The organism is Mesorhizobium sp. M0701 (genome assembly GCF_040320365.1).
Taxonomy (GTDB): Bacteria; Pseudomonadota; Alphaproteobacteria; order Rhizobiales; family Rhizobiaceae; genus Mesorhizobium.
The window spans coordinates 56,894-103,516 of record NZ_JAMYPO010000023.1 but is presented as its reverse complement, the minus strand read 5'-3'; the positions used below and the strand labels follow the sequence as shown (position 1 = coordinate 103,516).

44 protein-coding genes and 2 pseudogenes (1 of these 46 running past the window's edge) are annotated in these 46,623 nt (G+C 62.1%); 19 read left to right on the top strand and 27 right to left on the bottom strand.

Annotated elements, in window-relative coordinates:
* Nucleotides 1–234: 234 nt before the first annotated feature.
* The 5 genes from NKI24_RS21315 to NKI24_RS21295 all read right to left on the bottom strand — a co-directional run bounded on the left by NKI24_RS21315 (nucleotide 235) and on the right by NKI24_RS21295 (nucleotide 5,437).
* Nucleotides 235–1,236, bottom strand: a complete 1,002-nt coding sequence (locus NKI24_RS21315; protein WP_502901481.1) for an ABC transporter substrate-binding protein — start codon at nucleotides 1,234–1,236, stop codon at nucleotides 235–237.
* 224 nt (nucleotides 1,237–1,460) lie between these two features.
* Entirely contained in the window at nucleotides 1,461–2,192 is a 732-nt protein-coding gene (hutC, locus tag NKI24_RS21310) for a histidine utilization transcriptional repressor HutC (protein WP_352744002.1), read from the bottom strand.
* A 30-nt stretch (nucleotides 2,193–2,222) separates the two neighbouring features.
* A complete protein-coding gene (locus NKI24_RS21305) occupies nucleotides 2,223–3,245 on the bottom strand; it encodes a zinc-dependent alcohol dehydrogenase (RefSeq protein WP_352748047.1) in 1,023 nt (340 codons plus the stop codon).
* Between the two features lie 15 nt (nucleotides 3,246–3,260).
* The gene (gene hisD, locus NKI24_RS21300; RefSeq protein ID WP_352748044.1) at nucleotides 3,261–4,583 is read right to left on the bottom strand and encodes a histidinol dehydrogenase; all 1,323 of its coding nucleotides are present in this window, start codon (nucleotides 4,581–4,583) and stop codon (nucleotides 3,261–3,263) included.
* A gap of 80 nt (nucleotides 4,584–4,663) precedes the next feature.
* Nucleotides 4,664–5,437: an SDR family NAD(P)-dependent oxidoreductase gene (locus tag NKI24_RS21295; RefSeq protein WP_352748042.1), complete on the bottom strand. Its 774-nt coding sequence runs from the start codon at nucleotides 5,435–5,437 to the stop codon at nucleotides 4,664–4,666.
* Between the two features lie 193 nt (nucleotides 5,438–5,630).
* Between NKI24_RS21295 and NKI24_RS21290 the strand changes: the two genes are divergently transcribed.
* The 3 genes from NKI24_RS21290 to NKI24_RS21280 all read left to right on the top strand — a co-directional run bounded on the left by NKI24_RS21290 (nucleotide 5,631) and on the right by NKI24_RS21280 (nucleotide 9,281).
* Entirely contained in the window at nucleotides 5,631–7,523 is a 1,893-nt protein-coding gene (locus tag NKI24_RS21290; protein WP_352748039.1) for a N,N-dimethylformamidase beta subunit family domain-containing protein, read from the top strand.
* A gap of 486 nt (nucleotides 7,524–8,009) precedes the next feature.
* The gene (locus tag NKI24_RS21285; protein ID WP_352450999.1) at nucleotides 8,010–8,633 is read left to right on the top strand and encodes a dihydrofolate reductase family protein; all 624 of its coding nucleotides are present in this window, start codon (nucleotides 8,010–8,012) and stop codon (nucleotides 8,631–8,633) included.
* 102 nt (nucleotides 8,634–8,735) lie between these two features.
* Nucleotides 8,736–9,281 (top strand): dihydrofolate reductase family protein, encoded by a 546-nt coding sequence (locus NKI24_RS21280; protein ID WP_352450998.1) that lies wholly within the window; start codon nucleotides 8,736–8,738, stop codon nucleotides 9,279–9,281.
* A 346-nt stretch (nucleotides 9,282–9,627) separates the two neighbouring features.
* On the opposite strand, the gene NKI24_RS21275 is transcribed toward NKI24_RS21280, so the two are convergent.
* Nucleotides 9,628–10,284: a TetR/AcrR family transcriptional regulator gene (locus tag NKI24_RS21275; RefSeq protein ID WP_023676206.1), complete on the bottom strand. Its 657-nt coding sequence runs from the start codon at nucleotides 10,282–10,284 to the stop codon at nucleotides 9,628–9,630.
* Nucleotides 10,285–10,371: 87 nt separating this feature from the next.
* On the opposite strand from NKI24_RS21275, the gene NKI24_RS21270 reads away from it, so the two are divergent.
* Both NKI24_RS21270 and NKI24_RS35980 read left to right on the top strand, forming a co-directional pair.
* Complete coding sequence (locus NKI24_RS21270) at nucleotides 10,372–10,539, top strand: VOC family protein (RefSeq protein WP_352748036.1); 168 nt, start codon at nucleotides 10,372–10,374, stop codon at nucleotides 10,537–10,539.
* Nucleotides 10,540–10,731: 192 nt separating this feature from the next.
* Nucleotides 10,732–11,241 (top strand): GFA family protein, encoded by a 510-nt coding sequence (locus NKI24_RS35980; RefSeq protein WP_502901480.1) that lies wholly within the window; start codon nucleotides 10,732–10,734, stop codon nucleotides 11,239–11,241.
* Between the two features lie 72 nt (nucleotides 11,242–11,313).
* On the opposite strand, the gene NKI24_RS21265 is transcribed toward NKI24_RS35980, so the two are convergent.
* The 6 genes and pseudogenes from NKI24_RS21265 to NKI24_RS21240 form a co-directional block, all read right to left on the bottom strand.
* Nucleotides 11,314–12,039 (bottom strand): SGNH/GDSL hydrolase family protein, encoded by a 726-nt coding sequence (locus NKI24_RS21265; RefSeq protein ID WP_352748033.1) that lies wholly within the window; start codon nucleotides 12,037–12,039, stop codon nucleotides 11,314–11,316.
* 39 nt (nucleotides 12,040–12,078) lie between these two features.
* Nucleotides 12,079–13,026 (bottom strand): RNA polymerase sigma factor, encoded by a 948-nt coding sequence (locus NKI24_RS21260; RefSeq protein WP_352450994.1) that lies wholly within the window; start codon nucleotides 13,024–13,026, stop codon nucleotides 12,079–12,081.
* 19 nt (nucleotides 13,027–13,045) lie between these two features.
* Nucleotides 13,046–13,978: an alpha/beta hydrolase gene (locus NKI24_RS21255; protein ID WP_352748030.1), complete on the bottom strand. Its 933-nt coding sequence runs from the start codon at nucleotides 13,976–13,978 to the stop codon at nucleotides 13,046–13,048.
* Between the two features lie 332 nt (nucleotides 13,979–14,310).
* Nucleotides 14,311–14,478: pseudogene (locus tag NKI24_RS21250) on the bottom strand (GMP synthase (glutamine-hydrolyzing)); the annotation flags it as partial.
* 108 nt (nucleotides 14,479–14,586) lie between these two features.
* The gene (locus tag NKI24_RS21245; RefSeq protein ID WP_352451024.1) at nucleotides 14,587–15,174 is read right to left on the bottom strand and encodes an NAD(P)H-dependent oxidoreductase; all 588 of its coding nucleotides are present in this window, start codon (nucleotides 15,172–15,174) and stop codon (nucleotides 14,587–14,589) included.
* A 208-nt stretch (nucleotides 15,175–15,382) separates the two neighbouring features.
* Complete coding sequence (locus NKI24_RS21240; RefSeq protein WP_352450992.1) at nucleotides 15,383–16,279, bottom strand: LysR family transcriptional regulator; 897 nt, start codon at nucleotides 16,277–16,279, stop codon at nucleotides 15,383–15,385.
* A 268-nt stretch (nucleotides 16,280–16,547) separates the two neighbouring features.
* Between NKI24_RS21240 and NKI24_RS21235 the strand changes: the two genes are divergently transcribed.
* The 5 genes and pseudogenes from NKI24_RS21235 to NKI24_RS21215 form a co-directional block, all read left to right on the top strand.
* Nucleotides 16,548–17,282 (top strand): SDR family NAD(P)-dependent oxidoreductase, encoded by a 735-nt coding sequence (locus tag NKI24_RS21235; RefSeq protein WP_023676197.1) that lies wholly within the window; start codon nucleotides 16,548–16,550, stop codon nucleotides 17,280–17,282.
* Between the two features lie 150 nt (nucleotides 17,283–17,432).
* A complete protein-coding gene (locus NKI24_RS21230; protein WP_352748026.1) occupies nucleotides 17,433–18,032 on the top strand; it encodes an NADPH-dependent F420 reductase in 600 nt (199 codons plus the stop codon).
* Nucleotides 18,033–18,035: 3 nt separating this feature from the next.
* Nucleotides 18,036–18,542 (top strand): SRPBCC domain-containing protein, encoded by a 507-nt coding sequence (locus NKI24_RS21225; RefSeq protein ID WP_352450990.1) that lies wholly within the window; start codon nucleotides 18,036–18,038, stop codon nucleotides 18,540–18,542.
* A 34-nt stretch (nucleotides 18,543–18,576) separates the two neighbouring features.
* Nucleotides 18,577–19,389, top strand: coding sequence for an SDR family NAD(P)-dependent oxidoreductase (locus NKI24_RS21220; RefSeq protein WP_352450989.1), 813 nt, complete (start codon nucleotides 18,577–18,579; stop codon nucleotides 19,387–19,389).
* A gap of 3 nt (nucleotides 19,390–19,392) precedes the next feature.
* Nucleotides 19,393–19,505, top strand: a pseudogene (locus tag NKI24_RS21215) (alpha/beta fold hydrolase); the annotation flags it as partial.
* A 906-nt stretch (nucleotides 19,506–20,411) separates the two neighbouring features.
* Here NKI24_RS21215 and NKI24_RS21210 read toward each other — a convergent pair.
* Together NKI24_RS21210 and NKI24_RS21205 are read right to left on the bottom strand one after the other, a co-directional pair.
* Nucleotides 20,412–21,275, bottom strand: coding sequence for a class I SAM-dependent methyltransferase (locus tag NKI24_RS21210; RefSeq protein ID WP_023676202.1), 864 nt, complete (start codon nucleotides 21,273–21,275; stop codon nucleotides 20,412–20,414).
* Between the two features lie 133 nt (nucleotides 21,276–21,408).
* Entirely contained in the window at nucleotides 21,409–22,302 is an 894-nt protein-coding gene (locus tag NKI24_RS21205; RefSeq protein ID WP_352744017.1) for an NAD(P)/FAD-dependent oxidoreductase, read from the bottom strand.
* Nucleotides 22,303–22,588: 286 nt separating this feature from the next.
* On the opposite strand from NKI24_RS21205, the gene NKI24_RS21200 reads away from it, so the two are divergent.
* Complete coding sequence (locus tag NKI24_RS21200; protein WP_352748022.1) at nucleotides 22,589–23,236, top strand: TetR/AcrR family transcriptional regulator; 648 nt, start codon at nucleotides 22,589–22,591, stop codon at nucleotides 23,234–23,236.
* 668 nt (nucleotides 23,237–23,904) lie between these two features.
* Here NKI24_RS21200 and guaA read toward each other — a convergent pair.
* Nucleotides 23,905–25,467 carry a glutamine-hydrolyzing GMP synthase gene (gene guaA / locus NKI24_RS21190; RefSeq protein WP_352748019.1) on the bottom strand — a complete coding sequence of 521 codons (1,563 nt, stop codon included), beginning with the start codon at nucleotides 25,465–25,467 and terminating at the stop codon, nucleotides 23,905–23,907.
* A 55-nt stretch (nucleotides 25,468–25,522) separates the two neighbouring features.
* Complete coding sequence (locus NKI24_RS21185) at nucleotides 25,523–26,026, bottom strand: MarR family winged helix-turn-helix transcriptional regulator (protein ID WP_352748016.1); 504 nt, start codon at nucleotides 26,024–26,026, stop codon at nucleotides 25,523–25,525.
* Between the two features lie 101 nt (nucleotides 26,027–26,127).
* Between NKI24_RS21185 and NKI24_RS21180 the strand changes: the two genes are divergently transcribed.
* Nucleotides 26,128–26,454: a hypothetical protein gene (locus NKI24_RS21180; RefSeq protein WP_352457583.1), complete on the top strand. Its 327-nt coding sequence runs from the start codon at nucleotides 26,128–26,130 to the stop codon at nucleotides 26,452–26,454.
* Here NKI24_RS21180 and NKI24_RS21175 read toward each other — a convergent pair.
* The 3 genes from NKI24_RS21175 to NKI24_RS21165 form a co-directional block, all read right to left on the bottom strand.
* Nucleotides 26,426–27,100: a 5'-methylthioadenosine/S-adenosylhomocysteine nucleosidase gene (locus tag NKI24_RS21175; RefSeq protein WP_352450983.1), complete on the bottom strand. Its 675-nt coding sequence runs from the start codon at nucleotides 27,098–27,100 to the stop codon at nucleotides 26,426–26,428. The genes NKI24_RS21180 and NKI24_RS21175 overlap by 29 nt on opposite strands.
* Before the next feature lie 26 nt (nucleotides 27,101–27,126).
* Nucleotides 27,127–27,585 (bottom strand): PaaI family thioesterase, encoded by a 459-nt coding sequence (locus NKI24_RS21170; RefSeq protein WP_023677140.1) that lies wholly within the window; start codon nucleotides 27,583–27,585, stop codon nucleotides 27,127–27,129.
* A gap of 125 nt (nucleotides 27,586–27,710) precedes the next feature.
* Nucleotides 27,711–29,000, bottom strand: coding sequence for an RsmB/NOP family class I SAM-dependent RNA methyltransferase (locus NKI24_RS21165; protein ID WP_352748014.1), 1,290 nt, complete (start codon nucleotides 28,998–29,000; stop codon nucleotides 27,711–27,713).
* A 344-nt stretch (nucleotides 29,001–29,344) separates the two neighbouring features.
* Here NKI24_RS21165 and NKI24_RS21160 point away from each other — a divergent pair, with 344 nt between their 5' ends.
* Nucleotides 29,345–30,022: an MIP/aquaporin family protein gene (locus NKI24_RS21160; protein ID WP_023677138.1), complete on the top strand. Its 678-nt coding sequence runs from the start codon at nucleotides 29,345–29,347 to the stop codon at nucleotides 30,020–30,022.
* A 78-nt stretch (nucleotides 30,023–30,100) separates the two neighbouring features.
* On the opposite strand, the gene katG is transcribed toward NKI24_RS21160, so the two are convergent.
* Complete coding sequence (katG, locus tag NKI24_RS21155) at nucleotides 30,101–32,299, bottom strand: catalase/peroxidase HPI (protein ID WP_352748011.1); 2,199 nt, start codon at nucleotides 32,297–32,299, stop codon at nucleotides 30,101–30,103.
* Between the two features lie 147 nt (nucleotides 32,300–32,446).
* Between katG and NKI24_RS21150 the strand changes: the two genes are divergently transcribed.
* The gene (locus NKI24_RS21150) at nucleotides 32,447–33,355 is read left to right on the top strand and encodes a hydrogen peroxide-inducible genes activator (protein WP_352748008.1); all 909 of its coding nucleotides are present in this window, start codon (nucleotides 32,447–32,449) and stop codon (nucleotides 33,353–33,355) included.
* A gap of 65 nt (nucleotides 33,356–33,420) precedes the next feature.
* On the opposite strand, the gene NKI24_RS21145 is transcribed toward NKI24_RS21150, so the two are convergent.
* Nucleotides 33,421–34,023 (bottom strand): cupin domain-containing protein, encoded by a 603-nt coding sequence (locus NKI24_RS21145; RefSeq protein WP_352748006.1) that lies wholly within the window; start codon nucleotides 34,021–34,023, stop codon nucleotides 33,421–33,423.
* Nucleotides 34,024–34,440: 417 nt separating this feature from the next.
* Between NKI24_RS21145 and NKI24_RS21140 the strand changes: the two genes are divergently transcribed.
* Entirely contained in the window at nucleotides 34,441–35,082 is a 642-nt protein-coding gene (locus NKI24_RS21140) for a peroxiredoxin-like family protein (protein WP_352593740.1), read from the top strand.
* Nucleotides 35,083–35,494: 412 nt separating this feature from the next.
* On the opposite strand, the gene NKI24_RS21135 is transcribed toward NKI24_RS21140, so the two are convergent.
* From NKI24_RS21135 to NKI24_RS21125, 3 genes are all read right to left on the bottom strand, one after another.
* Nucleotides 35,495–38,698, bottom strand: a complete 3,204-nt coding sequence (locus tag NKI24_RS21135) for an efflux RND transporter permease subunit (protein ID WP_352680296.1) — start codon at nucleotides 38,696–38,698, stop codon at nucleotides 35,495–35,497.
* Nucleotides 38,695–39,801: an efflux RND transporter periplasmic adaptor subunit gene (locus NKI24_RS21130; RefSeq protein ID WP_051406143.1), complete on the bottom strand. Its 1,107-nt coding sequence runs from the start codon at nucleotides 39,799–39,801 to the stop codon at nucleotides 38,695–38,697. Before NKI24_RS21130 ends, NKI24_RS21135 begins: the two co-directional genes overlap by 4 nt.
* Before the next feature lie 727 nt (nucleotides 39,802–40,528).
* The gene (locus tag NKI24_RS21125) at nucleotides 40,529–41,092 is read right to left on the bottom strand and encodes a TetR/AcrR family transcriptional regulator (RefSeq protein WP_352451022.1); all 564 of its coding nucleotides are present in this window, start codon (nucleotides 41,090–41,092) and stop codon (nucleotides 40,529–40,531) included.
* A gap of 110 nt (nucleotides 41,093–41,202) precedes the next feature.
* Between NKI24_RS21125 and NKI24_RS21120 the strand changes: the two genes are divergently transcribed.
* From NKI24_RS21120 to NKI24_RS21110, 3 genes are all read left to right on the top strand, one after another.
* Complete coding sequence (locus NKI24_RS21120) at nucleotides 41,203–41,991, top strand: SDR family NAD(P)-dependent oxidoreductase (RefSeq protein ID WP_352450975.1); 789 nt, start codon at nucleotides 41,203–41,205, stop codon at nucleotides 41,989–41,991.
* 58 nt (nucleotides 41,992–42,049) lie between these two features.
* Nucleotides 42,050–43,144, top strand: a complete 1,095-nt coding sequence (locus NKI24_RS21115) for an alkene reductase (protein WP_352450974.1) — start codon at nucleotides 42,050–42,052, stop codon at nucleotides 43,142–43,144.
* A 264-nt stretch (nucleotides 43,145–43,408) separates the two neighbouring features.
* Nucleotides 43,409–44,473, top strand: a complete 1,065-nt coding sequence (locus tag NKI24_RS21110) for a hypothetical protein (RefSeq protein ID WP_352450973.1) — start codon at nucleotides 43,409–43,411, stop codon at nucleotides 44,471–44,473.
* An 11-nt stretch (nucleotides 44,474–44,484) separates the two neighbouring features.
* Here NKI24_RS21110 and NKI24_RS21105 read toward each other — a convergent pair whose 3' ends face one another.
* Nucleotides 44,485–44,784: a DUF6471 domain-containing protein gene (locus NKI24_RS21105; protein ID WP_352748000.1), complete on the bottom strand. Its 300-nt coding sequence runs from the start codon at nucleotides 44,782–44,784 to the stop codon at nucleotides 44,485–44,487.
* On the opposite strand from NKI24_RS21105, the gene NKI24_RS21100 reads away from it, so the two are divergent.
* A complete protein-coding gene (locus NKI24_RS21100) occupies nucleotides 44,681–44,998 on the top strand; it encodes a hypothetical protein (protein WP_352451027.1) in 318 nt (105 codons plus the stop codon). The two genes, NKI24_RS21105 and NKI24_RS21100, sit on opposite strands and share 104 nt — an antisense overlap.
* Here NKI24_RS21100 and NKI24_RS21095 read toward each other — a convergent pair.
* Both NKI24_RS21095 and NKI24_RS21090 read right to left on the bottom strand, forming a co-directional pair.
* Nucleotides 44,959–45,357 (bottom strand): hypothetical protein, encoded by a 399-nt coding sequence (locus NKI24_RS21095; RefSeq protein WP_352450971.1) that lies wholly within the window; start codon nucleotides 45,355–45,357, stop codon nucleotides 44,959–44,961. The two genes, NKI24_RS21100 and NKI24_RS21095, sit on opposite strands and share 40 nt — an antisense overlap.
* 350 nt (nucleotides 45,358–45,707) lie before the next feature.
* On the bottom strand, nucleotides 45,708–46,623 hold the 3' portion of the coding sequence (locus tag NKI24_RS21090) for a calcium:cation antiporter (protein WP_352450970.1). Its footprint extends 188 nt past the window's final position; only the last 916 of its 1,104 coding nucleotides appear in the window; its start codon lies beyond the right edge, outside the window; the stop codon is at nucleotides 45,708–45,710.

Here is a 46,623-nt window from a genome sequence, read left to right as displayed (position 1 = left end):
AAATGCGGTTTTCCCCCCCCCCCCCCGGTGGCCCCCCCCCGGCCGACACCGCGGCCCCAAAAACCCCCCCGTCAAATCTCCCGCACGCGCGCGGGGGCGTGGGGGGGGCCCCCCCGGGGGGTGGGGCGACGGCGCATCGGCTGTTTGATCACCGGCCCCGGCGCTGCGTGAGACGGGCTTGGCTTGGTCGCACGCTGCGCGGACATTTGCGTCACCACCGCGAGCCGGCCCTCGTCATTTCGCGGCCTTGACGAATGACGGGTCGATCATCTGCTCCGGCGTCACGTCCGCCTGAAGCAGCCCGGCGTTCTTGGCGGCTGCCTCGACATCGGCGAATGTCTCGGTGGAAAATTCGCCCGTCAGCGCATCCTTGTTTTCGGCGAGAGTATAGTAACGCACGCCATCAAAGGCGGTGTTGAGGTCTTCGACGCTCGAACCGACTGCCTTGGAGATGATCGCCCGGCCGTCGGGCGTGTCGGCATTGTAAGCCTTCAGGGCCGCATCCCAGGTTTTGATCATGGCAAGCACCTGGCCGGGACGCGACTTGATCACCTCATCGCGCACCACGAACACGTCGCTGATCAGGCCGGGATCTTCGCCTGCGGTGAAGAGCAGCTTGACGTCCTTGTTCTGTGCCCTGGCCGCGGTGAGATAGGGCTCATAGGTCACCGCCACCGGGACCTGGCCGGCGATCAACGCACTGCCGGCATCCGCCGCCGGCATTGGAACCGGCTGGACATCGGCGATGGACATGCCATTCTTGGCGAGCGCGTATTTGAGCAGGATGTCGCTCGTCGTGCCTTCCTCGAAAGCCACCTGTTTGCCCTTGAGGTCGGCGACGGAGGCGACGTCCTTGCCGGCGATCATGGCGTCTGCCGTCATGCTGACGTCGAGCAGAAGCACGATCTTCACCGGCAGGCCGGCCGCAACCATTCCCATAGCCGTGTGGGTCGCGATGTTGGCGGCATCGAGCTGGCCGCTCGCCAGGGCGGCGTTGATGTCCTTGTCCTCGGCGAAGTTCACGATCTGCACGTCGGACAGCCCGTTTGCCTTGAACAGACCCTTGGCTTCGGCGACGTGCCACTGGCCGTAGCCAAGCCATGGCTCGATGCCGATCTTGAATGTTCCTGCCTCAGGCGTCGCCGGAATTGTCGTGTCGGCCGCGTAGACCGCCGGGGCAAACCCGACGGCAGCAGCCATAACGAGTGCCCGAAATTGTCCTGCTAGGTTACGCATCATCTTGTTCCCCTTGATGATTAGGCCGCTTTTTTGAACCAAACATCCGGCCTGGTGAGAATGCGGGCTTCTGCTCTTGCGGCACCGTGCCTCGGCATCTTAGCTGTTCGTTCAACGAAAGTGCGACGACACTTCAACGTCAGCAACAGCGGATGTCAAGGCTAAATACATACATGCATATACAAGTTAGCCCCTCCTTCCGACTCTGATTCGCTTCACTGCGATCAGGTTTTTTTGGATGGAGAATATCGACTGCCAAGCGAGTAGCGGCTGCCAACGTAAGTCAGCTTGCTGATCGTGGCAACGACGGCGCCCGTCCATGTCCGGCGATGCAGAAACAGGCAGCAGCTGCCGGTATCGATGCCCAGATGCCGTGCCGTTTCGGTATCGGCAGGGGTCGCTGAGATGATATGCTCGACCTCCGTCACCGGGGTTTTCTGCATGAGGTAGTCGTAGGTCGCTGTCTTGGAAAAATCCTGCTTGTCATAGTCGGGTATCAGGCCCGGGTTGACGAAGCGCTCTTCCAGTTGCACAGGCAGGTCGTTCTCGAAGTTGACGACGATGGAATGATAGACCGACACGCGCTTTGCAAACTCGAACGAAAGCGCGAGCTCCTTTGTCGGCATGATCTTTTCGAGGACGATAACCTCGGAGCGATGCCTGTTTCCCCGCGCGACAATTTCCGCCGCGATGTTGTTGATCTCGATCAGTGCGGATTGCGGTCGAGGTGGCGCGATGAATGTGCCGACGCCCTGGAGCCGGATCAGAAAACCCGCAGAGGTCAACTCCCGCAAGGCACGATGGACCGTCATCCGAGACACGCCGAGTGTCGCCACGAATTCATTTTCGGACGGCAGCTTGCGGTCCTTGCTCCATCGCCCCGTTCCGATGTTCGTCAGGATGTAGTCCTTGACCTTCTCGTAAAGAGGGCTGGCGGTGTCGGGCAAAGTGATCATTTCAAAAATCCTTCCGGCAAGGTTCGGAAATCACACGCGCCCGGCAGACCGCATCCGGATGATTGTTTTCAAACCATCGCCCTGCCCCGCCAACAGCCGCTCATAGGCTGCGGGAACATCATCCAGGCCGATCTCGCGGTCGATCAGTTCGACCATGGGCTCGGTCAATTCGCCGAGCATCCGAATGGCGTCGGGAAGCTCATCGGCAAAGGCGTGGCATCCCAGCAATGCGATTTCGCGTTCAACCAGGATGTTGGGATCGATGTCGAGGCGGCCATGGAATATGCCGACCATCGCAACGGTGCCGCCGGCATCGAGAACGCCGAGCAACTGGCCGAGTGCTGCGACGCTGCCGGTTGCTTCGACGGCAGCGAGCAAGGGGGCATCCGCGGTGGCGGCGGCAATGGCGTCCCGGTTCAAGTCGACGATGCTGGCGCCGGTGATCCTCGCCACCCGGGCGCAGCGGCCCTGATTGCGGTCGGCGACGAGCACGGTACCTGCGAATGTCCGGGAAAGCAGCAGTGCGGCAAGCCCGCCGATAGTCCCGCAGCCGACGACAAGAACGGAGCCGGCCGTTTTCGGCAGACGCCGCACTGCGTGCAACGCTACAGCCAGCGGCTCGGCCATCGCCGCGACCCGTTCGTCAAGCACGGCATCGACGATGTGCAGGAGGCGTGCGGGCAGGACCGCCTGTTCGGCAAATCCGCCGTCGCATATCTCGCCGACGAAGCCCAGCGACGTGCAAAGATGCCGCTTGCCTGCATGGCATTGCGCGCATTCTCCACACCAGAAACGGGAATCGGCGACCACTCGGTCGCCAACACCGACGGTATCCACGCCCTCGCCGATGGCAATCACCGTGCCTGTCAGCTCATGGCCAGCCGTCGAAGGCGATCGGCTTATCCATTGGCCCGTGCGGAAGTTGTGGAGATCGGAACCGCAAATGCCTGCGGCATCGACCCTTAGCTTCACCCAGCCTGGTTCGGGAGCGCCTGGCGCGGCGATATCCTCGACGCGCAAGTCGCCGGGTCCATAGAGTCGCGCCGCCCTCATCGTCATCATTTCCGCTCAGCCGGCGAGATAGCGATCGCGGATCTCCGAAACCGCGTTCTCATGCGAGCTGAATCCTTCGTAGCGGGCGAGCCTGCGGGCATGCAGGGCGAGTTCCGGATAGGCCGCCGAGGTCACATAGCCGACCGACGATCTCTTGACGAAATCCGTCACGGAAAGCGGTCCAAAGGTTCGCGCCCACCGGCTGGTCGGCAGCACCGCATTGGGCCCGAGGACGAAGTTGGCGAGGGTCACCGGCGTATGCGGACCCATGAGGATCTCGGCGGCTTCCGTGATACGTCCGAGATGCGCAAATGGCTCCGTTGACAGAATCTCGAGGTGCTCCGGCGCATAGTCGTTGATGAACCGGTAGCTGTCCTCCAGCGACTCGGTCAGCACGATGCCGCCGCGCTTCCCAGTCAGCACCGCGCGTGAGAACTCCACACGCTGTTCGCTCATCCTGGACCAGTGTTCCGGTATCGCAATCAACGCGGCTTCGGCGACCTTGCGGCTGTGCGTCACCAGGTAGGCCGAGGAATCCGGCCCGTGCTCGGCCTCGATCAACAGGTCAAGAGCGGCCAGGCCGCCGTCGACGCTGTGATCGGCAAAAATGATCGCTTCGGAAGGACCGGCGGGGAGACCTGTGTTGATGATCGGGGACAACACGCTCTTTGCCGCCACCACCCAGGGGCTCCCCGGCCCGACGATCTTGACGGCAGGCTTCACGGTCTCGGTCCCATAGGCGACGGCGGCGACCGCATGGGCGCCGCCGCACTTGTACACGGTCTCCACGCCGGCGATGCGGGCAGCAACCAGCGTCGCGGCGTCGACGGAACCATCCGAAGTCGCAGGCGTCACGATCGCGATCTGGGGAACCCCGGCAATCACCGCCGGAACCGAGGTCATCATCGTCACCGAGGGAAAGGCGCCTTTGCCGCGCGGAACATAAAGCGCAACGGAAGCAATCGGTGTGTATCGGTCGCCCGCATAGGCGCCTGGCCGAACTTCCTTGAGCCACATTGTTTCCGGGCGCTGCTCCTCGTGGAAATGCCTTATGTTCTCGATGCCGAACCGGATACTCTCCACGACATCCTTCTCGACCTTGTCGAATGCCGCGTCGAACTCCGCTTCCGAAACTTTCAGTCCACCGTCGGCAACATCGGCTTTGTCGAGTTCGCGTGCAAACCGGAGCAGTGCCGCGTCACCTTCATCCTTGACGGCCTGGATGATTGGACGGACCTTTTCGATGAAGGAAGACAGATCTCCTTCGGCGCGTTTCAGTAAACTGGCCCGCTGATCGACACTGAGGGATGACAGGCGGTGGAAGCTGACGTCAGACATGGCGGCTCCTTTTCTTAGAACGCAATTACGATTAGCGCTTGTCGATCACTTCTGGGACACGTCTCCGGCCCCTGAAGCCTTCAAATCGATGCGAGAAAGCCTCCATCCACGGGAACGGACTGGCCGGTTATGTAGGCTGCCGCATCCGAAGCGAGGAACACCGCGATTCCGTGCAGGTCCGAGAGATCACCAAAACGGCGCTGCGGAATCTTGGCGAGCATCGATTGCTGCCATGCCTCGTTGCTGTAGAACACGTCTGTCATCGCTGTCCTGAAATAGCCAGGCGCAATGGCGTTGACCCGGATCCCGAGATCGGCCCACTCCGCTGCAAGCGCCCGCGTCATGCCGAGGAGGCCTGATTTCGACGAGCCGTACGGCACCGCCGTGGGAACCCCAACCTCGGAGGTCAGCGAGCAGAGATTGATAATGACGCCGGGCCGTCCGGCGTCTCTCATCTGCCGCGCGGCGGCTTGGGCGCAGAAGAAGGCGCCTTTGAGATTCGTATCGACAATCCGGTCCCACAAGGCCTCGTCGACATCGAGTGAAGGCCGGACCTCTTCCACCCCCGCATTGTTGACGAGAATATCGAGACCTCCGAGCAGGCTGCCGGCCTCGGCAGTCGCCGCCCGGCAGCGGTCGACATCGGTGACATCCAGGGCGATGGCATGCGCGACCCCGCCGGCGGTGCGGATGGCGGCCATCGTCTTCTCGAGCGAGGCCACGCTGCGCGCCGTGACCGCGACGTCGGCGCCGGCCGCGCTGAGCGCCTCGGCGATGCTGCGCCCGATGCCACGGCTTGCGCCGGTTACAAGCGCCTTCCTGCCTGACAGATCGAAGAGAGATGCGTTGCGCATGTCATCCTCCTTGGTAATGTCGCGCTTGGACCGATCGCGTCGAGACTATCCGAATGCAGCTTATCTATACAAGCATGTACATCATGGCTGTAGTGCGCCATGCGGAACTTGTCAGAGCGGCAGCGCATTGGCCGACATCGGACCGGACTACGCGGTTCGCCCCAGCCCATCTGGAGTTCATCGGGAGGGATAGATGAAGCGCGCAGTAGACCACGACGCGATGAGCGTGGTTGGCTATACCACCCCCTGGAGTGCCAAAGCAGGCCAGCGGATCAAGCTCAGCCTGTCATGCGATCGGCCGATAAAGGCCACACGAATTTGCCGGCTCGACAAGCCGGCTCCGGAATTTCTCGCCTGGCCCATCGAAACGGTAGGTGAAGCACGGCGTCGGCATTTCGACCAAGGGTCGTTCCTGTTCGTGCGAGCCGGCGAACTGGCCAAAGTACAAGCCGTCCACGTCATACGTTTTGAGCTGTTCCTCACGCGCAACGAAGGTGCGCGCACGATCCTGGAGGCAGGCGCCCTCGGGCTGCGCCTCCGCGACGGCGCATTTGTCGTGAAAATCGGTGACGAAACCTTTGTCGAGAAGAAGGCGCCAACTGGTGTGTGGCTCACCGTCGAGTTGCACCTGCGGCAGGAACAATCGCGTCTGCGCATCAAATCCCATGACCGTCTCGCGCCTTACGAACTCCATGAAGGTTTTGGCGGCCCGGCGCGGAACCTCCAGGCGCACGACATCCATTTCGGCGCAAGTGCCACCAACCACGAACCTACCCTCAACGCGAAATTTGCTGCGATCCGGCTCGACACCCCACACGGGACCATTGCCTGGGATTTCCCGACGCTGTTACCAACGCAGCCGATCCTGTCGTCGGGCGGAGCAGATCCGTTGCTCCTCGACGTGATCAATCAGCCAGCCTTCTGCGTGACTTCGGCACGCTGGGACGGATCGAGCTTCGAGCCTCGCTTGGTGCCGTCGCACTACGACGCTATCCATTGCCACGACGACGATATCGGCCCGCTTGAGTGGCCGGCATCGCACCGCGCGACGATCCCTGAAAACGCACACCCAGGCGTCTACGCGTTCCAGGTCGAATGGGAGGGTGGCTACGAACGCGTGGTGTTCTTCGTCACCTCTTCACAGGTTTCGTCGCCGCTGTTGTATCTCGTGCCGACGGCGACCTATCTCGCTTACGCGGACGAATGTCTCCCGGATCATCTTTATGAATGGAAAGGCGACGACCGCGGACATCGCTTCGCGATCGCCAACAATCTGAAATCCCTTTACGACTACCATTCCGACCTTAGCGGTGTTTCCATTTGCTCCTACAAAAAGCCGAAAGTGACGCTCAGGGACGATTACGATTATCCGCTCTGCGGCTGCCCACACAATTTGCCGGTCGATCTGCATTTCCTCCGATTCTGCCACCACAATGGAATCGTGTTTGACATCCTGACCGATCACGATTTGCACGAATGCGGCATAGACGGTTTGCGTCGACATCAAGCCGTCGTCACCGGCAGTCATCCCGAATATATGTCGATCGAGATGGAGCAGGCGCTGCGGCAGTTTGTAGCCGAAGGCGGCAGCATCGCCTATCTCGGCGGAAACGGCTTTGCTGCCACTGTGGCTTTCAAGGACGATCTGATGGAGTTGCGGCGCTCGCCGCTGGAGGCCGGCCGCACCTGGGACGGCCCGGTCGCCGAACAGGCGCTGTCGATCACCAACGAACCAGGCGGCTATCTCCGCTGCCGCGGCCGAGGCGAATTCTCGCTGATCGGCAGTGCAATCTCATTGATGGGTTTCGATGGCGCACGCCCCTTCACGCGCACTGAGGAAAGCCATGAAGCAGGATGCGCATGGCTGTTCGAAGGCGTTGAAAATGCGACCTTTGGCACGGACGGCATCGTGCTGGGCGGTGCCGCGGGCTACGAAGTGGATGCGACGGACCCAGCCCTCGGCACTTCCGCTGACACCGTCGTGATCGCGCGTGCGACGGGATTTCCCGACAGCTTCTTTCAGGATCCGACGCGCTGGTACGAGGGCGGGGATAGGCAACCATCGCCCGCCGCTGCGCCGAAATGACCCTGCGAAAGCTCGCAGCAGGCGGCTTGATCTTTTCCGCAAGCTCGGTTGCCTGGTGCGGCGCGCTGCCAGCCGCAGGCGCCATGAACGATGTCGGCAGGATCACGCTCAATCTGCTTACCCGCCTCGGCGCCACGAAAGGAGAACCGGCCGAGAAAAATCGATAAGCTGATTGGCGCCGTTACGGAAAGACCCGTATCCGTTTTTGGGAGTCAAATCAGTCGGCGTGCACCGGCTTCGTCTCACATGCCTCTCGCCACCTGGCGGACGGCAGTTGCCTCAGCCGCAACCTTCAGGTGCGCTGCTTTGACAAACGGCGCTGAACCAGAATTTGGCGCGGCATCAACGACACCCTCGCCGACTAGGCAAGGAAGCTCGGTATCCCTCTTCGGCGGCGTGCAAGCGTTGTCGGACTATCCCGCAACGAATTGTCGGAACTGACCGATCTGGCCCGTCCTTCGGTCTCACCAGCGCTAGGAAGAAGCGATGAGAGACTTGATCTTGAAGATGTCCATATCGATCCGTGACCTGGATGGCCGAAACACATGGATGTTCGGCGCCGATCAAGAGGCGAAGGCCTGGGGCGTAGAGTTCATATGGAACTCGAGCCTGCACATCATGGGCAGCCGCAGCTTCCGTGACATGGCCGCCTGGTGGCCGATCTCCTGCGACCAGTTCGCGGCGCCGATGAACCAGATCCCCAAGGCCGTCTTCTCACGACGGGGACCGGAGATCCTGAGGGAGGTGAGCAAGTCGGCGGCGCTCGATGAGGCTCGCGCCGTCAACGCGGGAACCGGTCAGCCGGCAAAGTTACAGCCCGGTGGTGAAAGTTGGGCGGAGGCCTATGTGGCGAGCGGTGACTTGGCGGAGGAAGTCGCGAAGTTGAAAGCCCAAGAGGGCAAGCCGATCATCGCCCACGGCGGAGTGAGCTTCGCCCGGAGTCTCGTCGCCCAAGGACTGGTCGACCAGCTCGCCCTGACGGTGGCCCCCGTGGCGCTGGGCAAAGACCTGCCGCTGTTCTCCGAACTGGTCGCGCCGATGTCTCTCAAGCTGGTGAGCTCGAAAGCCTTCCCGGGGGGCGCGGTGGCGCAGATTTACCGGCCAACGTGAACACGTCAGAGAATGTGTGCAGCCAACGAACCGACGAAGTGAGGGCGAGGTATAAATGAATGCGATCCCTTCGGATCGTCGTCGATCGATAGGAGCCTGTGCATGGCGAAGCTTGTGTTCGGAATGATGCAGTCGCTCGACGGCTATGTCGCTGGCGCCGAGGGCGGGCCCGGGCTGCCGATGCCGGGCGAGGCGCTCCATCGCCACTTCAACGCCCATGTGCGCGGGATCGCCGGCAGCCTCTACGGCCGGCGCATGTACGAGGTAATGCGCTATTGGGACGAGGATCAGCCGGGACAGGACCAGGTCGGGCGCGACTTTGCGGCGGCCTGGCGGGCGCAGCCGAAATGGGTCGTCTCTCGCACCCTGAAGTCGGTCGGGCCGAACGCCACGCTGGTGGACGACGATCTCAAAGGGTTCGTTAGGGCGCTTAAAGCCGAACACGAGGGCGAGATCGAAGTCGCCGGACCGGAGCTTGCGGGTAGTCTGACCGAGCTTGGCCTTATCGATGAGTACCGGCTCTACTTCCGTCCCATCGTGCTTGGTCGCGGCAAGGCATTCTTCGCCGGCCCCCGGCCACCGCTGCGTCTCGTGGCCAGCGACCGGGTTGGCGAGGACGCGATCAGAGTGACGTACGTTCCCGCCTGATCATAACCCACCCGACATCCTAATGTCCGTCGGACCGAATTTGAGCTCATTCCCTCTCGATCGTTTTGAGCCATGGTAACGCGAGGAGGCGGCAGCACAAACTTTTCTGCACGCCCTAAAGAACCGACTCTGCGATCCGTCAGAAATCTGCGCTCTTGATTTCAAAAGGGAATTTCGGCGATTCGGGATCAGCTCGGTTTCGGCGACTATCGACAACAATCGGTCGATTTTCGACAGCCGCGCCGCAACAAGCCGCGACCCACTGGGGACCAAAAAAAGGACCGTCAAACACGGCCGAACGGTCCGCACGGTAGCGCCCGGCATTCGCTCGTCGCCGTGGCGTGCCTCACTTGCCGTATGACGCAAGGAACACCCGTACGCCGGCCGCGGCGTGCCGTCGAAGCTTCGCCGGTTTCGGAATCGACTCGTCACCCAACAGCATGGCCCTGTTCAATGGCTCGCCCATAATCAACCAATTGAACTGGGAAGCGGCGACGGCCGGATCATCGATCGCAAGCAGGCCGCGATCAGCCAAGCGCTCGAACAACACTGCCATCGCCGCAATTGCGCGCCCGGGTCCGCCATCGAAGAGCGCCTTTGCCAGTTCTGGGAAGCGGCCGACCTCGCCGATCACCAGACGGCGCAGCTGCATGACGCGCGGCGTGAGTACAGTGGTAAGCTGTCGGTACGCATAGCGCTGAAGATAATCGGCAATATCTTCGCCCTCGGCGAGTTCGGGCATTTTACTGTGGACCCTATCGCTGGCTCGATTGGTCACGCTGCTCACGATCTCCACGAACAGCATCTCCTTGTTCGGAAAATTCTTGTAGACGGTCTGTTTCGACACCGCCGCAAGCGCCGCGATCTCGTCCATATTGGTGGCCAGATAGCCCTTTTGCAGAAACACTTCTGTCGCCGCCTCGAGGATGGCCCGCCGCTTTTTCGCCGACCGGCCGTGCGGTTCGAGTTCTTCTGAAACACCTGCTGAACGCGTCGTGGTCATGCTCCTGGCGTGTCCGCTGCCGATTGATTCATGGTACTGGACCGTCTAGTTTGATTTGGACCGAGATGCAATGGGGAGAGATCGACAATGCACATCCAGTTCGCGGAGCTTCCGGTGTTCGACCAGGAACGCGCCAAGGCGTTCTACATCGATCACCTGAACTGCCGCGTCGTCGCCGATCAGCCAATGGGCAATGATGGGTGCGATGGATCGAACTCGGATTTCCAGGTGCCGAAACCACCCTCCACTTCCTAAGGCGCAAGGACGAAACACCATCTGAGGGGCCCGTCCTCGTGCTGGTTGACAACGAAATCGAAGTCACCGTTCAGAGACTCAAATCGCGAGGCGCCGAGATCATAGCAGAACCGCGCCCCGCGCCATGGCAACCGGGCGCACGATCGCGGAATTTCGGGACAGCGAGGGCAATCGCATGATGATCACCAGCAGATGACGCACTCACCTATCATGACCGCAACTTGCTCTTGCGGTGGCGTCGAACTCAAAGCCTTTGGCAGGCCGATCGTGAGCAGTGCCTGCTACTGCGACGACTGCCGGAAGGGAGCTGATCAGATCGAAGCTTTGCCAGGTGCTGGCGCCATACGCGATCCCGATGGCGGCACCGAATACATCCTCTATCGAAAGGACCGCATCGAGTGCTCCAAGGGGGCCGAATTGCTGAGGGGTTACAAGCTTAAGGAAACTTCAGCCACGAATAGGGTCATCGCCATGTGCTGCAATTCAGCGATGTTAATGAACTTCGATAGAGGTCCGCATTGGGTCTCGGCATACAGAGCGCGGTTTCACGGAGAACTCCCGCCACTGCAGCTGCGGATTTGCACTAAGTTCAAGTCGGACAGCGATGTCATTCCTGACGACGTGCCGAGCCACCGGGGTTATCCTCTAGGGTTCGTCGTTAAACTTTTGGCATCGCGCGTGGCGATGTTGCTAGGTCGATAAACCGGCCGCCAGCCTGCGCGATAAGACATTCAGATAGGTGCGCAAATCGGATACAGCCTTGCCGCTCAGGGTTCAGGCCTGACGAATTTCTGTAGGCGATCCGCCACGATCAGCCCTGCCCGGCTGTTCAAGTGCGGTGTGAAATAGCCAGCCATTTACGCGGGCGACATCATCCGGACGCTGCCGCAGCACCAGTACGCGAAAAGCATCGCGATAGAATGGAAGAAAGTTGAACGCCGTGTAGGCCCGGCCAGGCGAGGCGCGAACCGCCTCGGTGAGCGCCTCATGGAGCGGGACATAGCCGCAGCGTTCCTCGTGCGCGATGGCCGCCACGATCGCAGAATATTCCTTGATCCGCCGGTTGAGCTCGCTCTGGAACGGGTCGTCCGAATCCGGCGCTTCTCCTATCGGAGGGAGCGAGCAAAGGCCGATGTCCGCCGCCGTCTCGCGCTTCAGCCTGCGTGCTATCTCGGCCAGATTCTCGTGGAACCAATCGGGCGAAGGCGTGCGGGGCAGACGCTTCCAAAACGTAAAGAATCGCCGCACTTTGCGTGACACGAGCGTGAGAACATCATTCCCGCCGACCCAGACGATGACCTTGTCGGGACGACAGGCGAGCACATCCGGCAACCGCTGCAGCGCGTTGTAGGCCAAGTCGCCGCCGACGCCAAAATTCCGGAACTCAAATTGCCCGTTGCCCGGCCGCCGGCGGAGCTCCGCGATCCAATCGAATGCCTGGCCCTTGCCCGCCGTGCTGCTCGATCCGAGGCACGCCACGATTTTTCGTTGAGAATTCACCAGCGTGACTCCGCCAAGCCAGAGTGAGAAATCGTCGCCTTATGCTCTTCCCAAAACGGCTGGCCAAGGCGTGAGCGTCAAGTCGGACTCCGAGGCGTTTCCAACGACCCACGGGCAGGCATAATAGTCTTCGATGCGGTCGATGACGCGACCGGCGACATGGACACGAACCGGCCACGCGACCTGCCACTGGTCGCCTCGCTGGAAAAGCACGAGGAGGACGGGTTCTCCGTCGATCGTCCCCAACTCCATGGTCCACGTCTCCGGGTTTCGCTCGTATTCGACGAAATAGGGAGAGCTTCTGAGCAGGCCGTCATAGCAATCGGCGACCCGCAACCGGGCATCGGCGCTGGTCAGGCCCCGCACGCCATCCCAGTCATGGCGGTTGAAGAGGTCAACATAGCGCTGCAAGAGCCGCGCGGTGTCGGGATCCAGCGGGCGGCTCGGTTCACCGACAGGTTCCGCGGGCAAGCCGGCGAGCTTCGCACGTCCACGGGAGAGCGCGGATTTGACGCCGCCAACCGTCGAGCCCACGAGTTCCGCGGTCTCTTCCAGCGAATAGTCGAACACATCCTTCAAGAGCACGCAGGCGCGCTCCTTGGGCGGCAGATGACCGACCAGCCGTTCGACGGCGCGATGGGCATCAGTGGTCGCTGGCTCTGCAGCGATGACGCCGATGTCGTCCGAATAGGCGCTTTCCGCTCGCTCGCGCGCATGGCGCCGCCTCACAAAGTCAATGCAGCGATTGTGAGCGATGCGAAACAACCAGGGTTTTAGCCTGCGGGGATCATCGAGGGTCTCGATCTTCGTGTAGGCCTCGAACAGCGTCTCCTGCATGAGATCCTCGCCGTCGAGCCGCGAGCCGGTCATGCGAGTGCAATAGCGATGCAGTTGCGCGCGGACGCCCCACACTGTCTCGAGGAAGGCTCGATACTGCGCGTCGAACAGGCCGGTCGGTCGCTCGGGCATGTCCTTCAGCTGCCACATCTTGGTTTCAATTTGCCAGTCATGCGACCTCCTGACCTTCAGCGCGTATTGCCGCGGTTGCGGCCAGACCAAGCTTGGGGCGAACCCATTGTGCCAACCGCGCGATCGCGTCGTCGGCTTCGGGAGCACGCCCAGCCATCATCTGGAACGAGTGCAGCATCCCCGGAAATACGTCCAGGCGCACCTCGACGCCGGCGGCTTTTGCGCGGTCGGCAAGCGCCCGGCTGTCGTCGAGCAGGGTTTCGTCTCCACCCACTTGCAGATAGGTCGGGGGCAGGCCCTTCAGATCGGCAAAGATCGGGCTGGCGAGTGGATCCCTGGGATCGGTACCTGCGAGGAGTTGCGATGCCAGCATATCCACGGCCGCCTTCTGGAAGAATGCGTCCTTCTCGCGATTGGCTTCATAAGAGAGCCCGCTCGCCGACAGATCGTACCAGCCAGAGATGCTGAGAATCGCGGCCGGTAGCGGCCGTCCCGCGTCACGGAGTTTCATCGCGGCCGCAACGATCAGGCCAGCACCGGCGGAATCGCCTGCAGCTATGGTGTGCTTCGGCGCGATACCTTGCTCGGCGAGCCACTCGAACGCGGTCACGGCCTGCTCGATTTGGCGCGGAAACTTGCTCTGGAAAACGTAGTCGTAAGTGGCGAGCAGCGCGTAACAGCCAATCGCCTTGGCGAGGTGTCCGACCATCTTGCGATGGGTCCAGATCGATCCGCCGAGATAGCCACCGCCGTGCAGGTAAAGCATGACCCGATCATTGGCCGCCGCTTTTGGCTGAACCCACAGCGCGGTCTTGTCGCCGAGTTTGGTCTCAATGTAATCGACGTCGCCCGGCTCTGCCGTCAAGACAGACCACTCGGAGACTTCCGGCGGCAATTCCCGACCGCTGCGCCAAGCCTCGGCGAGCGTTTCATAGTGTATCTTGTTCGCTAAGCTCTGCTTGCTGTTCATTGTCACGCTCCAATTCGTTGTGGAGGGCGACGTTCAGGATGACCGCGCCCATCAACAGCTAAGACGGACGAACTGAGCGAAAGGATACGTCGCCGGCAGATGCAACGCCTCGCCGGTGGCAGTTGCCGCGGACCCCGGGTGTCAAACCCAGCAAGGCTAGGCTGCTCCACCCTTCTCTGTGGGACGTTCGTTCCAGACATTCGCCGATCGGCCAGATGCTTCGTCTATGCCGTCGCCGGGTGGCCGGGGGCTGGGACTATTGACTATTATCGCCGAGCCAACATCGCCTTAAACATGCTGCTCTATCCTCTTCTACTCCGCAGTACTCCTTGTCACTCCCACTCGATTGTGCCTGGCGGTTTGCTCGTCACGTCATAGACGACGCGGTTGATGCCGCGCACCTCGTTGATGATGCCGGTGGCGGCGGCGCCCAGGAATGCCATGTCGTGACGGTAGATATCCGCGGTGCTGCCATCTACCGATGCTGACGCTTTCGGCGCGTATGCGCGTACATACCGATAAGGGCAGCGGTCACGAGCCGCGCTGTCCCCACGGGCATTGCTCTACCTGCGCCCTTCAAAGAAAAGGAGCATTGTGACGGGGCTTAGCTATAGATGCTGTAGCATTGATCTAATGCGATTTATCGCAGCATCGACACCTTGCCTAGGCAGACTTTCAACCTTGTAAAATGAAAGGAACGTAAGCGAGGCTTGAGGAGCACAGGTATTCAGAATAGCTGTCTTGAGAACACGCCGCACTGGCCGCCTGAGGATCAGCCAATCGACCCACCAAGGTGAGCCCAAAGTGGTTATTGCAACCACCTTCCTTAACTGGCGAAGTCGCGGTTGTATGGCACCAAGATCGGCTGCGTGATCGTATGCAATACCAGGCACCCATACCCTGTCGAACCAGCCCTTCAATATAGCTGGAGGTCCGAACCACCACGTGGGAAAAATCAAGACGATAGTCTCGGCCCAGAGAAGATCCTCAATCTCTTTAGCTACCTCTGTAGTCTCGAATCCGGAATAGTAGCTCGCGCGCTCCGCCGGTGTAAGAGCCGGGAAGAAGCCAGATCGATACAGATCAACATGTCGGCACTGGTGTTTCGCATCCATCAGGGTGTCGATAGCTGCGTTCGAAAGCGTTTGGCAAAGGCTTGGATTGAGTGGATGAGCCGTGACAATCAAACATCGCATACCAATATTTTGAATCCTCCCCAATTTGGTTGCGCTGCGCGTCATCATTCGTGCGGCGCGGTGCTCGGGCAAAGCTTCTCATGCCAATCATGGATTTCGAAATAGCTGTACGCGCCACAGTCTTCAAAGAGCAATTGTTTTTCGACGCCGAGAATGGCCCTTCTACAGAAGTACGCTCGAGACAGCGCCATCGGCGACCTGCCAGCCGTCAGTCGCGCGATATGGACAGCCCCGCGAGAAGCGGAGCGTACGCGGCTAGCCTGCGGGATACGAACTCCGTGAAGAGCCGCACGCGCTTCGTCTTGCGTGTCTCCCCCACCGTGAGAAGCCAGAGCGTTCCGTACATGTGCAGGTCGGTGCCCGGCACCCTCACCAGTAGGGGGTCGGCATCTCCGACGAAGCAGGGCAGTGTCGTGATCCCGAGCCCTTGCCGTACAGCAACGATCTGCGCCTCGGCGTCCGTGGTCCTGAAGGGAACCCCGGTGGTGCGAACCTCACCCTCGCTGGCCCATTCCGGAATTCCATGAATGCTTATGACGATCCACCGGATGGGATCAGGCGCGCCCGCACGCCACGCGGCTAGTCGATCGCAGGACATGTAGATGCCGCCGAACAGCTCCGGTCCCTTCAGGCCGTGAAGATTGAGCGGCAGGGTTTTGCGGTCGTAGACGACGCGGATCGCGACGTCGGCCTCTCGGTTGGTCAGATTTGCCAGCTCGCCGGACGACAAGATTTCCATCTCGATGTCCGGATGCAGACGCGCGAAATCGGCGAAGTCCGGCATGAGCAGATGTGTCGCGAGGGGCGGCGCCAGCGTCACCCGCAGAAGCCCGCGAACGCTCTGGTCGCGCCCCAAGACGCGCGTCTCCAGCTGGTGCGACGACGCTTCCATCTGGTTCGCGAGCTCGAGGACCTCCTCGCCCGCAGCCGTCAGGCGGTAGCCCGAAGGCAGCTTTTCGAACATGTGCGCCCCGAGGCGTTCCTCGAGCTGGGCGATGCGTCGCAGCACGGTCGAGTGATTCACCCCGAGGCGCTCGGCGGCGGCCCGCACCGAGCCTCCGCGCGCGACAGCAAGAAAGTAGCGAACGTCATCCCAGTCGATCATGGTGCAATCCCGCACCGCGCGGTGCGCCTTCCAAAGCCCGTATCTAACACATCGAACAGCAGTACGGGCGTTCATCATAGCCTATGTCGACGAGTGCGGCCCAATTCCGAACGGCGGACACCGATCGTCGCGGCTGGCGTCAGTTGTCCAACCGGATCGATTTCGCACCACCGATGTGCGCGCTTCCGCACTCAACAACTGACGCCGGCGGACCCATTTCGAGGCTCTCGGGGGCAGATGCTGTCCCGACACCACGAAAGGAGAAGTCATGGGAAAGCTTGAGGGTAAGGTTGCAGTCATCACGGGTGGATCGAGCGGCATGGCGCTGGCGAGCGCCAAGCGGTTCGTTGAAGAAGGCGCCTATGTTTTTATCACGGGCCGGAGACAGGAGGCGCTGGACGAGGCCGTCAAGCTGATCGGCCGGAACGTGACCGGCGTGCGCGGCGACGCGGCCAATCTCGACGACCTCGACCGCCTGTTCGATACAGTCAAGCGGGAAAAGGGCAGGATCGACGTCCTGTACGCGAGCGCCGGCACAGGCGAAGCCGTCCCACTGGGCGAGATTACCGAGCAGCACTTCGATGCGGCCTTCGGCCTGAATACGCGCGGCACGCTGTTTACGGTTCAGAAGGCGTTGCCGCTGTTCAACGATGGCGGATCGATCTTCATGACCGGGTCAGTTGCTTCGGTGAAAGGTTTTCCTGGTTACAGCGTGTATGCGGCGAGCAAGGCGGCGCTGCACGCATTCGCACGCGGGTGGCTCAACGAACTCAAGGGCAGGAATATCCGGGTGAACGTGCTGCACCCGGGGCCGATCGCCACACCGATGCAGGACCAAGTCCTCACCGAGGAGGCGAAGCAGATGTTCGAATCCCTGATCCCGCGGGGAAAGATGGGGCGTCCTGAGGAAATTGCGACGGCCGCGCTGTTTCTTGCTTCCGACGATTCGAGCTTCGTGAATGGGGTGGAGTTATCCGTCGATGGCGGCTTCTCGGCCATCTGAAATCGCGCCGGATCGCGGGAAGCGGCTGACCGGCGGGAACTAGCGTGTCCATGGTGGAACGACCACGCAAAGGTCGCCACACAGCGCAACGAATAACCCAGCGCCGTTGAAGGCCGGGGAAATCAATACCAACACGGATCGGAGAAGATCATGAGCTACGCAATTGTAGGATTCGGTAAGATAGGTCAGGCCCTCGCCCACGCCTTCGCCCGTAGAAACATCGACGTGGCCGTCGCGAGCCGCCGGCCGCCCGAGGCGTTGGCGCCGCAGGCTCGGGCGATTGGACCCACGGTCGTCGCCAAGTCGCTGCGGGATGCACTCGAGGCCGACACAATCATCTTGGCGGTCCCGTTCGGGGAGCATCGCGAGGTTGCGAAGGCTCTGCCGAGCTGGGAAGGCAAGACAGTCATCGACGCGATGAACGCGTTTCCAGTGCCTGAAGAGCTGGACGGCCTCCCGTCCTCCGCCTTCGTCGCGAAGGCGTTCACCGGCGCCAAGTTCGTGAAAGGTTTCAATCACCTGGTTGCGGCCACCCTGGCTGCCGATCCGATCGTCGAGGGCGGCCACCGGGTCGTCTTTCTGTCGAGCGACGACGAGGACGCGATCGCTCCCGTGGCGGCCTTGGCCAAACAACTCGGGTTCGCACCCGTCAAGCTGGGAAAGCTCAACGAGGGTGGCGCGCTGGTGCACGCGCGCGGCCGCACTTGGGGCCAGCTCATCTTCCAGGATTTGTTCAAGAAGGAGCAGTAATCGATGTACGACCATGTGACTTGGCCCGAGCGATATGATCCGAAAACGTCGGCCATCTACGCACTCAACGACATTGACGTGAAGGCGCCGCCTGAAGCGGTCTGGAAGCTGCTCGTCGAAGCCGAAAATTGGTCGAGCTACTTTCCCGCCGAGGATCAGGTCAAGATTCTGACGGGGGAGCCGGAACTGGCGCTCGGAACGCGATACAGCCGTGTGACGGTTGGATTTCCGATGAGTCTGGTCGTGACGGAATGCGAGCCCCTTCGCAGGCTCGCATGGGCGACGACAGTTGATGGCGACGAGACCGGCTCAAGCGCATACCATGGCTGGGTCATCACGCCTACGGACCATGGCTGCCATGTGCTGACCGAGGAAACGCAGCAGGGCCCCTTCTTCCTCGATGAACTCGGGCGCAAACATCCCGGCGCACTCTACCGGTATCACCAAGACTGGGTCGAAAGCCTCGCCCACGCAGCGGAGGCGGAAACAGCGAAGACGACAGTGGATTGATTGCGCTTCCTATTTAATTTTGGAGATGAATGAGATGAATATCGAACTCAAAGGCCGCAAGGCCATTGTTACCGGATCCACCGCCGGTATCGGCCGCGCGACGGCGGAGGGGTTGGCGCGTGCCGGTGCATCGGTCGTCGTCAACGGCCGTGGAAACGCTCGGGTCGATGAGGCGGTGCGGCAGATGCGGCAGGCCTTCCCCGGCAGCGACATCTCGGGTATCGCCGCTGATCTTGCGACAGCGGAGGGGGCAAAGGCCTTGATCGCGCATGCGCCGGACGCCGATATCCTTGTGAACAACGTCGGTACAGCACACATCCGGAGCTACAACGGCGTCGAGGATATCGCAAATATCCCCGATGAGGACTGGCTTGACCTCTTCCAGTTGAACGTAATGAGTGGCGTGCGCGCGAGCCGTCATTACCTGCCGCGGATGGTGGCGAAAGGCTGGGGCCGCGTCGTGTTCATAAGTAGCGAATCCGCAGTCAACGTCCCTAAGGAAATGCTCGACTATGGCATGACCAAGACCGCTCAACTCGCGGTCTCACGCGGGCTTGCCGAGGCGGTCGCGGGCACGGGCGTCACCGTCAACGCCGTCCTGCCGGGACCTACCCGCTCTGAGATCCTGGGCAACTTCATGGCGAAACAGGCTGACGCAAATGGAATCACGCAGCACGAAGCCGAGCAGGGCTTCCTGCAGGCGATGCGTCCGACGAGCCTCATCCACCGCTTCGCGACCACCGATGAGGTGGCCAACATGATCATCTACACCTGCTCGGAGCAGGCTTCGGCGACCACCGGCGCGGCTTTGCGGGTGGATGGTGGCGTGGTCCGCTTCGTCGCGTAGCAGGACGACCAAATTGTTCCGTTCGCCAACTCGGGTCCGCTATCGGCCAAGCTGCTGAAGCATGGCACGCTTAAGTCTACAGGGATCTGCCGCACGGCATGCGCACGATCCACGCATTGCGGGAGCACTCTGAAACTATGCGAGGCACGAGAACGTATTCAGCTACGGCGCCGTCCCCGCTGTGCTCGGCGGCCGTGCGCTCGTCTCGTTGGTCCCGCCCCGGGGCTTAGACCATGATACAAATCCACGGAACATGATGTCTATTGTCCGAGGAATTGGATCGGCGCTCCAATCCCAATCCAAAGCATGTGCTGTGAACGGCGCGGTGTATCGATCCCTTTGAGCATCTCTACATATAATCGAAGGTCTATCGCCGACCTGCAAAACGGCTGCTTGTTCTTGCAGAATCGCCCGCGAACTATCGCCTTCTATCGTTGACCAACAATTTCCGAATATATCCGACAGTACTCCAACCTACTCTACCGCACGCCCCCTCACTCCCACTCGATTGTTTTAAGTGATCGTAACGCATTGAATTCCACGCACAAATTCTTTCTGCACGCAATGAAGAACCGTCTCCCCGATCCGTCAGAAATTTGCGCTCTTGAATTCAAAAGAGAATTTCGGCGATTCAAAATCGGCTCGGTTTCAGCGACTATCGGCATCGATTGGTCGATTTTCGACATTCTTTAGCTGTGCCTTCACGATCCCGTCGGCAAAAAGACCGTCACGGCTCGCAAGAGCCTGAACGACACGCAGTTCCTCTCATGCCTTGATCCGTCCCGGACTTACGCCTTGGCGGCGTTCTGTGCAGCCTCGAATACATCGCGTGCGGACGTCGTACCCGCTACGTGCTCCGTAAGCACGTGCACCAACGTTTTCGAGTGTCGTGCAAACGCTGTACCCCGCCATCAAAGCCTCTAGCTCGCTAATGGCGGCTTCCAAGCCAGAAGGGACATCAATCTGACCGGCCAAAGACGCCCCGCTCCACCGAGCGGGGGCGTCTCCCCTGTTAATCCCTGTCAGCTTGCCGGATTGCGTGCCATGACGATCCACGCCGCGCCGTCGATCATCACCGACCGCTCGCCGGGGAGGCCCGCGAAGGCGGCACGAACCGCGGCCGAGGCGCGGGCGCGGATGTCGTCGGGCTGATCAGCGAGAGCGCGCGACAGCGGGCCGACCTCGAGTGTCATCTCCACCGCGTCGTCGATCGCCGCGTCCCGCGTCCCCCCCTCGCCGAACGGGATGGAGGCATCGAATGGCGCGATAGCGACATCGGTGAAGCCAGCCGCCGTTAAAATACGCGCCACCCGCCCCTGGTCGCCAAACGAGAACGGGCCGGGCGCTTCGGGATCGGGCGGCGCCGTCGGCGGGACGATGCCCTTGATCGCGCCCATCGGCAAGCGCACCCAATCGTTCTCGGCCATGCCGCGCCAGCAGACGAAAGCGACCCGCGCGCCCGGCTTGAGCGCACGGCGCATATGAGCGAACGCCGCCGTAGGATCGTCAAAGAACATCACTCCGAAGCGCGAGAACAGGATGTCGAACGCGCCCTCGGGCAACGCGGTGCTGCTGGCGTCGGCCACCTGGAACAGGGCCGGCGTATCCTGCGGCGCTAGCGCGCGCGCTCTGCCGATCAGCGGTTCGGATATGTCCACGCCTAGCACATGGCCCCCCGCGCCGACGCGGGCGGCCAGATCCAGACTAGACGCCCCCGCGCCGCAGCCGACGTCCAGCACGCGTTCGCCCGTGGCGGGCGCGGCGGCTTCGATCGCGGCCTGGCCGAACACCGCCATCATGGCATCGAGCCGGGCCTGGTAAGCGACCCAGCGCTCCCCGCTTTGGCCATTCCAGTCGGCTACCTGATAAACATTTTTCTCTGCCATGCCATATCCTTGTTCTGATTCTTTCTTTGCTAGGCTCTCCCCTCAGGGGAGAGGGGGCCCGCGTTCCGTGGCACCGGCCCGCAACCTTCAGAATATGATAGCCCGCGGCAACCGGAGAAGGGAATCTGTGCTCTCAAACCAGCATCGACTGCTGGGAGAAGATGCCCGCCATCGCGCCGTGCGATGATGCCGTGGTGACCGAGGGCATGAGGGGGTTGGCGAGGTCGCCGGCGGCGTAGATGCCGGGCATGCTGGTTTCGCGGCGCTCGTCGACCTTGAGGGCGATGCCGAGGGGCGTATCGACCGTGGCGAGGCCCAGCGATTCATGCAGGCTTGCGGACGGCTTGTTGCGCGGATGCGCGAACAGGATGTCGACCGCGACATTGGGGCCGGTATCGAGATTGACGGTGGCGAGATGGCCCCCGTGATGGGCGATCTCGGTGATCCGGCCATCGACGACAGGTATGTTACGACGCGCGAGATCGGCCCGGATATCGGGCGGAATGTCGTGACCATCGGCGAAGAGCGTCAACCTGTCGGTCCAATCGTGGAACAGCCTGACAGACTGGTGCGACTGCGGGCCGGACCAGACGAGGCCCCAATGCTGGCCGGCGACTTCAAAGCCGTCGCAATAGGGGCAGGGCACGATGGACGTGCCCCAGCCTTCGGCAAAGCCCGGAACATCAGGCATCTGGTCGGCGACGCCATAGCTCAGGATCAGGCGGCGCGCCCCAAGGCTTTCGCCATCGCCAGTGAGGACGGAGAAATCGTCGACGGCGCCGGAGACGCTGTCGGCCCGGGCATTGACCAGCCTGATCGTGGGATAGCGCGCCAGCTGCTGCCGCGCCTCGGCCAGGATGTCCAGCGGTGGCTTGTGATCGTGGCCGAGCAGACCATGTGAATGGCCGGCGAAGCGGTTGCGCGGCAGGCCGGTATCGAGAACGGTGACCTTGCGGCGGGCACGGCCGAGCTGCAGGGCGCCGGCGAGACCGGCAAAGCTGCCGCCGATGATGATGACGTCATCCATGGTGATGGGCTCCGTGTCGTGGATGGAGGGGGTTGGGCTGGGCCTGGCGCGCAATATCGTCCACCGATACGCGCTCGACACCGGCAGCTAGCAGGGCTTCGGCCTCTGCGAGAAAGTCGCCCATCTGTGTTGACCGGCCGGACAATGCCGCATTCGATATCGCCGGGCGGCCCGGGGAAACTTGATTTGGACAACAGGTTGAAACCTACCCACTGGCTTGCACATTTCCGATACTACATGGTATCGTAATGCATGAATTAGGATACTGTCAAGTACTGGAATTGTCGTGACCGTAAACAGCCAGGGCCGGCGCGGCCGGCCCGCCAACGAGGCGCTTGGCCAAACGATAGTCGACGCCGCGTGCGAACTCTTTGTGGAATTGGGTTTTCAAGCGACGACATTGGACAAGGTCGCCCAGCGGGCGAAGATATCCAAGCTCAGCATCTATCGGCACTTCGAGAACAAGGAGGCGCTGTTCAGCGCGGCCATCGCGACCCGCTGCCATCAGTTTGCACCACAGGCCCTTTTTGAAGGCGTCGACGGTTCGGCCGAAGATCAGCTCATGGCGGTGGGATCATCCCTGCTTCGCACGCTGTTGAGCTTGGACGTCCGCAGTGTCGAAGCCATGATCATGGCCGACAAGACGAATCAAAGGTCGTTAAGCAAGCTCCATTACGAAGCCGGCCCCGCCCATGTCATCGCCCAAATCGAGGCCCTGTTGCGTCAGTTGCACGCGAAGGCGGTTCTGAACGTGCCCGATCCTCTCCGGTCCGCCCGCTTGTTTGCCGCGCTTTTCAAAGGATCCGATCTCCCGATTATCGCACGCTTCGATCAGGCGAGAGCAGAGGACGACAACGAAATCGAATCCTATTGCCGGTCGGCCGTCGCCATGTTCATCGCCGCGCACGGTGGCAACGACCACGCGGGCGGATAAGCATTTGATTGCTCCGGGCAGCTTGGCCGGGACCGTGGTCTAGGCGCTTCGTTATATTGGGCCGGCGTTATATTGGGCCGGCGCGCGCGGCCGAGCTTGCACAGATCGCGGCACCTCATCTTTCTCCCAACGATAAAAAGACGCTCGCATCTACCGCGGTCCAAGCTCCCGCCTGGATGCGGTCGACGCTTCTCTCCATCGCAGATCCGGCAGCAGTCGGGACAACATTTGATAGGTGATGCGACGGTGCCATCCGACGATATGCGATCGGGTCCGGAACATCGATCGGTACCGCAGCCAAAGCTGAAACTATGTATGTCGATAACTAAAGTACCGTCAGCGCGGAAATGTCATGCTACGGGGCATTTTCGTTATATATTTCAAAGCGTTGACACACAGAAAAAGTACCGTCAAACCCTAAAAACGAATGACGGTACTTTTTAGAATGCTCTGTCGGATACGAAAAACACCGTCAAAAGTACCGTCAGAGTGATCTGCTACAAGCTGCGAGCCGCGCCAGGCGCTCCGATAAACTTAACGATTTCAATGACTTGATAGATTTGTCAATTCCATTGATAATGTGCCCTGGCTAGCAGTCTGCCCTGCCCGCAAATCATTGTATTTTCTGCGAAATACTACGCTAGGGCCGCCTATCATCGCCGTTTCCCTCACTCCCACTCGATGGTGCCTGGCGGTTTGCTCGTCACGTCGTAGACGACGCGGTTGATGCCGCGTACCTCGTTGATGATGCGGGTGGCGGCTGCTCCCAGGAATTCCATGTCGTAATGGTAGAAGTCGGCCGTCATGCCGTCGACCGAGGTGACGGCTCGCAGCGCGCAGACGAATTCGTAGGTGCGGCCGTCGCCCATCACGCCGACGGTCTGCACCGGCAGCAGCACGGCGAAGGCCTGCCAGATGGCGTCGTAGAGGCCGGCCTTGCGGATCTCGTCGAGATAGATGGCGTCGGCCTCGCGCAGGATCTCCAGCTTTTCGCGGGTGATGCCGCCCGGACAGCGGATGGCGAGACCGGGACCGGGGAACGGATGCCGGCCAATGAAGCTGTCGGGCAGGCCGAGCTCCTTGCCGAGCGCCCTCACCTCGTCCTTGAACAATTCGCGCAGCGGCTCGACCAGCTGCATGTTCATGCGTTCGGGCAAGCCGCCGACATTGTGATGCGACTTGATGGTCACCGACGGGCCGCCGCTGAAAGAGACGCTTTCGATGACGTCGGGATAGAGGGTGCCTTGTGCCAGGAAATCGGCGCCGCCGAGCTTCTCGGCCTCCTCCTCGAACACTTCGATGAACAGCCGCCCGATGGTCTTGCGCTTCTTCTCGGGGTCCGACTCGCCCTCGAGCGCGCCGATGAAACGGTCCGCAGCGTCGACCAGGATCAGCGGCAGATTGTAATGCTGGCGAAACATCTCCACCACGCCTGATGCCTCGTCCTTGCGCATCAGACCGTGGTCGACAAGGATGCAGGTCAGCTGGTCGCCGACCGCCTCGTGGATCAGCAAGGCCGCGACCGAGGAATCGACGCCGCCCGACAGCGCGCAGATCACCTTGCCCTTGCCGACCTGCTTGCGGATCGTCTCGACCGCGTGCTCGCGGTAGGCGCGCATCGTCCAGTCGCCTTCGATGCCGGCGATGTTGTGGACGAAGTTGCGGAGCAGCCTGGCGCCGTCCGGCGTATGCACCACTTCGGGGTGGAACATGAGGCCGTACATTTTGCGCTCGACATTGCCGAAGATGGCGAAGGGCGAGCCCTCCGATTTTCCGAGCACCTCGAACCCCTTGGGCAGGGAGATGACCCGATCGCCATGGCTCATCCACACCTGATGGCGCTGGCCGGGCGCCCACAGGCCCTCGAACAACGGGCTGTCCTTGGCGATCTCGACGAAGGCGCGGCCGAATTCGCGGTGGTCGGAGCTTTCGGCGACGCCGCCCATCTGCACGCACATCGCCATCTGGCCATAGCAGATGCCGAGCACCGGCACGCCGGCATCGAAGACGATCTGCGGCGCGCGCGGGCTGCCGATGTCGCCGGTCGAGGCCGGGCCGCCGGACAGGATCACCGCCCTCGGATTGATGCGCTTGAACGCCGCCTCGGCCGACTGGAAGGGCACGATCTCGGAAAAGACGCCGGCCTCGCGGATGCGGCGGGCGATCAGCTGGGTGAACTGGCTGCCGAAATCGACAATCAGGACGGTGTCGGGATGATTGGCTGTTTTCATGGCGAGCGTTTAGAGAAAGAAACGAGTCGGCGCAATGGGTTGTGAGGTCGCGCTTTCACTTCGATTCCGGTGTGTCGTCCTGAACGCCAGAGGCTTTGTCCAATGCATCAGTTTGCGTTGTATCGAGTGACCGCAAGGCGCCCATCAGCGCCGCGAAACGCTCGTGACCAAGGCGGGCAACATAGCTCCGTTCGATCTGCAGCTTGATGCGGTCGCCATCGCGCAGGGCGTCCAGGCCCTTGCGGGTGTAGCGCACAAGCTTGCCGCGACCGTCTTGCGGATCGGGCAGACGCTGCAACACACCTTCCGTCTCCAGGCCATCGAGTAATTGCTGAATCGCCTGCTTTGAGATCGCCGAGCGCTCGATCAGCGCCGACTGGCGCATGCCGCCGCGCGGGATGTGTCCAAGCAGGCCGGCACGCGCTTCGGTGAACCAGTGATGGCCGGCAGCGCGCATCGCGGCGGCGAACTCGGTCTGCCAGGCGCGGCTCGCCTGCCACAGCCGCCAACCTATGTGATCCGGCAGCGCTTCAGGTTTTTCGTCAAGGTCCTTGACCAAATTCTTCTCGCCCGATACATAGTCAAGCGTCTTGACTACTAGTTCACTCTAATTGGCGATGCCGGTCAAGACAATCGGCGACTTCAATTCAGGAGGAAATCATGGCAGCACTTCAGAAGGAAACCCTTGCAATGCTCATTCCGGGCATGACCCATGTGTTGGAACGAAACGGCAAGGAGGCTTACGTCTATTTTGAAAGCGAGGGTGCCGCGCACATGCTGCTCGACGATGGCGAGGCGCGAAGCGGGCGCTGGCGGATGCTCGATGACGGTTATGTCGCCGACTGGGACACCGGCGCGACCGGACGCTGGACCCTCGATCACGAGCCCGGGTCAGTCACTTACATCAATCGCGACAACGCCGTTCGCTTCAGGATGATCGGCGTGCTGTTCGGCAACGCTAAGAACCTGCCGCCCCAACAAGCTTGAAGTCGATTGCGCCGGAGGCGATCGCCTGTTCCAGCAGCTGAACCGCCGCGGCCAGCTTCTCGTCGATGACGTGCAGATATTCGGTCCAGTCGCCGACATGCCTCAGATCAGCTGCCCCGTCGGAAATGCCGCGCAGGCCGATAAGCGGCACGTCGAACAGCTGGCAGGCGCGCAGGCAGGCGAAGGTCTCCATATCGACCATGTCGGCGGCGATCGCGTCGTAGGCGGCGCCGGTGACGATTGCCGCCCCGGTCGACAGCGCCGCCGGCCTGATGCCTGGTATCCTGAACGGCAGCGGCACGCTGACAGGCAGATCGAGGAACGGCGTGGCGCCCTTCTCGAACCCAAGGGGCGAGGCGTCCATGTCGCGGTAGGCGACTGAAACGGCCTGGTAGATTTCCGTCTGCTCCAGCGTCCGGCTGCCCGCCGACCCGAGCGACACGACGAGATCCGGCAGCGCCATCCCGGCATGCAGCCGGGATAGTTCGGCGCCGAGCCCGATACCGGCCTCGACCGGTCCGACGCCGGTCATCAGCGGCGTGAACAGCCGCTGCAGGTGTGGACCGTATTCGGCCTCGGCCGCCATGACGAAGAGAACGGATCTGCCGGAGATCGGGGTGAGCTCACCAGGTGTCTTGCCGGCCATGATCGTCCATCCTCCCTACCCGCTCCTCAGCCCTCGATACCGTCGCGGCCGAGCACTGTCATCATCGTTCCGGTCATTGTGGCAATCAGCTTGGCCTCGCCATCGACGGCGAACGCATAGGCCTGGCCGTCGGCGACGATGATGGTGCGGCCAGGCTTGGTCACCGAGCCGCGGAACAGGAAGCGCTCGCCCCTGCCCGGCGCCAGCAGATTGACCTTGAACTCGATGGTCAGCACGCCGGAATTTTCGGGCATCAGCGAGAATGCCGCATAGCCGCAGGCCGAGTCGAGAGCCGTCGAAATGACGCCGGCATGGAGAAAGCCATGCTGCTGCGTCAATGCCGCAGAATAGGGCATTTCGATCTCGATGATGCCGGGCGTCACCAGCGTCAGCTCGGCGCCAATGGTCATCATCGCGTTCTGGCGCGCGAAGGACGTCCTCACGCGGTCCTCATAATCGGGAGCAGGAACGATCTTTGCTGCCATGGCCGTCGCCCTTTGTTTCTCGGCAAATCTTATTGCAAAGGCATTTATCGCAGAGGGGTGGGCGGCAGGCAATCGCAAATGCTGCACTGCAGCATTCGGCTTAGCCCTATATCGATGGCAACGATTCAGCCGGCCCGCCGCAGCGCGCAGAAGTAAAAGCCGTCGGTGCCGCTCAGCAATGGCGACAGCGAAATGCCGCCCGCAGCGCCAATGCGCATTGCCGCTTCGCGGCCCGCAAAACGGCTGTCCCAAAGCTGGCGGTGATCGACCGGGACAAAATCGGGATGGCGGTCCCGGAACGCCGAAACCTGGTCGCCATTCTCCTCGTCGAACACCGAACAGGTGATGTAAACCAGCAGGCCGCCGGGTTTGACGAAGTCCCTGGCGGCATCGAGGATCGTCTCCTGCTCGCCCTTGCGGGCGTCGAGCTGTCTTTGCGTCAACCGCCATTTAGCATCCGGCCGGCGCCGCCAGGTGCCGCTGCCGGTGCACGGCGCATCGATCACGACGATATCCATGTGCTTGCCGAGCGGCGCCAGTTCGGCCGGCTTGGTGACGATCTGCACATTGCGGTTTTCCGAGCGGCGGATGCGGTCGAAGATCGGCGCCAGCCTGGCCTTCTCGGCGTCGTGGGCGAAGATCTGGCCGCGATTGTCCATCGCCGCGGACAGCGCCAGCGTCTTGCCGCCGGCGCCGGCGCAAAAATCGAGCACCTGCATTCCAGGTTCGGCGCCGGCCAGTTCGGCCGCAATCTGCGAGCCTTCGTCCTGAACCTCGAACCAGCCTTTCTGGAAGGCCGGTTCGGCCTGCACGTTCGGGTGCCTGCCATCGCCCTCGATCGGGGGGATGCGGATGCCGTGCGGCGCGATCCGGGCAGGCTTGGCGCCGGTCTCCGCCAATTCCGCCAGCACCTTGCCGCGCTCGGCCTTCAGCGTGTTGACTCTGAGGTCGAGCGGCGGGCGAGTGCCAAGAGCGGCACCCTCTTCCACCCAGGCCGTGCCGAACGCCCGTTCGAACAGCGGCATGCACCAGTCGGGGATGTCTGCCCTGACGGCCGGCGGCGCATCGGCAAGCCGGCGACCGCCGAGCGTTTTCAATTCGTCGGCGGTAAGCAGCGGCGGCGCGAACTTGTCGCCCTCGAGCGCCTCGTTCAGCGACTGCGCCGTCTGGCCCCATTCGAGCAGCAGCGCGCCGAAGCCGATGGCGCGCGGCGTGTCTTCGCCCAAGAGCCAGCCGGCGGAACGCTTGCGGCGCAGCGCGTCATAGACGATGTTGCCGATTGCGGCGCGGTCGCCGCCGCCGGCGAAGCGGTGCGACAGGCCCCAGTCCTTCAGCGCATCGGCCACCGGACGGTGGCGCCGGCCAATGTCGTCAAGCACTTCGATGGCTGCCGCCAGCCGCCCGCCCAGTCTCATTGTCGTCTTCCATTACTCAGCAAATTAATTCCGGCCCTGCTCTTAGAGCTTTTCGTGCCCTGATTGAAACAGTTCTGTTTCGCCGACGGCGAGACGATCCATGCAAGGGGTGACGAATGTGGGTTGGTGCATCGCGAGCCGCCGCCACCAAGCGGGCGTCGGCATGCGGAACGAAACAATTTGATCAATATATTATACGTTTCTAATGTTCGTGTCCGGCGCTCACAAGCATAGCGGCTTGCGAAACTGCTCTGCTTTGCAAGTTTTCCGGTTGCGAATACTCTTTGCGCGGTGATTCGCGTCGCAGAAAAAGCGGAGCCGCGGGTCGATACGAGGAGAGGGCAATGAAAACTTATCTGGCGGAAGTTCTAGGCACGTTTCTATTGGTGTTCATCGGCACGGCTTCGGTGGTGACGGGCGGCTTCGGCGGCGCGCTGCCGCTCGGCCAGGAAGGTATCGGTCTGGCGTTCGGCATCGGCCTGATCGCGGCGGCCTATGCGATCGGCCCGATTTCGGGCGCGCACCTCAATCCGGCGGTGACGCTCGGTGTGTTCCTCGCCGGGCGGATGCCGGCCAGGGACGTCATTCCCTATTGGATCGCGCAGGTCATCGGCGCCATCATCGCGTCGCTGGCGCTGTGGATCATCGTCTCCGGACAGGTCGGCGGCCACACCGGCGGCTTCGGCGCCAATGGCTGGGACGTGACGAAATGGGGCGTCAGCTCGGCCTTCCTGTGGGAGCTGATCGGAACCTTCACCTTCGTCACGGTGATCCTCGGCGTCACCAACGCCAAGCACACGACGGCCTTCGCCGGCCTGGTCATCGGCCTGACGCTGGCCGGACTGCACTTCGCCATCATTCCGGTGACCGGCACATCGCTCAACCCGGCCCGTTCGATCGGACCGGCGCTGTTTTCGGGAACTGCGGCGATCGGCCAGCTGTGGCTGTTCATCGTCGCGCCGCTGATCGGCGGCGCCATTGCCGGCGTGGTCGCCAAGGCCGGTATCTTCGAGAAAGACTGACTTTCGAAGGCTTCATGGAAAAGGCGCGGGTCGAGGCCCGCGCCCTTTTTTGTTGCGTCGAGAATTCGTATGCTCGGATCAGGCCGCGAGGTCAAAACGGTCGGCGTTCATCACCTTGGTCCAGGCCGCGACGAAGTCCCTGACGAACTTCCGCCCGGCGTCGGCCGAGCCGTAGACCTCGGCCAGCGCCCGCAGTTGCGCGTGCGAGCCGAAGATCAGGTCGGCGCGGGTGCCGGTCCACTTGACTGCCCTGGTCTTGCGGTCGCGCGCCTCGTAGACTTCATCGGAGCCGGCGGCCGGATCCCAGATCGTGTTCATGGAGAGCAGGTTGACGAAGAAATCGTTGGTCAACGTGCCCGGCCTGTCGGTGAACACGCCGTGCTTCGACTGGCCAGTGTTGGCGCCGAGCACCCGCAACCCGCCGACGAGCACCGTCATCTCCGGCGCCGTCAAGGTCAGCAGCTGCGCGCGGTCGACCAGCATCGCCTCGACCGACATCGGCTGCTTGCCCCTGACATAATTGCGGAAGCCATCGACTTTCGGCTCGAGCGCGGCGAAGGACTGGATATCGGTCTGTTCCTGCGAGGCGTCCATGCGGCCGGGCGTGAACGGCACCTGCACGTCATGGCCGCCGTCCTTGGCCGCCTTCTCGACCGCGGCGACGCCGCCGAGAACGATCAGGTCGGCAAGCGAGACCTTCTTGTCCCCGGACTGCGAGCTATTGAAGCCCTTCTGGATGCCTTCGAGTGTCTCGAGCACCTTGGCCAGCTGCGCCGGCTGGTTGACCTCCCAATCCTTCTGCGGCGCCAGGCGGATGCGGGCGCCGTTGGCGCCGCCGCGCTTGTCGGAGCCGCGGAAAGTCGAGGCCGAGGCCCAGGCGGTCGAGACCAGTTCTGAGACGGACAGGCCGGAGGCCAGGATCTTCGCCTTCAGCGAGGCGATGTCCTGTTCGCTGACCAGCTCGTGGTCGATTGCCGGTATCGGGTCCTGCCAGATCAGCTCTTCCTTCGGCACGAGCGGGCCGAGATAGCGGACGGCCGGACCCATGTCGCGATGGGTCAGCTTGAACCAGGCGCGGGCGAAGACATCGGCGAACTGATCAGGATTCTGATGGAACCGCCGCGAGATCTTTTCGTAGGCCGGGTCGACGCGCAGCGCGAGGTCGGTGGTCAGCATCGCCGGCGCGCGGCGCTTCGAGGGATCGTGCGCGTCCGGCACGGTGCCTGCACCGGTGCCGCCCTTCGGCGTCCACTGATGGGCGCCGGCCGGGCTCTTGGTCAGCTCCCATTCGTAGTTGAGCAGATTGTCGAAGAAGTTGTTGCTCCATTTGGTCGGCGTCGTGGTCCAGGTCACCTCGAGGCCCGAGGTGATGGCGTCGCCAGCAATGCCGGTGGCATGCTTGCTCGACCAGCCGAGGCCCTGCGCCTCGATGCCGGCGCCTTCCGGCTCCGGGCCGACCAGCGATGCATCGCCGGCGCCATGGGTCTTGCCGAAGGTATGGCCGCCGGCGATGAGCGCCACGGTTTCCTCATCATTCATGGCCATGCGGGCGAAGGTTTCGCGGATATCGCGCGCCGCGGCCAATGGATCGGGCGTGCCGTTCGGCCCTTCCGGGTTGACGTAAATCAGCCCCATCTGCACGGCGCCGAGATGGCCCTGAAGTTCGCGGTCGCCGGAATAGCGCTCGTCGGCGAGCCACTTGGTTTCCGACCCCCAGTCGACGTCCTGCTCGGGCTCCCAGACATCGGCGCGGCCGCCGGCGAAGCCGAAGGTCTTGAAGCCCATCGATTCCAGCGCGACGTTGCCGGTGAGGATCAACAGGTCGGCCCAGGAGATCTTCCTGCCGTATTTCTGCTTGACCGGCCACAGCAGCCGGCGCGCCTTGTCGAGATTGGCATTGTCCGGCCAGCTGTTGAGCGGCGCGAAACGCTGCTGGCCGGCGCCGGCGCCACCACGGCCGTCGCCGATGCGATAGGTACCGGCGCTGTGCCAGGCCATGCGGATGAAGAGCGGGCCGTAATGGCCGAAATCGGCCGGCCACCAATCCTGCGAATCGGTCATCACCTGGTGCAGATCCCTGATCACCGCATCGAGATCGAGGCTCTTGAACTCCTTGGCGTAGTCGAAGTCCTCGTCCATCGGGTCCGAGAGGCTGGACTGCTGGTGGAGGACGCCAAGGTCGAGCTGGTTTGGCCACCAGTCGCGGTTGGTCCTGCTGGCCGATCCATGTGGGACCGGGCATTTGCCGGCGCTGTTGTCGTCGGTTTTCGCGTCCATCTTTGCCTCCGATTTGTTGATTGTCCGGGATTTTGTTGATTTTCCGGGCAGGGCCAGCGGCCGCGCCATCCTGGAATGGTTCCAGACTAGCCCGCCCAGCCGATAAAGACAAATTGCCTTTGCTGTTTATTCTGATAGGTTTTCCTTATGATCGGTTTGACCGTCCGGCAGATGCATTATTTCGAGGCGCTGGCGCAGACGCTGCATTTCGGCCGTGCCGCAAAACTCGCCGGCGTCAGCCAGCCGGCGCTGTCTTCGCAGATCGCCGAGATGGAGCTGCGGCTGAATTGCCGTCTGTTCGAGCGCGGCGGCAAGGTGGTGCGGATGACCGACGAGGCCGTGGCCCTGCTGCCGCGCATCGAGCGCATTCTTGCCGACGTCCGCGACGTCGAGGCGACGGCCCGGCGCGGCCGCCCGGCGCTGGAAGGCCGCTTCCGGCTCGGCATCATCCCGACGGTGGCGCCCTATCTCTTGCCGCATGTGCTGCCGGAGCTGAAACAGCATTTCCCGGCCTTGCAGCTGGAACTGCGCGAAGCCGTGACCGCCTCGCTGGTCGAGGACACCAGTTCGGGAAAGCTCGACGCCTTCGTCGCGGCGCTGCCCCTCGATTACCCGGGCCTGGTTACCGAGGAACTTTTCTCCGACCGGTTCTTCCTGGCCGTGCCGGCCGGCGATCCCGCCTTCGCCTCGCCGCCGGTGCCACCGGAGAGCCCGGCACTGGAGCGGCTGATGCTGCTCGAGGAAGGCCATTGCCTGCGCGAACAGGCGCTCGCCGTCTGCGGCAACGTGCGGCCGGTGGCGATGGCAAGCTATGGCGCGACCAGCCTGACGACGCTGCTGCAGATGGTGGCGCATGGGCTCGGCGTCACGCTCATCCCCGAGATGGCGGCCGGGCCAGCCAGCACTATCCCCGATTTGAAGATCGTGTCGTTCCAGGAACCGATGCCGCAGCGCACGATCTGCCTCGCCTGGCGGCGCAACAAGGTTCGCCACGACGAATGCGTCGAACTGGCCAAGATCATTCGCGGGCTGGATGCGGCGGTGCTGGCAGCGTAGAGCGGCGGTCAAGGATCCGGTTTTAGCCCCGAAGCCAACCCGCAAGCCCCTTCGAAGGAACGGCTTCAGTCCCTTTCCCAGGCTGCGAGCAACGGGCCGTTGCTTCCATAGACAGGGTCCTTGCGCGGACGGCCGACCCTGGGGATCGTCATGACTGCCTTGGCATGGTCGGCGGCGGTCGTACACAGGTCATAGGTGCCGGATGGAGGATAGGCGCCGACGACCAAAAAGTCGTCGGATGCGGAAAGACGCTGGTGCCCGGTGCCGGCCGGAAGAACCGCGACATCGCCGGCCTTCAGCGACAGCGTTCGTCCCTTGTTGCCGCCAAAGCGGACCTTCGCCGTGCCGCGCGCAACGCCCAGCACCTCGTGTATCCGCGAATGGTAGTGGACGTAATCGTAGATGCCGTTGCGCCAGCTATCGCCCCAGCCATTTGCTTCGAAAAGCGCCTCCATGACCGCCGCCGGATCGAATTCCTCGGGCAGCTTCACGGCGCCGCGATAGACGACAAGCGGCCAGAACGGATGGTTGGGCACCAGGCCATCATCCCTAAACCGAAACGCATTCGCTTTGCGCGGCCTCAGGAGATCGGCGACCTCTCGCCGGCCCGGTTTGGCGGCACCGGTGACCTGCTCGACAGCTTTCTTCGTGGTTTGCAGAATGCTCATGGCGTGGCCTTGGGTTGGTGGGGAGCTTCATGCCGGTTTAACCGGCTGCACGGCGCTCGGTTCCGCTGAGGGCAGAGATCTGCGATCTGTGCGGTCGGCATTTGACGTCCGGGCACATCGAAGCCGCCCAAGTTTCAAGACTTGAACACCGCAAGCATGTGAAGATCCAATCGGTCCCGCAGCTGTGTCGTCCCATGGCACGGATGAGACGATACACTGTTTACCACAGCGCTCGCGACAGCTCGCGAAACGGGCGACCCGCAGAGGCTTTTTTCGTGTTATGATGCACCTGCAACGCGCGTAATCTCGACCTCGGCAATATGGCAAAGGTCGAAAGCAATTTTTGCCCTGGCGTCGCCCAGCATGGACTCAACTCCGGATGGCTGGGTGTGCTTATCCGGGGCGAGGAGGTTGTCCATGTCCACGAGTAATGTCGAACGCCCGCTGCAGCCGGGCGACCGGGCGCCGAATATTATTCTCGATGCGATCTCCCGCGAAGGCAAAATCGCGCTCACTGATTTTCGAGGTCGTAGCCCATTGTTGATCGGCTTGTTTCGAGGCCTGCACTGTGCGTTCTGCCGGCGCAATGTCGCGGCAATGGCGCAACTCAAGCCGGCTCTGGCTGAGAAAGGCGTCGAATGCCTGGCGGTCGTCAATACGCCGGTAGAGCGGGCACGGCTCTATTTCCGTTACCATCCGACACCCGATCTTCTCGCCGCGTCCGACCCGGAGCGGGCCTCGCACCGTGCTTTCGGCTTGCGCGAGATCGGGATGGACAAGGTCATGGGGATCCGTATCGATCTCCCGGGTGAGTTGCCCGAGCCTATGGACCCCATCGCAATAAACGAGTTGCTCAACAAGAAGGAGGGGTATGAGATTACGGAAGCCGATCAGCAAATGATGGCTTCCGCTAAGGAGCTGCTGGTTGGTCAGTTTCTCATCGACCGAGGCGGCATTGTACGCTGGAGCTTCACTGAAGTTCTGGAGGCTGGCCTCAATACCCCCAAGGCGCCGAATCCGGAGGAATTGATGTCAGCGGCTTCCCAAGTTGCACATTAATGGGCTGCGGAAATAGGCGGCTGACAACTCGCTCGACGACCGCGCCCTTCCCGCTCACTACCGGGGAAAGGCCGTTCTGGGTCAAAACCTGAAGATCGTGGATAACCGCTTCGCGCCCGATCTCGGCCGTAGAGATCAGCTTCTCCGCGTCCTGAAAGCAGACATCGCAAGCGAGGACTCCGGAGGTCGCGGTTGCGCCCTCAAAGCCCCGCCCGGTCGACCAGATAGAAGATCGCATTGGCCTCGCCGCCCGGCGTCGTCTCACTGAGCTGGATGCGGCTGTTAGGCTGGATCAGACCGAGCAGGGTCTCCGCCGCACCTCGACGCCGAGGTCGCGCAGATCGTGGCCGTTGCCGCGTCGCGCCGATTTTCTGGAGTGATAAGCCGCGCCCGACGCGGCGAATTCGTAACCCTACTCGGCGGCCGTCTCCGATGGCGCCTCTGCCGGCCCCGAAGGCTCGGCCTCGGCACGGGGCTTGCGCCGTGAAAACAGCGACCTGAGCGTGACGTAGAACACCGGCGTCAGGAACAGGCCGACGAAGGTGACGCCGAGCATGCCGGAGAATACCGCGGTGCCGAGCGACTGGCGCATTTCTGCGCCCGGGCCCGTTGCGATCATCAGCGGCACGACGCCGAGGATGAACGAGAAGGCGGTCATCAGGATCGGCCGCAGCCTGAGCCGGCAGGCTTCGACGGCAGCCTCGGCGGCCGACAGGCCGCGTTCCTGCGCCTGCCGCGCGAATTCGACGATCAGGATCGCGTTCTTGGCGGCAAGCCCGATTAGCACGATGAGGCCGATCTGCACGAGGATGTTGTTGTCCAGCCCTCGGAGCGACACGCCGAGCAACGCCGCGAGCACGCCGAGCGGCACCACCAGCACAATGGCGAACGGCAGCACCCAGCTTTCATATTGCGCCGCCAGCGCCAGGAACACGAACAGCACCGACAGTCCGAAGATATAGACAGCGGCATTGCCGGTGTTGCGCTCTTGATAGGCGAGCTCGGTCCATTCATAGGAGGTACCGGCCGGCAGCGTCTTTGCCGTGATCCCTTCCATCAATGCCAGCGCGTCGCCCGTGGAAACGCCGGGCGCGGCGTTGCCCTGCAGCGGCACCGAAACGTACATGTTGTAGCGCTGGACCAGCGCCGGGCCGGTGACGTCGCGGATCTCGACCAACGTGCCGAGCGGAACCAGCGCGCCGGTCGCCGAGCGCACCTTCAGTTTCAAGATGTCGGCGCGATCGAGACGGAACGCCTGGTCGGCCTGCGCCCGCACCTGGTAGACGCGCCCGAAAGCGTTGAAGTCGTTGACGTAGGCGGTACCCAAATTGATCGACAGCGCCTCGAAGATGTTGGGGATCGGCACGTTCAGGATGCGCGCCTTGTCGCGATCGATCGCCAGGAAGAATTGCGGGCTCGACGCGGAGAACGTGGTGAACACACCCGTCAGCCCCGGCGTCTTGTTGGCCTTGCCGGCGATTTCGTTGGCAAGCGCCAGGATCTGCCGCATGTCGGCGCTGTTGCGCTCCTGGATTTGCAGCTTGAAGCCGCCGGCATTGCCGACGCCGCGGATCGGCGGCGGCGGCAGTGCGATAATGAAGGCTTCCTTGATGCTTTGCAGGCTGCCGAACAGATTGCCGATGACCTGGGTCGCCGACTGGCCGGCTTTCAGTCGCTCGTCAAACGGCTTGAACCTGGCGAAGATCACGCCCGCGTTGCTAGCGTTGGTGAAGGTCGCGCCGGAGAAGCCGGCGAAGGCGACTGCGTAGTCGACGCCTGGCGTTTTCTGGATGATCTGCGACGCCTGCTGGATGACCGCATCGGTCCTCGACAGCGAAGCGCCGTCCGGCAACTGGATGACGACGATCGCATAGCCCTGGTCAAGCGACGGAATGAAACCGCGCGGCACCGACTGCACCATGTAGACCGTGGCGTAGATGAGGGCCGCGAAAACGGCCAGCATGGCGGCGATCGTTATCCACGAGCCGACCAGCACGCGGATGATGCTCGAATACCAATGGGCGACCCTGTCGAAGCCGCGATTGAAGCCGTCGGCGAGCGCCCGTCCGAACCGCGCCAGGAAAAAGCGCGGCGGCGCCGCCGCGGCGTGATGCGGCTTGAACAGCAGTGCGGCCAGCGCCGGCGAAAGCGTCAGCGAATTGAATGCCGAGATCGCCGTCGACACCGCGATGGTGATCGCAAACTGCAGATAGAACTGCCCAGAAATGCCGGGGATGAAGGCTGTCGGTACGAACACGGCTATCAGCACCAGCGAGATCGCGATGACGGCCGTTCCGACTTCGTCCATGGTCAGGTGCGAGGCCGGATTGGGCGCCAGCCCTCTGGCGATATTGCGCTCGACGTTTTCGACCACGACGATCGCATCGTCGACGACGATGCCGATCGCCAGAACTAGGCCGAACAGCGTCAGCATGTTGAGCGAGAAGCCGGCGGCGTAAAGCACCGCCAGCGTGCCGATCAGCGACACGGGGATCGCCACGATCGGCACGATCGCCATGCGCCACGATTGCAGGAAGACGATGATGACGATGATGACCAGCAGCATCGCCTCGAGAATCGTCTTGTAGACCTCCTGGATCGACTCGGCGACGAACTCGGTCGGATTATAGACGATGTCGTAGCTCAACCCCTTCGGGAAATCGCGGGAAAGCTCCTTCATCTTGTCCTGGATCTCCGCGGCTGCGGCGAGCGCATTGGTGCCCGGCCGCTGGAAGATGGCGAGCGCCACCGCCGGTTTGCCGTTGAGATAGGAGTTGGTGACGTAATCCTTGGCGCCGAGCTCGATGCGCGCCACGTCCTGCAGCGAGATCAGGCGGCCGTCGTCGGTCGATTTGACGATCACGTATCGGAAGTCGCGTGCGTCGTTGAAGCGGCCTTGCGTGGTGACCGTGTACTGGAACGCCGTGCCGGTGCTGGTCGGCGGCGCGCCGATCGAGCCGCCCGACACCTGGACGTTCTGGTCGCGCAGCGCCTGCACCACATCGCCCGAGGTCATCCCCAGGGCGGACAGTTTTTCCGGATCGAGCCAGATGCGCAGCGAATATTCGCGTTCGCCGAAGATGATGAGGTCGCCGACGCCGTCTAGTCTGAGCAGTATGTCGCGCACCCGCGAGCGGGCGTAGTTCGAGACGTAGAGCTGGTCGTAGGTATTGTCGGGCGACAGCATGTGCACGACCATCATCAGGTCGGGCGAGCTCTTGGTGGTGGTGATGCCGAGGCGGCGGACTTCTTCGGGCAGGCGCGGCTCGGCGACCGACACGCGGTTCTGCACCAGCACCTGAGCCTGGTCGAGATCGGTGCCCAGCTTGAAGGTGATGGTCAGCGCCATCGCCCCGTCGCCCGACGAATAGGACGACATGTAGAGCATGCCCTCGACGCCGTTGATCTCCTGCTCGATCGGCGTTGCCACCGTCGCTGCGACCGTCTCGGCGTCGGCGCCCGGATACTGCGCGCGAACGACGATGGTCGGCGGCGCGATCTCGGGATATTGCGCGACCGGCAGCTGGGTATAAGCAATCCCGCCGAGGATCAGCAGGACGATCGAAACGACCGATGCGAAGATCGGACGGTCGACGAAGAAATGTGCGAACCTCATTGCTGCAACTCGGCGGTCTCGGCCTTGGGCGGCAACGTCACCATCTCGACCTTCACCTTGGTGCCCGGCCTGGCGTGCATCAGCCCTTTGACGATGATTGTCTCGTCGCCGGTCAGGCCCTGGCGGATGACCCGGTAGCCGTCGAGAAGCGGGCCGGTGCGCACGGGCTTCGCCGACACCATCCCGGCCTCATCCACCAGGAACACGATGCGGCGATCCTGATCGGCGCCGATCGCCTCGTCGGGCACCAGCACGCCGCTATGCGGCAGCGACCCCGGCACGTTGATGCGCCCGAACATGCCTGGCTGGAGAATGCCATCGGCGTTGGGAAACCTTGCACGTACCCGCATGGTGCCGGTCGCGTTGTCGATCCGGTTCTCGGCAAAATCCAGCTTGCCTTTGAATACCGCCTCCGCGCGGTCGGCGACGCGAACCACCACCTCGAGCCCGCCGGCGCCTTCCTGCATGCTGCCGCCGCGCTCCTTCGCGTCGCGGGCATAGCTGAAATACAGGCGCTCATCGACGTCGAAATAGAAGTCGATCGGATCGCGCGTAACGATGGTCGTCAGCAAGGTGGAATCCGGCTGCACGAGGTTGCCGACCGACACCAGCCGGCGGTCGATGCGGCCGGACAAGGGCGCCTTGATCTCGGTGAATTCCATGTTCAGGCTGGCCGTCGTCAGCGCAGCCGTCGCGCCCTGCATCTGCGCCTGCGCCGAAAGGTATTCCCGCCGGCGGTCGTCGACCGTCGCGGTTGAGATATTGCCGGTCTTGGCGAGTTCGTCGGCGCGATCCAGCTGCATCTTGGAGAATTCGAGCAGACTCTTGGCGACGTCCACTTGCGACTTGGCGGCATCATAAGCCGCCTGGTACGGACGCTCGTCGATGGTGAAGAGCAGGTCGCCCTTGTTGACCAGTGCGCCGTCCTGGAAGCTGACCTTGTCCAGATAGCCGCTGACGCGCGAACGGATGGCGACCTGGTCGACGGCTTCGAAGCGCCCGACGAACTCGTCGTCTTCGACGATTTCACGGACCACCGGCTTGGCCGCTGTCACCACGGGTAGCTGCTGGTCCTGCGCAAACGCAGTGCTGCTGAAAGCCATGCCGAGCAGGAATGCCGCCGACACGGCGGCGCGGGGAAGCCAGCCGGCCGATCGACAGGGTCGCCCGCCCGCGTCGCGATGCAATTGCCCATTCTCTGGGGTGTCCATTTGCGTCCTCGCTCGCTGGACCCGGAGGTCGGTTGATCCGCTTCTACGCTCAGGCTTTCGTCGAGATCAGAGCACTGCAGTGTTGTGCATGGCAACATGATCATTTTCCATATGGGCTGAAATGTCCACCCTGTGGCTGCCCCGCCACCCGCCACTGGCAACGCAGATCCACCGGGCGGTCCGGGACGCTATTGAGACGGGACGGCTAGACCCGGGAGCAGACCTTGGTCCCGTCGGGCTGAACGTCCGCAATCCTTCTTTAAACGTTAAAGCCGCCATTCCGCTATCGGCCCCGAGGCTGCCGGTCTGCAACGCGCCCCAAGGTCGGCCGTTAAAGTTAGTTGTGCCACCGCCTTACAGCGGACAACACCGGCGACCGCGCTTGAGGGCGTAGTTGCGCCAGGAGCGGTCATTCGATGTTCTGCCGTTGAACGGCTTCATTCGCCAGTTTAGCGGAAATTGGGCGACAGCATGGTTGTCTGAACAGGGAAGTTCGAAACCCTCTTGGTCCGCGAATCCCGCTGATTGCACGCTGCGGTGCGATATTCTGCAAGATAGCCACCCAACCAACGCCGATAGCCGCATTGCTCTCGACAAGAGCACTCCTGCCGCAGACCACCTAGCTGGCAGACACTTGGCTGATCCCGGCATCGACCCAGGCACGCGTCTGATCAAGCACTTCATCCGAGAGCGCGGGATCGTCGATCGCCCGGGCGAGGATTACTGCCCCCACCATCGCTGCCCAGCTTCCGATCGCCGCGCGGCGTCTGTCTGCCGGATCCAACTCCGGGAGCGCCTTGCCGATACGGTCGATCTGCGATCGTAGGCCTTCCGTCATGGCCGAGCGTGCAGCCGGGGTCTGATGGCGGATGGCTGCGGCAAGGCCCGCCGTCGGGCAACCGCCGGCGCAGTTGTCGCGATGCCGGGGCGAAAGATAGGAACCTACATAAGCGCGAAGATCGCCCCCTCCGCCTGAGTCCGCGGCGAGGACGTGGGCAAGGGTCTGCGCGATCAGGTCGTCCTTCGAACTGAAATGACCATAGAAGCCGCCATGGGTGAGCCCGGCGGCCTTCATCACTTCCGCCACGCTGACCGCGTCGAACCCCTTCTCGCGAAACAGCCGGCTGGCCGCATCCAATATCCGGTGACGGTTCTCCGCCATCTGCTCTCGACTGACCTTCATTTCAAAATTCTCCGTCGGCCCCGTTGACATTTACATGATGCCCATCATATTTAGCCGCAATCATGATGATCGTCATGAATATAGGTTCCATCAGAGAAAAGAGCAATGCCATGACCACCATTCCATCAGTCCTCATAACCGGCGCCTCCACGGGCATCGGAGCTTCCTATGCCGAACGGTTCGCCCGCCGCGGACACGACCTCGTGCTGGTTGCCCGTGACGTGGCACGAATGGAGGCACTGGGAGCCCGGCTCCGTCAGGAAACTGGCGTTGCGATCGACATCATCCAGGCTGATCTTACGCAGCCTGCCGAGCTTGCAACGGTAGAGACGAGGCTGCGCGATGACGCCCGCATCGGGATTCTAGTCAACAATGCCGGAACAGCCATCGGCGGAAGCTTCATCGAGCAGAGTACCGATGACGTCGCACGGCTGGTTGCGCTCAACACGACCGCACTTCTGCGGCTTGCCAGCGCCATGGCCCCACGTCTTGCGAAAGCTGGCGAAGGGTCGATCGTCAACATCGGCTCCGTGGTCGGCCTGGCGCCGGAGTTCGGCATGACGGTCTACGGCGCAACCAAAGCCTTCGTGCTGTTTCTGTCGCAGGGGCTCAGCCTCGAGCTCGCGCCGAAGGGTGTCTACGTCCAGGCCGTGCTGCCCGCCACGACGCGAACCGAGATCTGGGACCACGTCGGCGCCGACATCAACACGCTTTCCAACGTGATGGAGGTGGACGATCTGGTTGATGCGGCGCTGGTCGGCTTCGACCGCCGCGAACCGGTGACCATCCCGCCGCTTCCCGATGCCGGGCAGTGGGACGCGCTTCAGGCCGCGCGCCAGGCCATGCTTCCGAACTATCGGAACGAACATCCCGCCGAGCGGTACCGCAAGGTCGCCTGAGCACCAACGAATCCATTTGATAACGACCTCGTCGCGGCGGGGACAAACAAGGTGACCTATGACCAACAAAGCACTTTTTGAGCCTTATTCTCTCGGCTCGCTGACGCTCTCCAATCGTATCGTCATGGCGCCCCTCACGCGCAATCGCGCTGGCCCGGGCTTCGTTCCGGGCGATCTTGCCGCCGAGTATTACGGCCAGCGGGCCTCCGCCGGCCTGCTGATCTCCGAGGCCACGCAGATCTCGCGGCAGGGACAAGGTTACCAGGACACGCCCGGCATCTATTCTCAGGCTCAGATCGACGGCTGGCGAAAGGTCACGACCGCGGTGCACGCCAAGGACGGGCGGATTTTCCTGCAGCTCTGGCACGTCGGCCGCGTCTCGCACGTCGATCTGCAGGAGAACGGCGCCGCGCCCGTCGCGCCCTCGGCAATCCGGGCCGCGACCAAGACGTTCGTGAACAACGGCTTTGTCGAGGTTTCGGCGCCCCGCGCGCTGGCGCTCGACGAGCTTGCGGGGATCGTCAACGATTTCCGGCAAGCAGCCGCGAACGCCATTGAGGCCGGCTTCGATGGCGTCGAGATTCATGGCGCCAACGGCTATCTGCTGGACCAGTTCGCCAAGGACGGTGCCAATGTCCGCACGGATGCTTATGGCGGATCGGTCGAGAACCGCGCCCGGCTGATGCTGGAGGTTGCGACTGCGGTGGTCGAGGAGATCGGCGCAGAGCGCACCGGCATCCGGATTTCGCCCGTCTCGCCCGCCAACGGCGTCTCGAGCAGCGCCCCCCAGGCGCAGTTCGACTATATCGTCGATCAACTCGATGCTTTGGGCATCGTCTATATCCATGTCGTCGAGGGCGCCACGGGCGGATCGCGCGATGTCGCGCCGTTCGACTTCGGATCGCTCCGCCGGCGCTTCAACAATACCTATATCGCCAATAACGGCTACGACCTCGAACTCGCGGCGTCGCGGCTCGCCGAGGGCAAGGCGGATCTGTTCGCCTTCGGGCGCCCGTTCATCGCCAATCCCGACCTTGTGGAACGGCTGAAGACGCGCACGCCGCTGACGGAGTTCAACTCGGCGACGCTCTATGGCGGCGGCTCCGCTGGCTATACCGACTATCCCGCGATCGCCGCCTCAAGCCGCCCATGAGCTATCGGAGGGCGGCGCCTGCGAGGCAGCCATCCCACGTGACAGCAGCGCCTCAGGGCATCTCTCTGGCGCTCCGCTCGAACTGGTGTCCAAACCCAGGGATTCAGGAGGGCTATAGCATAGACGTTAGCTGCTCTGGTCCGCCCAGGACCAGCCAGGCGAGATTCGTAGCACGTCGTACGTTCGCTTTACAGGCGCAGATCGCGTCGATGCATGGGGGGCGCCTGCGGTCTTATGTAGCAAAAGCACCAAAGGATTTGGCTGATGTTTAGGACATCAGTCTATCTCTTTGTCGTAGTTTTTGGCTTGGCCGCCCCATCGCAGCAGGGCTTCGGCAAATACGACGGGAGGACGGAAGGCGAACCCCAACTGGCGTTTCTTTCCAAGAGGGTCTTCATAATCAATCCTGCCAACAATGGGCGGGAAGTCCCTCCAGAAGGTGTCTCTATTTTCGGCCGTCAAATAGAAGCCGCCACAATGAGCCTCGACGAGGGTCGGGTCTATCGCGGCAAGGGACGGGTCTATGGCCCTACTTCCGAAATTCTCATTCAGAAAAATCGACTCCTCTCGGCCGAGTTCATGCCACCCTTCGGAACGGCCATGGCCGCCAATCTGGATGTCTGTAGAATTCTCTACTCCAATGTAAAAGCCAGTGATAATCGCCGGCATCTCCCCGATGTTTTTAACCTCAATTGTCGTTTGTATACGCGTCCACCTTGGACCTTCACCCTCTTCGAACGGACTCAGAGAATTGTTGTTTCCGATATATGGACCACCAGCTTTAACGCTAAGCCATGGCTTGAAACTGGACTCAAACTGACGGACGGCAAGCGCGTTGGCGGCATTGGAAGCATTGACAGACGCGACGTTAGCGGCTCTGGCGACCTCTACTGCGTCAAAGGCAGCATCGGCGCTCCGCTTGGCTTCTTCAAACTGTTTGTTGAACCTATCGGCTTCGGCGGCGGCCCCCGCCTCTTCGTGTTCTATGACTTTATGGGCAGCAACCGCTGCGCTTTGGGCGGCAAAAGCAGCCCAGCCGGTGAAGATCAGGCTAACAACAAGAGCGGCGAATTCGAGCGCGGTAATTCTAATCGATATTCGGGAAAGCCTGTTGCTTTCCTCGACGGCCTGCACAGCCGCCCATTGCGCGCAGAGATCAGCATCATCCCCATTCTTTGGGTCATTGCAATTGGGATGATAGGGTTTGGTAGTTATAGGGGGTTCTTCGCGCGCGAACGGCGGGACACGGTCTCTGGCTGGCTGATATTCATAATCGGGATAACTTTGCAGCTCTGTATGATTGAGTTGCTGATATCCGGCGTAACCTAGGCATAAAAGGGCTATTCCTGCGAGACTCGCAAGGATGACGCGCCGATAGCCTCTAAGCATTGTAGCAAGAACGCCGCACTGAATCCCCCCCTGCTGATCTTGTTGTTCAGGTTACGCTCCGTTTCGTGAATGTCCATAGCCGCAAGCTTCTCGGCTAGCTGGGCGTAGGTGAAGCCCCGTCGTTTCAGTTCCGCCTTCAACAGGTTCTTGGCCCTCGTCTCAAATCTGACTTGGGAGGAGGTCAAGGATCTTCCCGAAGAACTATTGGCCGAACTGAGCGTATCTGACGCAGACCGCTTGGAGTTCACCATTATCGCAATCATAGAGGATGCTGGCGGTGTTGCCTCGTTGGATCGCATCATAATGGAATACTACAAGCGCACCGGCGAGGTTATGAAGCGGCCAGTCATGAACAACCGTCTTTATCGAATGGTACAGAAAGAGGCCATACACGCCGTTCAAGGGAAGAAAGGCGTTTACACCCTTCAGCCTCTCAGCGATGAGGATGCGGCGGCGGTGATTTGATGCCGCCGCCCCCATTTCTTCGCGCCCTTGACGCTCTCCGTCACCCTAGCCACGAGCGCGCTGTCGGCGGCATCCCATCCCTTCGCGGCCATGATCCGAAGGGCGATTTCGCGATTTGTGCATTCTCCGCTGTCCCTGCGCAACAGCCGCGCCAGTTCGTTACGCTTGAACAGGCGGACAGCCGTGACCTTGGGTTTGATGTCGCGTGGCGGCTTGGCATAGCCGAAGATCGCCAGCGCAGCGTCTATGTGGCCTAGCTGGTATTCCAAGGCGGCTTTCTGCCGCTCCAAATCGAGAACCTGGCCCGACAGTTCCGCCCGCTTGGCGATCAATGAGTAGATGACGAGTGGCTGTCCCATGCCAGCAACAATCGATTACAGGGCTTGTAGCGGCTAGGGAAAACTTGGTGCTTTTGCTACATAAGACCGGGCGCCTGAACGTCCGCTTCTCACATTCCAAGCCTCCAAGCCGCAAGTCCGCTATCGGCCCGATCGAGACGTTCAAGGCCTCGATACTAAGCGTCCGCCCATGGCGCAAAGGAGACAAATTGGCGCCCGCCCCTCAAGCCGTCTTTGCCGTCACCACCCCAACTCTCGACCATCGCCTCATCGGGGACTTCTGCGGATTGCCTACTTCGCAACTCAGTGCGGAAACGCGTGGCTGCTCGGTCGAGAACAGTCGTCAGTATCTGCCTGCCCCCATGCCCCCCTCACGGCACAAATATCAAAAACACCCAAGTAAAAAACACCACCAGATGGACCAAGCCGGTCAAGAACGTCGTCCTTTCCGTGCTGAAACTCACATTGCAGATGAAAAGCGCCAGGACCAAAAGCACCGTGTCGGTCGCCGGCAGCCCCAGGGTCAGGCCTCTTCCGGTCAGCAGGCTGGCGGCGGCTATGCCCGGTATTGTCAGGCCGATTGTGGCACAGGCCGAACCCATGGCGACGTTCAGGCCGCGCTGCAGCTCGTTGCTGAGTGCGGCGCGAACCGCCGAAATGGCCTCCGGCATCAGAACCAAGCCCGCGATCATCGCGCCGACAATGGCGTCGGCCTGCGGCACCTGGTAGGCGACGAGCGCATCCTCGACGCTGGCGGCGACCTGTTCGGCGAGCATCACGATGCCGATCAGCCCGATCAGCAGGAGAACAGCGCCGGCGGCGACGCTTTCGTGGGCGTCGGTTCGCGTCGAAACGCTAAGCGCTTGCCCGTCGATGAAATCGTCCCGGTGGCGGACAGTCTGCGCGAACAGAAAACCGGCATAGAGCAGCACTGAAAGCACGCTGACGAAGCCAAGTTGGGCCGCCGAAAACGTGCCGGGATCGGTGGTTCGCGTGTAGGTCGGCAGAATGAGCGTCATGACGCTCAGCGCGACCAGCACCGCCAGATAGGCGCTGGTCCCTTGGCGGACGATTGCCTGCTTGCGATGGCGCCAGCCGCCAAACGTCAGGCACATGCCGACAACACCGGTGGAGGTGATCATCACCGTCGAGAACACGGATTCGCGCGCAAGCGTCGGATTGTTGGCTCCGTGCAGCATGATGGAAACGATGATCGACACTTCGATTGCCGTCACCGCGATGGTCAGCACCAACGTGCCGTACGGCTCGCCTACCCGCCGGGCCACC

Excerpts from the sequence above, each read along its gene's own strand:
- NKI24_RS21315 (WP_502901481.1), bottom strand. The coding sequence starts at position 1,236 with ATGCGTAACCTAGCAGGACAATTTCGGGCACTCGTTATGGCTGCTGCC.
- hutC (WP_352744002.1), bottom strand. The coding sequence starts at position 2,192 with ATGATCACTTTGCCCGACACCGCCAGCCCTCTTTACGAGAAGGTCAAG.
- NKI24_RS21305 (WP_352748047.1), bottom strand. The coding sequence starts at position 3,245 with ATGAGGGCGGCGCGACTCTATGGACCCGGCGACTTGCGCGTCGAGGAT.
- hisD (WP_352748044.1), bottom strand. The coding sequence starts at position 4,583 with ATGTCTGACGTCAGCTTCCACCGCCTGTCATCCCTCAGTGTCGATCAG.
- NKI24_RS21295 (WP_352748042.1), bottom strand. The coding sequence starts at position 5,437 with ATGCGCAACGCATCTCTCTTCGATCTGTCAGGCAGGAAGGCGCTTGTA.
- NKI24_RS21290 (WP_352748039.1), top strand. The coding sequence starts at position 5,631 with ATGAAGCGCGCAGTAGACCACGACGCGATGAGCGTGGTTGGCTATACC.
- NKI24_RS21285 (WP_352450999.1), top strand. The coding sequence starts at position 8,010 with ATGAGAGACTTGATCTTGAAGATGTCCATATCGATCCGTGACCTGGAT.
- NKI24_RS21280 (WP_352450998.1), top strand. The coding sequence starts at position 8,736 with ATGGCGAAGCTTGTGTTCGGAATGATGCAGTCGCTCGACGGCTATGTC.
- NKI24_RS21275 (WP_023676206.1), bottom strand. The coding sequence starts at position 10,284 with ATGACCACGACGCGTTCAGCAGGTGTTTCAGAAGAACTCGAACCGCAC.
- NKI24_RS21270 (WP_352748036.1), top strand. The coding sequence starts at position 10,372 with ATGCACATCCAGTTCGCGGAGCTTCCGGTGTTCGACCAGGAACGCGCC.
- NKI24_RS35980 (WP_502901480.1), top strand. The coding sequence starts at position 10,732 with ATGACGCACTCACCTATCATGACCGCAACTTGCTCTTGCGGTGGCGTC.
- NKI24_RS21260 (WP_352450994.1), bottom strand. The coding sequence starts at position 13,026 with ATGTGGCAGCTGAAGGACATGCCCGAGCGACCGACCGGCCTGTTCGAC.
- NKI24_RS21255 (WP_352748030.1), bottom strand. The coding sequence starts at position 13,978 with ATGAACAGCAAGCAGAGCTTAGCGAACAAGATACACTATGAAACGCTC.
- NKI24_RS21245 (WP_352451024.1), bottom strand. The coding sequence starts at position 15,174 with ATGCGATGTTTGATTGTCACGGCTCATCCACTCAATCCAAGCCTTTGC.
- NKI24_RS21240 (WP_352450992.1), bottom strand. The coding sequence starts at position 16,279 with ATGATCGACTGGGATGACGTTCGCTACTTTCTTGCTGTCGCGCGCGGA.
- NKI24_RS21235 (WP_023676197.1), top strand. The coding sequence starts at position 16,548 with ATGGGAAAGCTTGAGGGTAAGGTTGCAGTCATCACGGGTGGATCGAGC.
- NKI24_RS21230 (WP_352748026.1), top strand. The coding sequence starts at position 17,433 with ATGAGCTACGCAATTGTAGGATTCGGTAAGATAGGTCAGGCCCTCGCC.
- NKI24_RS21225 (WP_352450990.1), top strand. The coding sequence starts at position 18,036 with ATGTACGACCATGTGACTTGGCCCGAGCGATATGATCCGAAAACGTCG.
- NKI24_RS21220 (WP_352450989.1), top strand. The coding sequence starts at position 18,577 with ATGAATATCGAACTCAAAGGCCGCAAGGCCATTGTTACCGGATCCACC.
- NKI24_RS21210 (WP_023676202.1), bottom strand. The coding sequence starts at position 21,275 with ATGGCAGAGAAAAATGTTTATCAGGTAGCCGACTGGAATGGCCAAAGC.
- NKI24_RS21205 (WP_352744017.1), bottom strand. The coding sequence starts at position 22,302 with ATGGATGACGTCATCATCATCGGCGGCAGCTTTGCCGGTCTCGCCGGC.
- guaA (WP_352748019.1), bottom strand. The coding sequence starts at position 25,467 with ATGAAAACAGCCAATCATCCCGACACCGTCCTGATTGTCGATTTCGGC.
- NKI24_RS21180 (WP_352457583.1), top strand. The coding sequence starts at position 26,128 with ATGGCAGCACTTCAGAAGGAAACCCTTGCAATGCTCATTCCGGGCATG.
- NKI24_RS21175 (WP_352450983.1), bottom strand. The coding sequence starts at position 27,100 with ATGGCCGGCAAGACACCTGGTGAGCTCACCCCGATCTCCGGCAGATCC.
- NKI24_RS21170 (WP_023677140.1), bottom strand. The coding sequence starts at position 27,585 with ATGGCAGCAAAGATCGTTCCTGCTCCCGATTATGAGGACCGCGTGAGG.
- NKI24_RS21165 (WP_352748014.1), bottom strand. The coding sequence starts at position 29,000 with ATGAGACTGGGCGGGCGGCTGGCGGCAGCCATCGAAGTGCTTGACGAC.
- NKI24_RS21160 (WP_023677138.1), top strand. The coding sequence starts at position 29,345 with ATGAAAACTTATCTGGCGGAAGTTCTAGGCACGTTTCTATTGGTGTTC.
- katG (WP_352748011.1), bottom strand. The coding sequence starts at position 32,299 with ATGGACGCGAAAACCGACGACAACAGCGCCGGCAAATGCCCGGTCCCA.
- NKI24_RS21150 (WP_352748008.1), top strand. The coding sequence starts at position 32,447 with ATGATCGGTTTGACCGTCCGGCAGATGCATTATTTCGAGGCGCTGGCG.
- NKI24_RS21145 (WP_352748006.1), bottom strand. The coding sequence starts at position 34,023 with ATGAGCATTCTGCAAACCACGAAGAAAGCTGTCGAGCAGGTCACCGGT.
- NKI24_RS21140 (WP_352593740.1), top strand. The coding sequence starts at position 34,441 with ATGTCCACGAGTAATGTCGAACGCCCGCTGCAGCCGGGCGACCGGGCG.
- NKI24_RS21135 (WP_352680296.1), bottom strand. The coding sequence starts at position 38,698 with ATGAGGTTCGCACATTTCTTCGTCGACCGTCCGATCTTCGCATCGGTC.
- NKI24_RS21130 (WP_051406143.1), bottom strand. The coding sequence starts at position 39,801 with ATGGCTTTCAGCAGCACTGCGTTTGCGCAGGACCAGCAGCTACCCGTG.
- NKI24_RS21125 (WP_352451022.1), bottom strand. The coding sequence starts at position 41,092 with ATGAAGGTCAGTCGAGAGCAGATGGCGGAGAACCGTCACCGGATATTG.
- NKI24_RS21120 (WP_352450975.1), top strand. The coding sequence starts at position 41,203 with ATGACCACCATTCCATCAGTCCTCATAACCGGCGCCTCCACGGGCATC.
- NKI24_RS21115 (WP_352450974.1), top strand. The coding sequence starts at position 42,050 with ATGACCAACAAAGCACTTTTTGAGCCTTATTCTCTCGGCTCGCTGACG.
- NKI24_RS21110 (WP_352450973.1), top strand. The coding sequence starts at position 43,409 with ATGTTTAGGACATCAGTCTATCTCTTTGTCGTAGTTTTTGGCTTGGCC.
- NKI24_RS21105 (WP_352748000.1), bottom strand. The coding sequence starts at position 44,784 with ATGGTGAACTCCAAGCGGTCTGCGTCAGATACGCTCAGTTCGGCCAAT.
- NKI24_RS21095 (WP_352450971.1), bottom strand. The coding sequence starts at position 45,357 with ATGGGACAGCCACTCGTCATCTACTCATTGATCGCCAAGCGGGCGGAA.